This window comes from Caulobacter sp. P4_E5 (assembly GCF_056401555.1).
Map to the genome: position 1 here is coordinate 1 of NZ_JBFUJD010000032.1, position 49,221 is coordinate 49,221.

Annotated in this window: 36 protein-coding genes, 1 tRNA gene and 3 pseudogenes; 18 read left to right on the forward strand and 22 right to left on the reverse strand. The window is 68.2% G+C overall.

The window, feature by feature from the left end:
• Both AC1DSO_RS11910 and AC1DSO_RS11915 read left to right on the forward strand, forming a co-directional pair.
• On the forward strand, positions 1-202 hold a 202-nt coding region (locus tag AC1DSO_RS11910), incomplete at its 5' end, for a BrnT family toxin (protein WP_477069019.1).
• A complete protein-coding gene (locus tag AC1DSO_RS11915; RefSeq protein WP_477069020.1) occupies positions 153-434 on the forward strand; it encodes a BrnA antitoxin family protein in 282 nt (93 codons plus the stop codon). The genes AC1DSO_RS11910 and AC1DSO_RS11915, both read left to right, overlap by 50 nt.
• A gap of 40 nt (positions 435-474) precedes the next feature.
• Here the strand turns inward: AC1DSO_RS11915 and AC1DSO_RS11920 are convergent.
• The 4 genes from AC1DSO_RS11920 to AC1DSO_RS11935 all read right to left on the reverse strand — a co-directional run bounded on the left by AC1DSO_RS11920 (position 475) and on the right by AC1DSO_RS11935 (position 3,340).
• Positions 475-551, reverse strand: a tRNA-Met gene (locus tag AC1DSO_RS11920).
• Positions 552-595: 44 nt separating this feature from the next.
• Complete coding sequence (locus AC1DSO_RS11925) at positions 596-1,648, reverse strand: glycosyltransferase (protein ID WP_477069021.1); 1,053 nt, start codon at positions 1,646-1,648, stop codon at positions 596-598.
• A gap of 88 nt (positions 1,649-1,736) precedes the next feature.
• A complete protein-coding gene (locus AC1DSO_RS11930) occupies positions 1,737-2,852 on the reverse strand; it encodes an NAD(P)/FAD-dependent oxidoreductase (protein WP_477069022.1) in 1,116 nt (371 codons plus the stop codon).
• Positions 2,853-3,049: 197 nt separating this feature from the next.
• The gene (locus AC1DSO_RS11935; RefSeq protein WP_477069023.1) at positions 3,050-3,340 is read right to left on the reverse strand and encodes a hypothetical protein; all 291 of its coding nucleotides are present in this window, start codon (positions 3,338-3,340) and stop codon (positions 3,050-3,052) included.
• A gap of 136 nt (positions 3,341-3,476) precedes the next feature.
• On the opposite strand from AC1DSO_RS11935, the gene AC1DSO_RS11940 reads away from it, so the two are divergent.
• Positions 3,477-4,658, forward strand: a complete 1,182-nt coding sequence (locus AC1DSO_RS11940; RefSeq protein ID WP_477069024.1) for a DUF418 domain-containing protein — start codon at positions 3,477-3,479, stop codon at positions 4,656-4,658.
• A gap of 132 nt (positions 4,659-4,790) precedes the next feature.
• Here the strand turns inward: AC1DSO_RS11940 and AC1DSO_RS11945 are convergent, their stop codons facing one another.
• The gene (locus AC1DSO_RS11945) at positions 4,791-8,240 is read right to left on the reverse strand and encodes an indolepyruvate ferredoxin oxidoreductase family protein (protein ID WP_477069025.1); all 3,450 of its coding nucleotides are present in this window, start codon (positions 8,238-8,240) and stop codon (positions 4,791-4,793) included.
• A 142-nt stretch (positions 8,241-8,382) separates the two neighbouring features.
• Between AC1DSO_RS11945 and AC1DSO_RS11950 the strand changes: the two genes are divergently transcribed.
• The 5 genes from AC1DSO_RS11950 (at position 8,383) to AC1DSO_RS11970 (ending at position 12,442) form a co-directional block, all read left to right on the forward strand.
• Positions 8,383-8,880 carry an Lrp/AsnC family transcriptional regulator gene (locus AC1DSO_RS11950; protein ID WP_035045585.1) on the forward strand — a complete coding sequence of 166 codons (498 nt, stop codon included), beginning with the start codon at positions 8,383-8,385 and terminating at the stop codon, positions 8,878-8,880.
• Between the two features lie 178 nt (positions 8,881-9,058).
• Complete coding sequence (locus tag AC1DSO_RS11955; protein WP_477069026.1) at positions 9,059-10,600, forward strand: type 2 periplasmic-binding domain-containing protein; 1,542 nt, start codon at positions 9,059-9,061, stop codon at positions 10,598-10,600.
• Positions 10,597-10,998, forward strand: coding sequence for a hypothetical protein (locus tag AC1DSO_RS11960; protein WP_477069027.1), 402 nt, complete (start codon positions 10,597-10,599; stop codon positions 10,996-10,998). Before AC1DSO_RS11955 ends, AC1DSO_RS11960 begins: the two co-directional genes overlap by 4 nt.
• A 10-nt stretch (positions 10,999-11,008) precedes the next feature.
• Positions 11,009-11,413 carry a hypothetical protein gene (locus AC1DSO_RS11965; protein WP_477069028.1) on the forward strand — a complete coding sequence of 135 codons (405 nt, stop codon included), beginning with the start codon at positions 11,009-11,011 and terminating at the stop codon, positions 11,411-11,413.
• Positions 11,414-11,545: 132 nt separating this feature from the next.
• Positions 11,546-12,442, forward strand: coding sequence for a pirin family protein (locus AC1DSO_RS11970; RefSeq protein WP_477069029.1), 897 nt, complete (start codon positions 11,546-11,548; stop codon positions 12,440-12,442).
• A gap of 56 nt (positions 12,443-12,498) precedes the next feature.
• Here the strand turns inward: AC1DSO_RS11970 and AC1DSO_RS11975 are convergent.
• Positions 12,499-12,607: pseudogene (locus AC1DSO_RS11975) on the reverse strand (hypothetical protein); the annotation flags it as partial.
• A 52-nt stretch (positions 12,608-12,659) separates the two neighbouring features.
• Here AC1DSO_RS11975 and AC1DSO_RS11980 point away from each other — a divergent pair.
• Positions 12,660-13,688 carry an adenosine deaminase gene (locus AC1DSO_RS11980; RefSeq protein WP_477069030.1) on the forward strand — a complete coding sequence of 343 codons (1,029 nt, stop codon included), beginning with the start codon at positions 12,660-12,662 and terminating at the stop codon, positions 13,686-13,688.
• A gap of 127 nt (positions 13,689-13,815) precedes the next feature.
• Here the strand turns inward: AC1DSO_RS11980 and AC1DSO_RS11985 are convergent, their stop codons facing one another.
• The 4 genes from AC1DSO_RS11985 to AC1DSO_RS12000 form a co-directional block, all read right to left on the reverse strand.
• Positions 13,816-14,799 (reverse strand): DegT/DnrJ/EryC1/StrS family aminotransferase, encoded by a 984-nt coding sequence (locus AC1DSO_RS11985; RefSeq protein ID WP_477069031.1) that lies wholly within the window; start codon positions 14,797-14,799, stop codon positions 13,816-13,818.
• 118 nt (positions 14,800-14,917) lie between these two features.
• Positions 14,918-16,474: a class I adenylate-forming enzyme family protein gene (locus tag AC1DSO_RS11990; protein ID WP_477069032.1), complete on the reverse strand. Its 1,557-nt coding sequence runs from the start codon at positions 16,472-16,474 to the stop codon at positions 14,918-14,920.
• Positions 16,475-16,645: 171 nt separating this feature from the next.
• On the reverse strand, positions 16,646-18,724 hold the full coding sequence (locus AC1DSO_RS11995) for a 3-hydroxyacyl-CoA dehydrogenase NAD-binding domain-containing protein (RefSeq protein ID WP_477069033.1): 2,079 nt from the start codon (positions 18,722-18,724) through the stop codon (positions 16,646-16,648).
• A 406-nt stretch (positions 18,725-19,130) separates the two neighbouring features.
• Positions 19,131-20,153, reverse strand: a complete 1,023-nt coding sequence (locus tag AC1DSO_RS12000; protein ID WP_477069034.1) for a zinc-dependent alcohol dehydrogenase family protein — start codon at positions 20,151-20,153, stop codon at positions 19,131-19,133.
• A gap of 122 nt (positions 20,154-20,275) precedes the next feature.
• On the opposite strand from AC1DSO_RS12000, the gene AC1DSO_RS12005 reads away from it, so the two are divergent.
• Positions 20,276-21,181, forward strand: a complete 906-nt coding sequence (locus AC1DSO_RS12005; protein WP_477069035.1) for a LysR family transcriptional regulator — start codon at positions 20,276-20,278, stop codon at positions 21,179-21,181.
• Positions 21,182-21,257: 76 nt separating this feature from the next.
• On the opposite strand, the gene AC1DSO_RS12010 is transcribed toward AC1DSO_RS12005, so the two are convergent.
• Positions 21,258-22,484: a serine hydrolase domain-containing protein gene (locus AC1DSO_RS12010; protein WP_477069036.1), complete on the reverse strand. Its 1,227-nt coding sequence runs from the start codon at positions 22,482-22,484 to the stop codon at positions 21,258-21,260.
• A 124-nt stretch (positions 22,485-22,608) separates the two neighbouring features.
• On the opposite strand from AC1DSO_RS12010, the gene AC1DSO_RS12015 reads away from it, so the two are divergent.
• From AC1DSO_RS12015 to AC1DSO_RS12025, 3 genes are all read left to right on the forward strand, one after another.
• Positions 22,609-24,525: a hybrid sensor histidine kinase/response regulator gene (locus AC1DSO_RS12015; protein WP_477069037.1), complete on the forward strand. Its 1,917-nt coding sequence runs from the start codon at positions 22,609-22,611 to the stop codon at positions 24,523-24,525.
• Between the two features lie 289 nt (positions 24,526-24,814).
• On the forward strand, positions 24,815-26,050 hold the full coding sequence (locus AC1DSO_RS12020; protein ID WP_477069053.1) for a TetR/AcrR family transcriptional regulator: 1,236 nt from the start codon (positions 24,815-24,817) through the stop codon (positions 26,048-26,050).
• Positions 26,051-26,312: 262 nt separating this feature from the next.
• Positions 26,313-27,440, forward strand: coding sequence for a hypothetical protein (locus AC1DSO_RS12025; protein ID WP_477069038.1), 1,128 nt, complete (start codon positions 26,313-26,315; stop codon positions 27,438-27,440).
• On the opposite strand, the gene AC1DSO_RS12030 is transcribed toward AC1DSO_RS12025, so the two are convergent.
• Together AC1DSO_RS12030 and AC1DSO_RS12035 are read right to left on the reverse strand one after the other, a co-directional pair.
• On the reverse strand, positions 27,431-28,744 hold the full coding sequence (locus AC1DSO_RS12030) for an L-fuconate dehydratase (RefSeq protein ID WP_477069039.1): 1,314 nt from the start codon (positions 28,742-28,744) through the stop codon (positions 27,431-27,433). The two genes, AC1DSO_RS12025 and AC1DSO_RS12030, sit on opposite strands and share 10 nt — an antisense overlap.
• A gap of 216 nt (positions 28,745-28,960) precedes the next feature.
• Complete coding sequence (locus AC1DSO_RS12035) at positions 28,961-31,720, reverse strand: TonB-dependent receptor (protein ID WP_477069040.1); 2,760 nt, start codon at positions 31,718-31,720, stop codon at positions 28,961-28,963.
• Between the two features lie 259 nt (positions 31,721-31,979).
• Here AC1DSO_RS12035 and AC1DSO_RS12040 point away from each other — a divergent pair, with 259 nt between their 5' ends.
• Positions 31,980-33,878, forward strand: a complete 1,899-nt coding sequence (locus tag AC1DSO_RS12040; RefSeq protein ID WP_477069041.1) for an alpha-L-fucosidase — start codon at positions 31,980-31,982, stop codon at positions 33,876-33,878.
• A 68-nt stretch (positions 33,879-33,946) separates the two neighbouring features.
• The gene (locus AC1DSO_RS12045) at positions 33,947-34,735 is read left to right on the forward strand and encodes an IclR family transcriptional regulator (RefSeq protein WP_477069042.1); all 789 of its coding nucleotides are present in this window, start codon (positions 33,947-33,949) and stop codon (positions 34,733-34,735) included.
• Here AC1DSO_RS12045 and AC1DSO_RS12050 read toward each other — a convergent pair.
• Entirely contained in the window at positions 34,732-35,370 is a 639-nt protein-coding gene (locus AC1DSO_RS12050) for a DUF2306 domain-containing protein (RefSeq protein WP_477069043.1), read from the reverse strand. The genes AC1DSO_RS12045 and AC1DSO_RS12050 overlap by 4 nt on opposite strands.
• Before the next feature lie 104 nt (positions 35,371-35,474).
• Between AC1DSO_RS12050 and AC1DSO_RS12055 the strand changes: the two genes are divergently transcribed.
• The gene (locus AC1DSO_RS12055) at positions 35,475-36,251 is read left to right on the forward strand and encodes a LytTR family DNA-binding domain-containing protein (protein WP_477069044.1); all 777 of its coding nucleotides are present in this window, start codon (positions 35,475-35,477) and stop codon (positions 36,249-36,251) included.
• A gap of 18 nt (positions 36,252-36,269) precedes the next feature.
• Here AC1DSO_RS12055 and AC1DSO_RS12060 read toward each other — a convergent pair whose 3' ends face one another.
• From AC1DSO_RS12060 to AC1DSO_RS12070, 3 genes are read right to left on the reverse strand one after another with little or no spacing between them, the layout of a single operon-like run.
• The gene (locus tag AC1DSO_RS12060; protein ID WP_477069045.1) at positions 36,270-37,109 is read right to left on the reverse strand and encodes a fumarylacetoacetate hydrolase family protein; all 840 of its coding nucleotides are present in this window, start codon (positions 37,107-37,109) and stop codon (positions 36,270-36,272) included.
• Positions 37,110-37,134: 25 nt separating this feature from the next.
• A complete protein-coding gene (locus AC1DSO_RS12065; protein WP_477069046.1) occupies positions 37,135-37,887 on the reverse strand; it encodes an SDR family oxidoreductase in 753 nt (250 codons plus the stop codon).
• Between the two features lie 9 nt (positions 37,888-37,896).
• Positions 37,897-38,961: an aldo/keto reductase gene (locus tag AC1DSO_RS12070; RefSeq protein WP_477069047.1), complete on the reverse strand. Its 1,065-nt coding sequence runs from the start codon at positions 38,959-38,961 to the stop codon at positions 37,897-37,899.
• Between the two features lie 104 nt (positions 38,962-39,065).
• Between AC1DSO_RS12070 and lldD the strand changes: the two genes are divergently transcribed.
• Entirely contained in the window at positions 39,066-40,202 is a 1,137-nt protein-coding gene (gene lldD / locus AC1DSO_RS12075; RefSeq protein WP_477069048.1) for an FMN-dependent L-lactate dehydrogenase LldD, read from the forward strand.
• Positions 40,203-40,214: 12 nt separating this feature from the next.
• On the opposite strand, the pseudogene AC1DSO_RS12080 reads toward lldD, so the two are convergent.
• From AC1DSO_RS12080 to AC1DSO_RS12090, 3 genes and pseudogenes are all read right to left on the reverse strand, one after another.
• Positions 40,215-40,379 (reverse strand): annotated as a pseudogene (locus tag AC1DSO_RS12080) (hypothetical protein); the annotation flags it as partial.
• A 73-nt stretch (positions 40,380-40,452) separates the two neighbouring features.
• Positions 40,453-42,291, reverse strand: coding sequence for an alpha-L-fucosidase (locus AC1DSO_RS12085; RefSeq protein ID WP_477069049.1), 1,839 nt, complete (start codon positions 42,289-42,291; stop codon positions 40,453-40,455).
• 93 nt (positions 42,292-42,384) lie between these two features.
• Positions 42,385-44,760 (reverse strand): glycoside hydrolase family 95 protein, encoded by a 2,376-nt coding sequence (locus AC1DSO_RS12090; RefSeq protein WP_477069050.1) that lies wholly within the window; start codon positions 44,758-44,760, stop codon positions 42,385-42,387.
• Positions 44,761-44,931: 171 nt separating this feature from the next.
• Here AC1DSO_RS12090 and AC1DSO_RS12095 point away from each other — a divergent pair.
• Positions 44,932-45,053: pseudogene (locus tag AC1DSO_RS12095) on the forward strand (hypothetical protein); the annotation flags it as partial.
• A gap of 12 nt (positions 45,054-45,065) precedes the next feature.
• On the opposite strand, the gene AC1DSO_RS12100 reads toward AC1DSO_RS12095, so the two are convergent.
• Together AC1DSO_RS12100 and AC1DSO_RS12105 are read right to left on the reverse strand one after the other, a co-directional pair.
• A complete protein-coding gene (locus AC1DSO_RS12100; RefSeq protein ID WP_477069051.1) occupies positions 45,066-47,843 on the reverse strand; it encodes a TonB-dependent receptor in 2,778 nt (925 codons plus the stop codon).
• 129 nt (positions 47,844-47,972) lie between these two features.
• Positions 47,973-49,100: a mannonate dehydratase gene (locus AC1DSO_RS12105; protein ID WP_477069052.1), complete on the reverse strand. Its 1,128-nt coding sequence runs from the start codon at positions 49,098-49,100 to the stop codon at positions 47,973-47,975.
• Between the last annotated feature and the right edge of the window lie 121 nt (positions 49,101-49,221).

Here is a 49,221-nt window from a genome sequence, read left to right on the forward strand (position 1 = left end):
GTTCGATGGCGAGGAGCTCACCCTGCCCGACGATCGGGCGGACTATGGCGAGGATCGTTTTTTCACCGTTGGCTTCCTCGATGGACGAATGGTTCTGACCGTCTGGACACCACGCGGCGAAGCTCGCCGCATCATCTCGATGAGAAAATGCAATGCCCGAGAACAAGACAGATTCAGAGGATTCTTGGATCGACCCGGATGATGCGCCGGAATGGACCGACGATCATTTCGAACGGGCACAGTTCAGCATCGGCGGAAAGGTCGTCAGGCCCGCCAACGGCACATTCATGCGCCCAGGTCGCCCCAAATCCGAACGCCCTAAGCAGCAGGTCACCCTACGGCTCGACCAGGACGTGCTCGAAAGGCTGCGCGCGACCGGTCCCGGCTGGCAGAGCCGGGCGAACGAAATCCTCAAGAAGGCGGTCGGCGCCTAGCCTGGAAGGTTTTGAATTCTAAGGAAAAAGTAGTCCGTCCTGGTGGCGGGGGGCGGGATCGAACCGCCGACCTGTGGGTTATGAATCCACCGCTCTAACCATCTGAGCTACCCAGCCATCGCCAGGACGGACGCGGGTCATACCTCCGAGCGGGCCCCGCATCAAGCCTTGGATAGCATTCCATCCAAAGCCGCTTCCAAGCGCCGCGCCAGCTCGTCCGGGCCGTATTGGCTCAGCACCAGATCCCGCGCCGCCGCGCCCAGGCGGCGGGCGGTGTCGCGGTCGCCGATCAGCTCGCCCAGGGCTTCGCCCAGCCGATCGGGGTCGTCGTCGGGGACCAGACGCCCCGTGACGCCCTCCTTCAGGATCTCTATCGGCCCGTCGATCTCGGACGCCACCACCGGCAGGCCCACGGCCATGGCCTCCAGCAGGGTCAGGGGAAAACCCTCCTGGTGCGAGGGAAAGGCGAACAGGTCGCCCGTCGCCAGGAAACCGGCGATGTCCTCGGTCCAGCCGACCAGCTTGACGCAGGGATCCAGGTCCAGCTCTTGGATCAGGGCTTCCAGGTCGTCGCGCTCGTCGCCCTCGCCAGCGATCTCGCAGGTGACGTCGTAGTCCCAGGCGCGCAGCTTGCCGACCGCGCGGATCAGGACGTCGAAGCCCTTCTTGGTGTGCAGGCGGCCGGCGGCGACGATCTTGATCGGCTGGCCTTCGGCGTGGGTGAATGGCGCGGCGTGGGACCGGGGCGGCGTCACGGCGTTGGGGATGAAGTGGACGTGGTCGGCGGGCGCGCCGCGCTCGATCGCCAGCTTGGCCAGGTGCTGACCGACGCACAGATAGTGGACTCCCGGAACCACGTCGAACGAGGGTTTGTGCAGGCAGACGGCCTGGACCACGCCCTTCGGCGCGGCCTTGGCGAACACCCGCGCCGGGCGCTGACCGTGGCTGAGGACCAGCTGCGGCTTGGCGGTCCGCGCCAGGACACGCGCCGCGCCGACGGTGATCGGGTCCCAGTCGGTGAAGGCCGGCATGGTCGCCAGCGGCGGCGTCCGGCCAGCTTGAGCCGCGGCCATCTTGCCGCCCGCGCGCACCACCCCGACGCAGCGTCCGCCGCGCTTGGCGGCCCAGGCTTCCAGGATCGGCTGATAGTCGAGAAACACCTGCTCCAGACCGCCCAGACCCTTGCCCAGCATGGCGTGCAGGATGTTGGTCAAGGCGGGCTCCGGGGAGGCGTTACGGCCGGCGACCATCGGGGGGCGCGGTCGTGGTGTCAACGCGGGAGCGGGGCGGTGTGATCCTCGCCTACCGGCCCAACAACCGCTTCGCCACCGCCTCGCCGATCGCCAGCGAGCTGGTCAGGCCCGGGCTTTCGATGCCGAACAGGGCCATCAGGCCCTCGAAGCCGTGGTCCTCGGACCCGCGCAGTTGGAAGTCGGGCTGCGGCTCGTCCGGGCCGTGCAGCTTGGGCCGCACGCCGGCGTAGTCGGGTGTCAGGGCGCCGTCGGGCAGGCCCGGCCAGAACTTGCGGATATAGGCGGCGAACGCCTCGGCCCGAGCCGGGTCGACCGCGTAGTCGGGCGCGGGCACATATTCCAGGTCCGGTCCGAACACCGCCTGGCCGCCCAGGTCGTTGCGGTAGTGGGTGCCCAGCGCGCCATGGATCGGCGGCGGATAGATCAGCCGCTGGAACGGCGCCTTGCCCATCAGGCGGAAATAGACGCCCTTGCCGTAGTGGGCCTTGGGGATGTGGTCGGCCGGATAGCCTTCGATGCGGCCGGCGACCTCCTGCGACGACAGGCCCGGCGCGGTGACGAGCAGGCGGCAGGTCAGGCTGGTGGGATCGGCGCCGCCGGCCCGCACCGTGAAGCCGCCGCCCGGCAGAGCGTCGGCGCCCTCGAACGGCGTCGACAGCACCACCGCCCCGCCGGCGGCCTCGATCTCGCCCTGCAGGGCCAGCATGTAGTCGTGGCTGGCGAACACGCCGCTCTGCGGCGACAGCAGCGCCGCGTGGGCGTTGAGGCCAGGCTCCATCGCCCGCGCCTGCTGGCCGGTCAGCCGTTCCATGCCCTCGACATCATTGGCCAGGGCCTGGTCCCAAATCGCGTCGAGGCGGGGGATTTCATCCTCGCTGGTGGCCACCACCAGCTTGCCGCAACGCTTGTAGGCGATCCCGTGGACGTCGAGGAAAGCGTACAGCAACCGCCGCCCTTGCACGCACAGCTTGGCCTTCAGCGAGCCGGTCGGATAGTAGAGCCCGCCGTGGATCACCTCGGAATTGCGCGACGACACGCCCTGGCCGATGTGGGCCTGCTCCTCCAGCGCCGCGACGATCAGGCCGCGCTTGGACAGGGCGTAGCCGCAGGCCAGGCCCACCGCGCCGGCGCCGACCACGACGGCGTCGAAATCGAATTCGCTCATGAGGGCACCTTAGCCGAGGTCGCGCGCCGCGCCAGCGCATCCCATACAATCCGATCTCCCGGCGAAAGCCCGGGCCCAGATTCATCCAAAGCGGTTTGGGATGACGCGCCCACGATCCTAGTCAGGGCCGTAAACGTTGGTGGGTTCGATCTGGGCCCCGGCTTTCGCCGGGGAGATCGGAGACAGAAAACCGCACTTCAATTCCTCAAAGGTCGGGCCTTCAAGTTAGCCAGCATCTCGGACAGGAAGGTCTTTCCATCAACGCATTCGTTCGCGTCGATGACTTCCGCCTCGAGGTCGTCGAGCAGCGCCTCGAGCTTGTCCGAGCCGCCGACGATCTCGGCCGCCCGGCGGTAATTCAGCTCGGCCAGCTCGGCCGCGACGCCCTCGTCCAGCGACGCGAACTCGCCGCGCTCGACCCGCGCCTGCAGGTCGGCGGCATCCTCGGCGCTGAGACGCACCGTCACGGGGTTGGTCGGCTTGTTCATGGCCGAAAGCCTAGCACGAACCTCCGCCCATGCCACCGGCCCCACATTGACAGCGCTGACAGTTTTGACATGGTCAGACCTCGCGACGAGCATATCTGACAAGCTCGCGCGCTTTTGTTTCTTTGGGGGGAAACGCATGACGGACACGACGCTGGCCACGCCCGCGCGCAACGCGCTGATCGACACCCTGCGGGCCTTCGCCCTGATCGGCGTGTTCATGGTCCACATGTTCGAGCAGTTCGAGATCTACTGGGCCGCGCCGAACCAGAACCTGACCCATACGATCTTCACCACCTTCCTGATGGGCAAGGCGTTCAGCTTGCTGACCCTGTGCTTCGGTCTCAGCTTCTTCATCCTGATGGACCGGGCGGCCCGGCGCGGGACCAATTTCTCGGGCCGGTTCGCCTGGCGGATGGCGGTGCTTGCCCTGATCGGCCTGGCCCACAGCCTGGTCTATCGCGGCGACATCCTGATGGTGCTGGCCCCGCTGGGCCTGCTGCTGATCCCGTTCTACCGGGTCAGCGGCAAGGTCGTGCTCACCGTCGCCGCCGTCCTGCTGGCCCAGCCTTGGCTGTGGTTCGAGACCGCGAACGCCGCCGCGGGCGCGGCCTGGGCCAACCAGCCGTTCCAGCACTGGGGCGATACCGGCCCGGCCTTCTACCGCACCTCGGGCCTGGCCGAGACCCTGGCCTGGAACGTCGGCGCGGGGCAGACCTTCAAGTGGCTGTTCTTCCTCGAGACCGGCCGGATCTTCTCGATCCTGGGCCTGTTCCTGGTCGGGCTGATGCTGGGCCGGATCGGGTTCTTCGATACGCCCGAGCGGTTCAAGACCCAGCGCCGCATCGCCCTGGCGGTCCTGGCCGTGGTCGCCGTCGCCGCCCATTTCGGGGCCGAGCCGCTGGCCAGCCTGCTGCCGGACGCGACCCGCGCCCCGATGGCGCGAAAGCTGGCCGCCGCCGCGATCGGCAACTGGTTCGACGTTTCGCTGATGGGCGTCTACGTGCTGGTGATCACCGAGCTCTACCTAGGCCCGGCGCGCAAGCTGCTGGAGCGCCTGGCGCCGATGGGCCGCATGACCCTGACCTTCTATGTCACCCAGTCGCTGGTCTGGGTTCCGATCTTCTACGGCTTCGGCCTGGGCGTCTGGGCGACCCTGCCGCAAGGGACGGCGCTAGGACTGGCGGCCGGGTTCCTGGTCGTGCAGGCGGTGATCGCCACCCTGTGGTTCCAGCGCTTCCACTACGGCCCGCTGGAGTGGCTGTGGCGCGCGGCGACCTACGGGACGGTGAAGGTGCCGTTCGTGAAGGCGGCGGCCTAGCGCCCCCTCCGTCGCGCCGCGTATCCGCGGCGCGCCACCTCCCCCGCTTCGCGAGGGAGGATGAACCGCCCCCCTCCTCACCCGTGAAACGGGGGAGGTGGCGCGATGCGCAGCATCGTGACGGAGGGGGCGCTAAGCCCCCGTCCCGCCCCACTGCTCCCACAGCTTCGCTTCCGCCGCCTTGGCGGTGACCACCGAAGCGTCCTTCACGTGGCCGTAGCCGCGGATCTGCTGTGGGATCTCGGCGATCTTCACGGCCAGCGGCAGGCTCTCGGTCGAGAGGCCGGCGGCCAGGCGGTCGAGGCCGACCTCGTAGCTGGCCATCAGGCCGCGTTCCATCTTGCGCTCCTCGGTGTGGCCGAAGAGGTCGAGGGCGCCGCCGCGCAGGCCCTTCATCTTCGCCATCAGCGGAAAGGCCAGGTCCAGCATCCAGCCGCCGAAGGCGATCTTCTTGGGCTTGCCGTCCGGACCCTTGGGGGCCAGCAGCGGCGGCGACAGCCAGACCTTGGCCTTGCCGCCCTTGAAGGTCCCGGCCAGCTCGGCCGCGAACCGGCCGTCGGTATAGAGCCGCGCGACCTCGTACTCGTCCTTGTAGGCCATCAGCTTGTAGAGGTTGGTCGCCGCCGCGCGGGTCAGCGGCAGGGCGCCGTCCGGTCCGCTGACGGCCACTTCCGCCGCACGGATCTTGGCGACCTTGTCGGCGTAGCGCTGGGCGTAGGCGGCGTTCTGATAGGCGGTCAGCTCGCGGATCCGGTGGGCGATCAGCTCGTCCAGCGGCATGGTCTCGGGCGTGGCGATCTTGTCTTCCTTGACCTCGACGGACGTCGGATCGTGGGCGACGCGGCGGCCCAGCTCGAAAGCCTGCAGGTTGGCGTCGGCGTCGACGCCGTTCAGCTTGATGGCGCGGTAGAGGGCGCGGCTGGAGACCGGGATCACCCCGCGCTGCCAGGCGAAGCCGACCATGATCATGTTGGCGTAGATGGCGTCGCCGAACTGGGTCTCGGCCAGGCGCTGGGCCGGGCAGGCGTCGAAGGTCTGGGTCGCGCCCTTGACCCGGCGGGCCATGGCGCCGCTGTCGAACTTGACGTCGCGGCTGGTGACGAAATCGGCGGTGGGCGCGAAGTCGTTGTTGCCGAAGGCGCGCGTGCGGTCCTTGGCATACAGCGACAGGCCTTCTGGCGAGGCGGCCACCAGCAGGTCGCAGGCGATCAGCACGTCGGCGCTGGCGGCCGGCACGCGGCCGCCGACGATCGTCTCTTCCGTCTCGCCGATCTTGACGTGGCTGAACACCGAGCCGCCCTTTTGGGCGAGGCCCGTCATGTCGACCACGCTGCCGGCGCGGCCGTCGATGTGGGCGGCCATGGCCAGGATCGAGGCCACGGTGGTGACGCCGGTGCCGCCGACGCCGGTGAACAGGATCTTGCGCACCCCGATCAACGGCTCGAACTCGGGCAGCGGCGTCGACTCGGCGGTCAGCGCCGCCGGCATGGTCTTGGACTGGGCGTTCTCGGCCCCTTCCAGGGTGATGAACGAGGGGCAATAGCCCTCGACGCAGCTGTAGTCCTGATTGCAGCTGGACTGGTTGATCTTGCGCTTGCGGCCGAACTCGGTGGCCAGAGGCTCGACCGAGACGCAGTTGGACTTGACCGAGCAGTCGCCGCAACCTTCGCAGACCAGCGGATTGATGAAGACGCGCTGGGTGGCCTTGGCCATCGAACCCCGCTTGCGGCGGCGGCGCTTTTCGGTGGCGCAGGTCTGGTCGTACAGCAGCACCGTCACGCCCCGCGTGTCGCGCAGCATCTCCTGCACGCGCATCAGGTCCGAGCGCGGGAAGACCTCGACCCCGGGAGCCAGGTCCTTGACGCCCTCGTAGCGGTTCAGCTCGTCGACGACGATGACCGTCTTGGTCACGCCCTCGGACGCCAGCTGGCGGGTGATCTGGGCGGGGGTGAAGCCGCTCTCGGCGCGTTGGCCGCCGGTCATGGCGACGGCGTCGTTATAGAGCAGCTTGTAGGTGATGTTGGCCTTGGCCGCGATCGCGCCGCGGATCGCCAGCGAGCCGGAGTGGTTGTAGGTGCCGTCGCCCAGATTCTGGAAGACGTGCTTCTCGCTGGTGAACGGCGCCGCGCCAACCCAGGTCAGGCCCTCGCCGCCCATGTGGGTGTTGAGGTCGGTCATCGGGTCGTTGAAGCCGGCCATATAGTGGCAGCCGATGCCGGCCAGGGCCCGCGAGCCCTCGGGCAACTTGGTCGAGGTGTTGTGCGGGCAGCCCGAACAAAAGAAGGGCTTGCGGGCCTGGTCGGCGGCCAGGCTGACGGCGGCGACGCCGGCGGCCGAGACCCGGTTCAGATAGGCCCGGGCCCGCTCCATGTGCGGGCCGTCGGGCAGGCGGTCGTAGATGGCCAGGGCGATTTCGGCCACCGACAGGGCGCCGAGTTCGGAGAGCAGCGGCCCGCCCTTCTCGTCGGTCTTGCCGATCACGCGCGGGCGCGCCTGGGCGGGGAGGTCATAGAGGGCGGCCCGGGCCTGGGGCTCGATCAGGGCGCGCTTGTGCTCGATGACCATCAGGGTCTCGAGGCCGGCGGCGAAGGCGCGCAGGCCCAGCGGCTCCAACGGCCAGGGCATGCCGACCTTATAGATGGAGACGCCCAGGTCGGCGGCTTCCTGCAGGGTCATGCCCATGGCCGTGAAGGCTTCCAGCACGTCCTTATAGGCCTGGCCCTGGCAGACGATGCCCAGGCGGGCCTTGCCCACGCGCACGTGCGAGGCGCCCAGCACCACGCGGTCGATCTGGTTGGCGCGGGCGAAGGCCAGGGCGGCGGGCAGCTTGTGCAGCCGCATCCGCCGTTCCTTCTCCATCGGCTGGTCCTTCAGTCGGATGCCGAGACCACCGGGCGGAAAGGCGAAGTCGGGGATCACCGCCTTGTGACGGTTCAGCGAGACGTCGATGGTGACGCCGGAATCCATGGTGTCGGCCAGGGCGATCATGCCCGTCCACAGGCCCGAGAACCGCGACAGGGCGATGCCGAGGACGCCGTAGTCCAGCACCTCCTGGACGTCGGCCGGCGACAGCACCGGCATCTCGAAGTCCTGGAAGGCGAACTCCGATTGCGACGGCAGGGTCGAGCTCTTGCAGCCATGGTCGTCGCCGGCCACCGCCAGCACGCCGCCGGTCGGGAAGGTCCCGGCGAAATTGGCGTGCTTGAAGACGTCGCCGGTGCGGTCGACGCCGGGGGCCTTGCCGTACCACATGCCGAACACACCATCATAAAGCGCGCCCGGGAACAGGTTGGCCTGCTGGCTGCCCCACACGGCGGTGGCGGCGAGGTCCTCGTTGAGGCCTTCCTGGAAGACCACGTCGTGCGCGGTCAGCAATTTCTTGATGCGCGCGGCCTGCTGATCCAGGCCGCCCAGCGGCGAGCCGCGATAGCCGGACAGGTAGCCGCCGGTGTTCAGCCCCGCGAGGCGATCCAGGCGCTTCCGATCCAACAAAACCCGGAGCAAAGCTTGCACGCCGGTGATGAAGGCGCGGCCATCTTCGAGCACATATTTGTCGTCTAGCGTGACTTCCGAGTGCCGCATGGCAAAAATTTTCCTCCTGGGTCTTCCCGCCCGCTACGCAATATCTTATAGAAGCCCGGAAATTGTTTGCCCAAGGCGTGCCCGACTCGTGGCCGTTTTGCGCAAAATTGGAGCGTCAACGCCCACTTGGGGGAGGAATTTCTTGTCCGAACAACTCGACGCCGTGGATGCCAAGATCTTGGATCTCATCCAACACGACGCCGGACTGTCCGTCGCGGAGATCGCCGAGCGTGTCGGCCTGTCGTCCAGCCCCTGCTGGCGCCGGATCAAGCGCCTGGAAGACGCCGGAGTCATCCAGCGCCGCGTCACGATCCTGGACCGTGAAAAGCTCGGTTTGGGCTTCGAAGTCTACTGCACCGTCAAGCTGTCCCTTCCGACCAAGGAAAATCTGGACACGTTCGAACAGGCGGTCGGCAAGTGGGCCGAGGTCGTGCAATGCGCCACCGTGACCGGCGCGGCCGACTACGAGATGCGCATCGTCACCCGCGACATGCGCGCCTTCGACGAATTCCTGCGCGACAAGCTGCTGTCGCTGGGCCTGGTCAGCAATATCGAGAGCCGCATCGTGATCCGCGGCGTCAAGAACTCGACGGCCGTGCCGCTGGGCCTGGTCAGTCCCTATGTCAGCCCGCTGGGCTAGAACAGCGGCGGCGCCTTGCGCCCGCCAAACCCAAACACCTGATTTCCATCACCCTTCAAGGCCTCGCGCGATCCCGCGCGGGGCCTTGAATTTGCGGTCGCCAATTCGCGTCATAATTACAGTAGGCGCCAAATACACTTTGGAGTAGCATCCCGTTGAAGCCTATCGGGAGGGCGCCATGGTGTCGTGGATTGCGTGTCGGCGTTGGTTCGGAGCCCTGATCGGCGCCGTCTCTTGCTGGGCGGGCGCCCAGACGGCGCTGGCCGGCCAGCTCATTCTGAAGAACACGTCGAACGCGACGATCAACTGCACGGTCGACGGCTGGACGGTGGCCACCGGCGCCAGCTTCGACTGGATCATCCAGGTCCAGCCGAACAAGCCGTTCTATGTCGGCCAGAACACCACCCGGCCCGGCGGCCCGATCATCAACTGGGCCCAGTGCGGGAACCTGCCCCAGACCCGGCAGATGAACATCACGCCCTCGGGCCCCAACCAGAGCCTGGTGCTGAATGGCGCCCAGACGCGGGTGCTGAACGTCTCGCTCTATCCCTATCTGCCCACGACCCCCGGCGACGATTTCGAGAGCCTGGTCGCCTATGTGGTTCAGACCTACCAAGGCCAGAACCCGCAGGTGCTGCTGAACGCGGTGCTGAACCAGGACGTCAACATCTACAGCTTCTCGGTCCTGCCGACGCTGCTGAACGCCCAGGGCTTCGACGTCATCGAGCTGGACACGCTGTATCTGGGCTTCCTGGCCGGCCAGAGCCTGATCAATCCGGCCCAGGTCACCGGCGACGCGCCGCTGCCGGTCGCCGCCAACGCCGCCTCGATCAACGGCCAGCTCTATGGGATCCCCAGCTGGCTGTGCATGGACTTCATCTATTCGGCCAACAGCGCCATCCAGCAGCAGACCAGTCTGTCGTCGCTGCTGCAGTTCCTATCGACCCAGCCGAGCGATCGGCCGCAGCTGGTCGGGACCTACAACGGCAGTTGGCGGCTCCCGTCGATCTATATCAACGGCTATGTGCAGACCTATGGCTACGGCCAGATCGCCCAGGCGATGCAGATGCCGCCGAACAACGCGGTGATCGGCAACCTCGTGTCGCTGAGCAACACCTGCGCCTATCAGAACGTCAACAACTGCACGAACGACTACTATCACAACCAGCCCAACGGCTCGACCGAACAGGTCTTCGCGACAGGCCAGGCCAGCAGCGACATGGGCTTTTCCGAGCAGTCGTTCTTCGTGAACTACTACGGTCCGGTGACGCCGCTGTACGTGACGCCGGCGCCCTGGGGCCAGACTCCGCAGCCCCTGCTGTACAGCGACGCCTTCGTGTCCAGCGCCGCGACCTGCGCCCAGGCCACGCCTTGCGCGACCGACGCCACCAGCTTCACCACCCTGATGACTGGCCTGCCGATGAAGAACTACATCGTCTCGTCCCAGGACCTGCCGCAGGGTTCGCCCTGGCGCACCTTGCTGGTCTCGAACGCCTCGTTCTGGACCCAGCCGCAGATCATGAACAACGCCCTGTACCAGCAGTATGGCCGGGTGTTTCAGACGGCCCAGCCTTTCCCCAACACCTTCACGGCCCAGCAGCAAACCACCATGGCCTCGCAGGTCTGCGGCGCCCTGAAGGCGCAGCAGCCGGCCTTCGTGTGCAAGACCGCCGTGGCCGCCACCCGCGTCAAACCCAGCCTCAAGAGGAGCCGCCAATGAGCGTCGGTCCCGTATCCGGCAACGGCGTGGCGGTGACCCTGCCGCCCGGCAAGACCGCCATTTGGACGGTCACCACCCAGGCCGCCTACAACCAGTTCGTCAAGCTCGTCGACGCCTCCAGCGCCACGGTCTTCCAGGCGACGGGATCCTCGCCGGGCGGGCACTCGCCCACCCAGATCGGCGAGGGCTCGTTCGTGGTGGGGGCGAACGGCGCTTGCCTGCTCTATGTCGGGATCAACGGCGGCCAGCAGTGGTCGTCGGTCCTGTGGGACGAGATCACCGTCTCGCTCGGCGCCACGATCATGTGCGGCAACTTCAACTTCATCTCCGAAGACGGCGCCGACCAGGACTTCAACGACAGCCACGTGTCGATCACGTGGTTCAACAGCATCGGCTGAGGAGGCGACCATGTCGATCGGACCCGTCAGCGGCGCTGGAATCGCCGTCAACCTGCCCCAGGGCAAGATCGTCTTCTGGTCCGCCGTCGTGCAGGCGGGCTACCAGCAGTTCATCCAGGTCAAGGACAGCAGCGGAGCGGTGATCTTCACCGCCCAAGGCGCCAGCACCGGCGGCGGGCAGCCCACCCAGATCGGCCAGGGCTTCTTCCAGGCCGCCGATCCATCCAACAACTACACGGTCTGGATCGGGACCAACGGCGGCCAGCAGTGGTCGCAGGTGCTCTACATGCAGGACACCCTGAACAGCGGCGCGACCATCTACATGGGCAAGTACCTGTTCAACAGCGAGGACGCCGGCGACAACGACTACAACGACACCTGCCTGCAGATGCAGTGGTTCCAGTACGTCGGCTAGCCGGACCGGCGGGCCGCTCGGTGCGGATCGCCTGCCCGAGGCTTCGAACGCGACGACGGGCGGCGCATCTTTCGACAAGACGACGCCGCCCGCTCCCGGCTAAGTTCCGCGCATCTTCGCCGGAGCCTACCCATGATCGACCTCGTCTTCGAAGCCCGCCGCAAGGACCTCGGAAACTTCGAGGTCGGGCGGGTCCTGCCGTTCCACGCCCATCGCATGGTCGGGCCGTTCACCTTCCTCGACCACATGGGCCCGGCCGACTTCCTGCCGGGCTTCGCCAAGAACGCCGACGTGCGCCCCCACCCGCACATTGGCCTCTCGACCTTGAGCTACCTGTTCGCGGGCGAGATCACCCATCGCGACAGCGTCGGCTCGCTGGCGGTGATCAAGCCGCACGAGGTCAACTGGATGACCGCCGGCAGCGGCATCACCCACTCCGAACGCTTCGAAGGCCTGCGCGAGCACGGCGGCCGCATGGACGGCATGCAGGCCTGGGTGGCCCTGCCCAAGGAATTCGAGGAAGTCGATCCCAGCTTCACGCACCACGAAGGCCCGGCCGACCTGCCCTACTACGAGAACGGCGGCCTGAAGGCGCGGCTGATCGCTGGCGAGGCGTTCGGCGCCAAGGCCAATGTGCCGGTCTATTCGCCGCTATTCTACGTGCACTGGGAGCTGGAGCCGGGCACGGTCGCGGCCCTGCCGGCCGAATATGCCGAACGCGCCGCCTATGTCGCCGCCGGCCGGGTCGAGGTCGACGGCCGCGAGCTGGTCACGGCCCAGATGGCCGTGTTCGCCCCCGGCGACACCATCGTCTTCAAGGCGATCGAGCGCTCGACCGTCATGCTGATGGGCGGCGAGCCGATCGGTCCGCGCTTCATCGAGTGGAACTTCGTGTCCTCGTCCAAGGACCGCATCGAACAGGCCAAGGCCGACTGGCGAGCCGGCCGCATGAAGCTGCCCGACCTTGACCACGACGAGTTCATCCCCCTGCCCGAAGGCCCGTCGCCGCCCGCCAACCCGATGTCGTGAGGGCCAGCAGGCCGGCGACGCGGCCAAGCGCGGCCGCGCACTAGCGATTTAAAGCTTCCCTCTCCCCTTGCGGGAGAGGGTGGCCCGAAGGGTCGGGTGAGGGGTCGCACCGGCGACGCCTAGAAACCCCTCATCCGTCAGCTTCGCTGACACCTTCTCCCGCAAGGGGAGAAGGAGACGGTTGAAACCGTCAGCGGCAGGGGCTCATAACTCCCCCATGACCGACACCGCTTTCGCCCAATTCGTTCGCGGCCTGCCCAAGGCCGAGCTGCACATGCACATCGAGGGTAGCCTCGAGCCCGAGCTGATGTTCGCGCTGGCCCAGCGCAACGGCATCACCCTGCCCTACGCCTCGGTCGACGAGATCCGCGCCGCCTACGCCTTCTCGAACCTGCAGGACTTCCTGGACATCTATTATCAGGGCGCGGGCGTGCTGCAGACGGCCGAGGACTTCAAGGACCTGGCCCTGGCCTATTTCAAGCGCCTGGCCGAGGACGGCGGGACCCACGCCGAGATCTTCTTCGACCCCCAGACCCATACCGATCGCGGCATCGCCTTCGGCGTAGTGATGGAAGGCCTGCTGGCCGGGATGGACGAGGCGGAAAAGACCCTGGGCGTCACGTCCAAGCTGATCCTCTGCTTCCTGCGCCACCTGTCGGAAGACAGCGCCTTCGAGACCCTGGAGCTGGCCAAGCCGTGGCTGAACAAGCTGGCGGGCGTGGGCCTGGACAGCTCGGAGGTCGGCCACCCGCCGGCCAAGTTCGCCCGCGTCATGCAGGCCGCCCGCGATCTCGGTCTCAAGGTCGTGGCCCACGCCGGCGAGGAAGGCCCACCCGAATACGTCTGGGAAGCCATCGACCTAGTGAAGGTCGACCGCATCGACCACGGCAACCGTGCGCTGGAGGACGAGGCCCTGACCGCGCGCCTGGTCAAGGACGGCACCACCCTGACGGTCTGCCCGCTGTCGAACCTGAAGCTGTGCGGCGTGCCCAGCCTGGACGTCCACCCGCTGAAGAAGATGCTGGCCCTGGGCCTGAAGGCGACGGTGAACTCCGACGACCCGGCCTATTTCGGCGGCTATCTGCTGGAGAACTACCTGGCGACGGCCGACGCGGTGGGGCTGACACGGGACGAGATCGTCACCCTGGCCAAGAACAGCTTCACGGGCTCGTTCTTGAGCGAGACGGAGAAGGCCGAACGGGTGGCGAGGGTGGAGAAATACGCCCACGAAAACCCTCTCTCTTAGAGAGAGGGAGGGGCCCGCCGCGAAGCGGTGGGAGGGTGAGAGGTTACGAGGCTTCAGGCTTCGGCGCGGACTTGGTGAGGGTGTAACCCCTCACCCCTACCCCCCTCCCTATGGGAGAGGGATCAAATCAGGCCACCGCACCCCTTAGCGCATCACACAGCCGGTCCAGCGCCTCGATATCCAGGCTCGGATCCAGGGTCAGCACCACGGTCGAGGCCGCCAGGTGGTCGGCGACCGGCGTGCCGTCGGTGTCCAGCGCATGGTCGCGGACAGCGCAGCTGGCCGCGACACCCGCCGCCTGGAGCTTCCAGGCCACGGCCCCGGCGTCGTCGGTGGGCAGGCTCAGCGCGCAGGTCGGCGAGATCCAGCTCATGCCCCAGCCCGGCTGGAAGCCGACGCCGCTGTCCAGCAGCAGGACGCGCAGTTGCTGGGCCGTGCCGCACAGGCGCTGACGCAGGCCCGGCCACGTGGCCAGTCCGTCGTCGCCGACGAACGGAGCGGCTTCGATGGCGTTGACCGGGGTGGCGTCCTCGCAGGCGACGAACACGCCCTGCCCAGCGGGCAGACCCACTAAAACAGGAACAGGCGCCTCGATCACCACGTCGAAGGCGCCGGCGGCGTCGACCAGGATCGGCAGGCCGGTCTCGGCGCGGAAGGCGGCCCAGGCGCGCATGTCGGGAGCGCGGCCGTGGGCGGCGGCGGGAACGATGGCCTCCAGCGGGCCGGAAGCCTCGGGCAGGCGGGCGCGCAGGTGACCGGTGTCGAACATGGCGCTGAACGGGTCGACGTCGACCAGCCAGGCCTTCAGGCCCGCGGCGGCGACGCCAGCCAGGGTTTCGGGATCGGCCAGGGCCGAGACGACACAGACGCCGCCGGGCCGCACGCCCATGGCCTTCAGCGCGGCGGCGGTGGCCTCCACGCGGTCGGCGAAGGCGCGGGCGGCGACGGGACGGGCGAAGCGGCCCGCCAGGCGCTGGTCAAGATCGGAAGCATGGCCGGCGGCGCCCAGCGCCTTGGCGACGGCGTCGAAATCGATCGGGACTCCCGGGGCGCGAAGGCGAGTCTTCCCTTCAGGGGAGGCGATCGGAGCGGCGGCGGGCTTCGGGAGCATGGCTTCTGGACGCGTTTCTCGACGAACCGGGCGACCTGATGGCCGCACCATATGGTTAAGCAACCGTATTCATCGATTCCACCTGGCCTAATGCGGCGCGCCGTCGCGGCAAAAATAGCTAGGCGGTAGGCGAGTTTTGCCAGGTGTCGCGCAGTTCCCGCTTCAGCACCTTGCCGATGTGGCTGCGCGGAAGACTGTCGACGATCTGCACTTGGGCCAGTCTTTGCGTCTTGCCGACCTGGCCGTTGACGAAGGTCTTGATCGTCTCGGGCTCGGCGGGCGCGCCGGGCTTCAGCGCCACGAACGCCACCGGCGTCTCGCCCCAGGCGTCGGAGGGCACGCCGACCACCGCCGCTTCCAGCACGGCCGGATGCTGGACCAGCACCGCCTCCAGGTCGGACGGATAGATGTTGAAGCCGCCGCTGATGATCATGTCCTTCTTGCGGTCCATCAGCGTGAGAAAGCCGTCCTCGTCGAAGCGGCCGACATCGCCCGTGCGGATGAAGCGTTCGCCCTCGGGCGAGGTCCAGGTGGCCTCGGCGGTCTTGTCGGGGCGGCCGTGATAGCCGTTCATCATGCCGGCCGAGCGGCCGACGATCTCGCCGACCACGCCGGGACCGACCTCCCCGCCGTCCTCGTCGATCAGGCGGATGTCGTGGCCCGGGGCCGGGCGGCCGACCGTGTGCAGCTTGTCTGGATGTTCGTGGGCCATCAGGATGCAGGTGCCGCCCCCCTCCGTCATGCCGAAATACTCGACCAGGCCGCCGGGCCAGCGCTTGAGCACATCGGCCTTCAGCTCGGCCGCGAACGGGGCGCTGGTGCAGAACTTCACGTGGGTCGAGGACAGGTCGTAGGCGTCGAAGTCGGGCCGTTCCATCAGGCGGCGATACTGCACCGGCACCAGCATGGTGTGGGTCATGCGGTGTTTCTGGGCCAGCTCCAGATACTTGCCGGCGTCGAACTTCCTCATCAGCACCACGGTCCCGCCACCGGCCAGGGTGGGGAAGAAGCAGACCAGGGTGGTGTTCGAATAGAGCGGCGTCGACAGCAGGGTCACCGCCTCGGGCCCATAGCCGACCGCGTCGCCCCGGAAGACGTGCTTCCAGCGCATGCCGTGCGACTGGACGATGCCCTTGGGCGTGCCGGTCGTGCCGCTGGAATAGATGATGTTGAACGGCTGCTCGGGACCGATGGCGACCGGCGTCGGCCGCGCGTCCACCGGGGCGAGCCAAGCCTCGAACGCCTCGCCAGCCGCCGAACCGTCGAGCGCGATCTGGCGGACGGGGATCGGCGCCGGCGCTTGCGCCTCGGCCACGCCCGCGTCGAGGAAGACCAGCCTGGCCCCGCAGTCGGCGACCATGCCGGCGATGGCCTCGGGGGTCGAGGACGGCGCGATCGGGGCCACGGCGACGCCGGCCCGCAAGGCGCCCAGGAACACCGCCGCATAGGGGATCGACGACAGGGCGCAGACGGCGACGGCTTCTCCCGCCGCGATCCCGTCACGCTGCAGGGCGGCGGCGACGCGGTCAACGAGGGCGTCGAACTCGGCGTAGGTGACGGCCTCGCCGGTCTCCATGATCACGGCCGGATGGTTGGGACCTTCCTGGGCGCGGATCCGCAGAATGTCGCCCAGGGTGCCGTAGTCGGCGGACATCATGGCGGCGATGGTGGTCATGGATGGTCTTCCTGAAACGCAAAAACCCGTGTCATCCCGGAAGCCTCGCAGAGGCTGTCCGGGACCCAGGGGGTGCGTGAACGCCGTGCGCGCCGCCCCTGGGTCCCGGCTCTACGCGCTGCGCGCTACGGCCGGGATGACACGCTATTAGAAATTGGGAGGGCCGAGCCCCTAAGCGTCCTTGAACCCCTTGCCCTCGGCTGCCAGCCGTTCCAGCAGGGCCGACGGCTTGAAGTCGTCGCCGTGGGCGGCTTGGAATTCCTTCATCTTGGCCAGGATCTTATCCAAGCCCACCAGCTCGCCCCAGAACATCGGGCCGCCGCGATAGACCGGCCAGCCGTAGCCGTTGATCCAGACGATATCGATGTCGGACGCCCGGATGGCCTTGCCTTCCTCCAGGATCTTCGCGCCCTCGTTGACCATCGGATACAGGCAGCGCTCCAGGATCTCCTGGTCGCTGATCGCGCGGCGCTGGATCTGGCGCTTCTCGGCGAAGTCCAGGATCAGCTGCTCGACCACGGGCGAGGGCTTGGCGTTGCGGTTCTCGTCGTAGTCGTAGAAGCCCGCACCGTTCTTCTGGCCGCGGCGGTCCATCTCGCAGAGCACTTCGCGCACCGTCGAGGACGAGGTCTTGGCCGGGTCCCAGCCAATGTCGAGGCCAGCCAGGTCACTCATGGCGAACGGCCCCATCGGCAGGCCGAAGTCGTACAGCACCCGGTCGACGTCCCACGGCATGGCGCCTTCCAGGATCAGCTTCTGGGCCTCGCGCTGGCGCTGGGCCAGCATGCGATTGCCGACGAAGCCGTGGCAGTTGCCGACCAGCACCGCGACCTTGCCGATCTTCTTGCCGATCTGCATCGCGGTCGCGATCACCGACTTGTCGGTTTTCTCGCCGCGCACAATCTCCAAGAGGCGCATGACGTTGGCCGGCGAGAAGAAGTGCAGGCCGATCACGCTCTCGGGGCGCGAGGTCGAGGCGGCGATCACATCGATGTCAAGATACGAGGTGTTCGAAGCGAGGATCGCGCCGGGCTTGGCGATCTTGTCCAGCTTGCCGAACACCTCCTGCTTGATCTCCATCAGCTCGAACACGGCCTCGATGATCAGGTCGCAGTCGGCCAGGTCCTCGAGGTTCATCGAAGGGGTCAGCAGGCCCATGCGCTTTTCGACGTCGTCGGCCGTCAGCCGGCCCTTCTTGGCGGTGTTCTCGTAGTTCTTGCGGATGACCCCGACGCCGCGCTCCAGGTTCTCCTGTTTGGCCTCGATGATCGTCACCGGCACGCCGGCGTTGAGGAAGTTCATCGAGATGCCGCCGCCCATGGTGCCGGCCCCGATCACGCCGACCTTCTTGACGGGGATGGTCGCGGTGTCGTCCGGCACGTCGGGGATCTTGGCGGCCTGGCGCTCGGCGAAGAACACATAACGCTGGGCGGCCGACTGGCTGCCGGTCATCAGCTCCATGAACAGCCGGCGCTCTTCCTTCAGCCCCTCGTCGAAGGGCAGGTTCACCGCCGCCTCGATGCACTTGATGTTGGCCTCGGGCGCGTGGAAGCCGCGGAACTTCTTGGCGTTGGCCTTGCGGAAGTCGGCGAAGATCGCGGGCTTGCCGCGCGCGGCCTCGACCTTGTCGTTCAGCTCGCGGACCTTGTTCAACGGCCGGTCCTCGGCCAGCACCACGCGGGCGAAGGCGATGGCCCCATCGCGCAGGGCGCCTTCCTCGACGATCGAGTCGAACAGGCCCATGGCCAGGGCCGCCTTGGCCGGCACGTGCTGGCCGGTGGTGACCATCTCCAACGCCTTCTCGACGCCGACGATGCGCGGCAGGCGCTGGGTGCCGCCGGCCCCCGGCAGCAGGCCGATGTTCACTTCCGGCAGGCCCGCCTTGGCCGACGGCACGGCGACGCGGTAGTGGGCGACCAGGGCCACTTCCAGCCCGCCGCCCAGCACCGTGCCGTGGATCGCCGCGACCACCGGCTTGGGCGAGTTCTCGATGACGTTCTGGACGTCCTGCAGGGTGGGGCCGGTCATGGCCTTGCCAAACTCGGTGATGTCGGCGCCGGCGATGAAGGTCTTGCCCTCGCAGATCAGCACGATGGCCTGGACGGTCGGATCGGCGATGGCGGCCTCGAAGGCGCCCTTCAGCCCCTCGCGAACGGCGGCCGACAGCGCGTTGACCGGCGGCGAGTTCAGCGTGACGACGCCGATGTCGCCTTCGACGGAAAGATCGGTGACGGCGTTGATCGCGGCCATGGCGGTTCCACCCCTGCTCTTGGTTTGAACGGTTGTTTGAAGCCAGCCTGCATGGTCCGGCGAAGATGTCCAGACCTCCGTCACGGCGCCCCTGCGCGAAGCGCCGCCCGTTGACGGATTTTCCAACATACTACAAATTCGAAAAGAGAGTTTCAGCCGAGATCATCCGGAGGGCGGATGCGGCGGCCGCGTGGGGGCGTGGCGTCGCATTTACCTGATATCCAGAGAGAATGATCCGCGCTGGGGAGGACGTTCGCGGGAAGTCATGGGCTTTGGACGCGACTTGCACGCGTCCTGACATTTCGAAGCCGGTGATTCCGCGAGCGTGGCGTATTGCTCGCAATGCGTCGGACTTAGGTAAAGCGCAACTCGGCGCGGGAGGGCATCCCGCGCCGCTTCTTTGTCTTCAGACCGTCAGCACGATCTTGCCGAACGGGCCGCGATCCAGGTGCGCCAGGGCCGCCGGCAGTTCGGCGAAATCGTAGATCTGGTCGATGACCGGCTTCAACGCGTGGGCGTCGGCGAAGCGGACGAAGTCCTCCTGGGCCCGGCGATGGCCGACCACGATGCCGCGCACGCCGACCTGCTTCAGCAGCAGCGGATAGACCGAGCCGCTCAGGGTCTCGCCGTCCAGCAGGCCGATCACGGCGATCTGGCCGCGCACGGCCACCGCCGTCAGGGACTGGCCGAAGCTGGCCCCGCCAGCCACTTCCAGCACGTGGTCGACGCCGCGCCCTTCCGTCAGGTCGACGGCGGCCTGGGCCCAGTCGCCGGTCCGGCGGTCGATCCCGTGGTCGGCGCCCAAGGCCTTGGCCCGCTCCAGCTTGGCCGGGTCGCTCGAGGTGACGATGGCGCGCGCTCCGGCCGCCTTGGCGATCTGCACGCCGTACAGCGAGACGCCGCCGGTGCCTTGCAGCAGCACCGTCTGGCCAGGCGCCAGATGGCCCTCCTCGACCAGGGCGAACCAGGCGGTGACGCCGGCCACCGGCACGGTGCTGGCCTCCGCGTCGGTCATGGTGGTGGGGGCGGCGGTCAGGGCCTGCTCGGACAGGACCACGTACTCGGCCGCGACGCCCGGATACTTGCCGCCCAGGGTCGGATAGCCGGGCGCGGCGGCGCTGCCGGACGGCCGACCGTCGATCCAGTGCGGGATGAAGGTCGAGATCACCCGGTCACCGGCGGAAAAGCGGCTCACGCCCTCGCCGATCGCCGCGACCTCGCCGGCGAGGTCGGAGACGGGCGTGAACGGGAAGTTCAGCTGCATGCCCATGCCGTTTTCCAGCACCAGCTTGTCGCGATAGTTCAGCGAGATCGCCCGGGTCCGGACCAGCACCTCGCCCGGCCCCGGCGTCGGGATCGAGGCGTCGCCGAGGGTCAGGCGGTCTGCGCCCAGCCGGTCGATGGTCCAGATCTTCATCCGCTCGCTCATGGTCTGTCTTCCTTGCCGTGGCCGTTCGGGCCGATCGGTGGAACCATAGGCGCGCAATATTTCTTCAGTGGCGCTATGTTTTCCGATCATTGTAGACATCATGTCGTCAATAGGAGGCGATCATGAGCGAACGGCTGGCGGGCGTGGCCGCCTTCGTCGAGGCGGTGGAAGCCGGCGGCTTCGCGGCGGCGGCGACGCGGCTGGGCCAGTCGCGCTCGACCGTGGGCAAGACCATCGCCCGGCTGGAGGCCCGGCTGGGCGTTCGCCTGTTCCACCGCTCGACCCGCAGTCAGAGCCTGACCAACGACGGCCAGCTGTTCTACGAGCGCTGCGTGCGGGCCCTGGCCGAACTGGAGGCCGGCGAGGCGGCGCTGGAATCAGGACGCGCCGAGCCGTCGGGCAAGCTGCGGGTCACCGCGCCGGTGATCTTCGGCCGCCGCTGCGTCGCGCCGATCCTKCTGGAGCTGGTCCGCGCCTATCCGGGCCTGGAGCTGGAGATGGCCTTCAGCGACCGCCCGGCCGACCTGATCGAGGACGGCTTCGACCTGGCCGTCCGCAACGGCGCCCTGCCCGACAACAGCGGGCTGATGGGCCGGCGCGTGGCGGGCCAGCGCATGACCGTCTGCGCGGCGCCGGCCTATCTGGATCGCGCGGGCCGGCCCGAGACCCTGGACGAGATCGCCGGCCATGCGTGCCTTGTCTACGGCCGCAGCGACCGTCGGCGCAGCTGGCGCTTTCCGGTGGACGGCGGGCCCGAGATCGAGCTGTTCACCGCCAGCCGCGTGCGCTTCGACGACCTGGAGGCCCTGACCGACGCCGCCGTCGCCGGCCTGGGCCTGGCCTGGCTGCCGTGCTGGATGGTCAACGACCACGTCGCGGCCGGGCGGCTGGAGCGGGTCCTGAAGGATCGTCCCGGGCTGGTCTTCGACACCCACCTGATCTGGCCCCGCGCCCCGCACTTGCCGCTGCGCGTGCGCGCGGCGATCGACGCGCTGGCGGCCGGGTTGCCGCGGTACATGCTGCCGTGAATTTAACCCATCCTGTCATCCCGGCCGTAGCGAAGCGGAGAGCCGGGATGACACAGGGTTGGTTTTGATGGGCTCCCTACCCCGCCGCCTCCGTGAACGACGAATACACCAGCGTCCGCAGCTCCCGCCGGATCGGGTATGAACTCGACGGCATCAGCTGGGTCAGGAAGACCACGGCCAGGTCCTCGACCGGATCGACCCAGAACGCCGTCGAGGCCATGCCGCCCCAGAAATATTCGCCCAGCGAGCCAAGGTTCTTGGTCCGGGCCTGGTCGATGGTCATGGCGAAGCCGAGGCCGAAGCCCAGGCCCTCGAACACCGCCTCGCTGAACAGCGACCGCGAGGACTGCACCAGCTCCTTGGCTCCCGGCAGGTGGTTCATGGTCATCAGCTTGATGGTCTTGGGACTGAGCAGCCGCGCCCCGTCCAGCTCGCCGCCGTTCAGCAGCATCCGGCAGAAGCGCATGTAGTCGTCGGCCGTCGAGATCAGGCCGCCACCGCCGGACTTCACCGACGGGTCCTTCAGGAACGGGCTCTTCTCCGGATCGTCCTGCAGCACCACCTTGCCCGACGGGGTCAGGGCGTAGCAGGCGGTGAAGCGGTCGCGCTGGTCCTCGGGCACGAAGAAGCCGGTGTCGACCATCTTCAGCGGGTCGAAGATCCGGGTCTTCAGGAAGACGTCGAACGGCATCCCCGAAATGAGCTCGACCAGATAGCCCAGCACGTCGGTCGAGACCGAATAGTTCCAGGCCTCGCCCGGCGAGAACTCCAGCGGCACGGTTCCCAGGGTGTCGACGAAGCCCCGCAGCCCGCCCTCGCTGTCGATCCCGTCCAGTTTCAGCTTGCGATAGGCGGCGTCGACATTGGTGCGCTGCTGGAAGCCGTAGGTGAGGCCCGAGGTATGGCGCAGCAGGTCGAGGACCCGCATCGGCTCGGTCGCGCGCTTGGTCTGGAACGTTCCGGCCACGCCGCCGGCGAACACGCCCAGATCGCGCCAGGCCGGGATGAAGCGGTGAACCGGATCGTCCAGGGCCGCCAGCCCGTCCTCGACCAACATCATGAAGGCCACGCTGGTGACCGGCTTGGTCATCGAATAGATGCGGAACAGGCTGTCGGCCGCCAGCGGTTTTCCCCGCTCGACATCGGCGCTGCCTAGAACAGAGGTATAGGCCAGTTGCCCGCGCCGCCAGACCTGGGTCAGGGCGCAAGGCAGTTTACCGGTATCGATATACTTGGCCTTGATGAAGCTCTCGATGCGCTTCAGTCGGTCAGACGACAGTCCCACGGCTTCCGGCGTACTCAAATCCCTGCGCTCCCCTTTTTGACGACTTTTGTTGGCTTGGATCAGGACCCGTCGTCGAGGCGTTATGCCGCAACGTAAACTTTACCCGACCCTGCGCATATCGATTGAAAACGAGGGAGACGGGATGGGCAAGCACTTGGATTCCGAGGCTGCCTCCAGAATCGAAGCCGCCGCCGCCGACTGGTTCTTTCAGAGCAGCCTCGACATGTTCGTGCTGCTGCGGAACGACGTGATCATCCGCGTCAATCCGGCCTGGACCGACCTGACCGGCTGGACGGCCGAGGACACCCTGGGCCGCCAGATCCGCGACTTCTTCCACCTGCACGACACCGACGTGTTCCACGCCATCGCCGACTCGCTGCGCAGCGCCGGCCAGGCCCGCTCGCAGCACCGCCTGGCCCGCAAGGGCGGCGGCTGGTTGTGGGTGCGCTCTCAGACCAAGGTGCTCGAGGGCGACGGCCTGCTGATCGTCTTCCAGGACTTCAGCGAGGATCGCGCCCGCGAGATCGCCCGCCAGCAGGCCGAGCGCTCAAACGAACTGCTGCGCAGCGCGGCCGGGGTCTATGTCTGGCGGTTCAATCCGCGCAAGGGCGTCTACGTCTTCGACCAGGACATCCCTACCCCCAGCGCGCCGCAGGGCGGGGTGCGGACCATGACCATGTCGGAGATGACGGCGTCGGTCCACGCCGAGGACCGCGCCCGGGTGTGGGAGGCTTTCGCCCACACCTTGCGCACCGGCGAGCACGCGGTGATCGACTACCGTTATCGCGACCCGGCCACCGACGCCTGGGCTCACATGCACGCGGCCTGGCGCGGCGTGCGCGGCTCCAGCCCCGACGCCTGGGACGTGATCGGCATCAGCCAGGACGTCACCGAACTGGTCGAGGCTCGCGACGCGGCCCTGGGCGCGGCCGAGGCCAAGAGCCAGTTCCTGGCCAATATGAGCCACGAGATCCGCACGCCGATGAACGGGGTGCTGGGCGTTTTGCACCTGCTGAAGAACGAGACTCTGACCGACGACGGCCGCCGCCTGTTGAACGAGGCCCTGGGCTGCGGCGAGATGCTGTCGGAGCTGCTGAACGACATCATCGACTTCTCGAAGATCGAGGCTGGCAAGCTGGAGCTGATGCCCGAGCCGGTCGACCCGGTCGAATTGATGCGCGGCGTCGCCGACATGCTGCGGCCCCAGGCCGAGGCCAAGGGCCTGTACCTGCGGGTCGAGGCGTCACCGGATCTGGGCTGGGCGGCCACCGATCCACTGCGGCTGCGCCAGGCCCTGTTCAACCTGCTGGGCAACGCCGTGAAGTTCACGCTGGAGGGCGGCGTGGTCGCGCGGCTCTCAGGCCGGAGCAGCGGCGATCGCGTCACGCTGCGGTTCGAGATCGACGACACCGGCGTCGGCATCGGCGAGGAGGCCGGCAAGCAGCTGTTCGAGCGCTTCCGCCAGGGCGACGGCTCGACGACGCGCCGGTTCGGCGGCTCGGGCCTGGGCCTGGCCATCTGCCGGCGCCTGGCCGAGCTGATGGGCGGCGAGGTCGGCTTCGAGAGCAAGCTTGACCGGGGCTCGACCTTCTGGCTCGAGATCGAGGCCGACGCCTGCGCGGAGCCGGAGGCCCAGACCGACGAGGCCGACACCGCGCTATTCGCCGGCCTGCGCGTGCTGCTGGTCGAGGACAACGCCACCAACCGCCTGATCGCCGGCCGCATGCTGGAAGCTCTGGGCGCGCACATCACCACCGCTGAGGACGGTATCCAGGGCGTGGCGGCGGCGCGCGCGGGCTTCGACCTGATCCTGATGGACATCCAGATGCCCGGCATGGACGGGGTCGAGGCCACCCAACGCATCCGCGCCTTCAAGGGCCCGGCTGGCGCCGTGCCGATCCTGGCCATGACCGCCAACGCCATGGCCCACCAGCAGGCCGCCTACCTGGCCGCCGGCATGGACGGGGCCATCGCCAAGCCGCTCTCCCCCATCGCCCTGGCCCAGGCCATCGCCACGGCCCTGGTCGCCRAGCGTCCGAGCGCGCTGAAGGCGTCGTAGACTCTCACCCACCCTGTCATCCCGGAAGCCTCGGAGAGGCTATCCGGGACCGCCGGAAGCGCCGGTGTTTGCCGCGGTCCCGGCTCTACGCTGCGCTCCGGCCGGGATGACACCGTAGCCGCGCCCCCGAAAACACCCCGTTCTGAAACAATACTGACAAACCTTGGCTCTAAGGCCGGGTTATTGTCTCCCGACGGACGGACCGGCCTTTAAGCCGGCCCGGTGGGCGCCTAAGTTGGACGCGATCGTCCAAGCCGGCGCAACCGCCGATGGGCGGCGCGACTTGGGGATGGATGCGATGGATGACGGTCGGATCGCGGGGGCGGCGACGGCGCGCTACGCCCGCAAGAAGGAGACGATCCTGGCCGCGGCCACGGCGATCCTGAACCGTCAGGGCGTGCGCGGCATGACCCTGGCCGACGTCGCCGCCAAGGTGGGCTTAAACACCACCAGCGTCACCTACTACTATCGCAAGAAGGACGACTTGGCCGCCGCCTGCTTCATGCGTGGCCTGGAACGCTTCGAGGCCATGGTCGAGGAGGCCGCCGCCGAGACGACGCCGTCCGCGCGGATCCTGAAGTTCCTGGACCTCTATCTCGACCTGAACCGCCGCGTCCGTCTGGGCGAGGCCACGCCCCTGACCAGCTTCACCGAGATCAAGGCCCTGAAGGAGCCCCTGCGCGGTTCCGTCGTGGGCGCCTTCAACGACCTGTTCCGCCGGGTGCGCGGCTTCTTCGACGATCCGTCCCTGGCCCACCTGGACAAGCGCCAGCGCAACGCCCGCACGCACCTGCTGATGGAGCAGGTGTTCTGGTCGGGCACCTGGCTGCGCCGCTACGACATCGAGGACTATGGCCGGGTGCGCGACCGGCTGGGCGATATCCTGCTGAACGGCCTGCCAGCCGGCGGCCGGACCTGGTCGCCCCTGCCCCTGCCCGACCCAACCCCGCTGTCACCCGAGGGGCTGGAGTGGCGCGAGACCTTCCTGGTCGCCGCCACCCGGCTGATCAACCAACGCGGCTATCGTGGGGCCTCGGTCGAGGACATCTCGGCGGCGCTGAACGTGACCAAGGGCTCGTTCTACCACCACCACGAGGACAAGGACGCCCTGGTCGCCGATTGCTTCGAGCGCACCTTCACCGTCACCCGCCGCTCGCAGCTGGACGCCCGCGGCCTCGCCGCCGACAGCTGGACCCAGCTGGCCTCGACGACCGCCGGCCTGACCAGCTACCAGCTGTCCGAGCACGGGCCGCTGCTGCGGGCCTCGTCGATGGGAGCCTTGCCGGAGACGCTGCGGCACGACATGGCCGACGGCTATGCGCGCGGCTGGCAGCGGTTCGCCTCGATCATCTCGGACGGCATCGCCGACGGCTCGATCCGCCCGATCGATCCCAGCATCGCCGCCCACATGATCAACTCGATGCTGAACGCGGCGGCGTCGCTGGGCGCCTGGGCGCCAGGGCTCGAGCGCGACGAGGCGGCGGAGCTGTTCGCCCGGCCGCTGCTGACGGGGGTTTTGGGGTAGGCCGCTTCAAACCTTCACCACCCAAACCCGTGTCATCCCGGAAGCCTCGCAGAGGCTGTCCGGGACCCAGGGGGTGCGTGAACGCCGTGCGCGCCGCCCCTGGGTCCCGGCTCTACGCTGCGCTTCGGCCGGGATGACACGGATTTTTGAGCTTCAGGGATGCGCGCCGTCCCAAAGGTTGCGACCTATTAACCATAGGCTGGCCCTGCCCCGTCCACCGCTGGTATCCTCAAGCGTCTGATTCGCTTGAGTTCCCCGCGTCATGACGACGATCAATCCGTATTCGTCGACCTACGCCCCCGGCCTGACCGCCGGGCAGACGGCGACGCAGCGCGCCAACCAGGCGACCGGCTATGGCCAGCCCCGCGACCAGAGCCCGACGATCAACACCCCGGCGGTCAACGTCACCCTGTCGGCGGCCGCCCAGGCGGCGCTGAAGGCCCAGACCGACTCCCGCACGATCGAGACCGTCGTCGCCGAGGCCCGCGCCCAGATCGGCGCCCAGCTGAAAGCGGCCAAGGCGTCCAGCGCGCTGAAGGACGGCGACGCGACCATCGACCTCTCCGGCCTCGACCGCCGGACCCTCCACGCCGTGGCCAGCAACAAGGGCGGCCAAGTGGGGAGCGGCTTTCCGCTCGACCAGCAGGTCGTCGCGGCCCTGGCCCTGAAGAGCCAGCACGACGCCGCCCTGGCCGGTCCCGCCGCTCAGGCCCGGCTGACCGGCGACTATGCCAGCCTCTACCAGGCCGCCCTCGACCAGTCCGAAGCCGCCGGTCCGGAAGAGAAGGCCTCCGCCGTCTGGAGCCAGGAGCACGACGCCCTGGTCGAGGGTCGCAAGCAGGCCATCGCCCGCCCGGGCCTCGCCCCCGCGGGCATCGCGCACGACAGCGTCGCGGCCTATATGACCGAGACCGGCAGCGCCGTGGCCGGGGCCAAGACCCGCGACTTCGGCAAGGTGGCCGGCGACGTCCGCACGGCCCTGGACAAACAGTACGCGCTGGCCTTCGCCCCCGAAGCGGCCAAGGACTCGGGCAGCGGCGAGATCGACTTCCGCCGCTTCGACGACCGTTCGCTGTCGGCCATCGCCCTGAACAAGGACGAGCAGTTCTCGGCCCATGAGATCAGCCTGGCGAAAGCCGAGATCCGGTCGCGCGACAGCGCCGCCATCACGGCCAGCTTCCAGTCGACCGGCGACGACGAGGGCGGCTTCGGCAAGGCGATGATCACCCGCTACGCCGGCATGACCGCCGAGGAGCGCGAAGCCGCCGGCTGGACGCCGGCGGTCTATGACAAGATGGTCGCGCTGCAGGCTTCGCGTGACAAGCTGGCCGAGATGTTCAATGCCGACGGCTCGCTAGCGGGGCCGCCCAGCCTGCTGGACTACCTGTAGGCCAGGCGGGCCGGCTCGACCGCCGCCTTCGGCGCGTGCTCGTACTGGGCCAGCGAGGCAGCCTTCATCTCGATCGAGAAGCCCGGGGCCAGCGGCGGCATGTAGGCCGCGTCGCGGATCACGCAGGGCTCGACGAAGTGCTCGTGCAGGTGATCGACATATTCGATCACGCGACCCTCGTGCGTGCCGGCGAAGCACAAATAGTCGATCATCGACAGGTGCTGGACGTATTCGCAGAGGCCGACGCCGCCGGCGTGCGGGCAGACCGGCAGCTCGTACTTGGCGGCCATCAGCAGCACGGCCAGCACTTCGTTGACCCCGCCCAGGCGGCAGGCGTCGATCTGCACGACGTCGATCGCCTGGTTCATGATGAACTGCTTGAACAGGATGCGGTTCTGGCACATCTCGCCGGTGGCGACCTTGACCTCGCCGATGCCGGCGCGGATCTTGGCGTGGCCGTAGACGTCGTCGGGGCTGGTGGGCTCTTCGATGAACCAGGGCTTGGCGAAGGCCAGGGCGTTGACCCAGTCGATCGCCTGATCGACGTCCCAGACCTGGTTGGCGTCGATCATCAGGGTGCGGTCGGGACCCAGCACCTCGCGCGCCACGCGGACGCGGCGGATGTCGTCCTCCAGGTCGGCGCCGACCTTCAGCTTGATGTGGCGGAAGCCGGCGTCGACGGCTTCTTGCGCCAGGCGTCGCAGCTTGGCGTCGTCATAGCCCAGCCAGCCGGCCGAAGTGGTGTAGCAGGGATAGCCCTCGGCCAGCAGCGTCTCGCGTCGCTGGGCCTTGCCCTCGGCGCGGGCCTCCAGCAGGGCCAGGGCTTCGTCCGGCGTGATGCAGTCGGTCAGGTAGCGGAAGTCGATGGCGCGGACCAGTTCGGCCGGCGACATGTCGGCCACCAGCGCCCAGACCGGCTTGCCCTCGGCGCGCGCCCACAGGTCCCAGACGGCGTTGACCACCGCGCCGGTCGCCAGGTGGATGACGCCCTTGTCGGGGCCCACCCAGCGCAGCTGGCTGTCACCGGTCAGTCGCCGCCAGAAGCCGGCGGGGTCTTCCTTGACCCGATCCAGCTCCAGCCCGACCACCAGGTGGCGCATGGCCTCGATGGCCGCCACGCACAGCTCGTTGCCGCGCCCGATGGTGAAGGTCAGGCCATGGCCCTGCAGGCCGGGCGTGTCGGTCTCGAGCACGACATAGGCGGCCGAGTAGTCGGGATCGGGGTTCATCGCGTCCGACCCGTCCAGCGAACGGCTGGTGGGGAACCGTACGTCGATCGTCCGCAAGCCAGTGATCCGGGTCATCAGCGGGGATCTCGCTTCTGGAAGGGGACGCAGGTCAAGATCTTACTCTCCAAGGGGGCCGGCCAAGGGGGCGTGATCCCCGAAAAAGGTAGCGCTAACTGGCACGCACCTCGCGCCGAGGCAAGCATATTTGAAGTTACATTTCACTTGTGCACAAAAGGCGGGGCCGGAGGGGAAGGCCTCCGGCCCCATGCGCAGGCGCCAAGCCGGAGGAGGCTAGAACTTGGCGCGCACCCCGGCCGTGAATCGACGGCCGACGTTCTCGTAGCCACGGGCATAGCCGTAGACGTTCTGGTCGATACGGGCGCTGTCGGTCAGGTTCTGGCCGTCCAGCGTCAGGCTGATGCTCTTGGTCAGGTCATAGCCCGCCGAGAAGTCCACCTGCCCGTACGAGTGGGCGTAGCTGCCGTCGCCGAAGGTGGACGCGGTGGCGTTCACGAACTTGCTGCGGAAGTTGTAGGCCAGGCGCGCGCTGAGGCGGCCGTTCTCGTAGTAGCCGACCAGGTTGTAGCTGTATTTCGAGACGCCAGGCAAAGCGAGGGCCGGTCCGCCCTGCACCGTGGCGACGTCGTCGGCGCTGATATAGGTGAAATTGGCGATCACCCCGAAGTCGTCGAACGGCCCCGGCAGGAAGGTCAGCGGCGCCTGCAAGCCGAGCTCGGCGCCCTTCAGCTTGCCGCCTGCGCCGTTGTCGGGCTGCGAGATGGTGAAGCTGCGCGGCACGGTCGCCCCGGTCTCGGTCAGGATGACGTTGATGTTCTCGGTGCGGCTGGTCGAGACGACGAAGTTCTGGACGTCCTTGTAGAACAGCGCGGCGCTGAGCAGGCCGCCGTGGCCGAAATAGTACTCGACCGACACGTCCAGCTGCTTGGCGCGATAGGGGTCGACCATCGGATTGTTGATGGTGATGAAGCTGGTGTTGGCGTTGACCGTCGTCGACGGCGACAGGGTCGACAGGGTCGGCCGCGACATCACCCGAGCGGCGGCGGCGCGCAGCACCACGTCGTCGCGCAGCTGGTAGCGCAGGTTCAGGCTGGGCAGCCAGTCGTGATACTTGCGCTTGATCAGCACCGGCGTGACGCTGGGCAGGGTCGTGGTCGACGAGCCCAGTGAGAAGCGGATCTGGCTCAGGTCCGGCGCGTAGCCCGACGACTCCTGGTCGGTATGGACGTAGCGCAGGCCGACATTGCCGGTCAGGTCGTCGTCGGCCATCGCGAAGTCGGCGCGCAGATAGGCCGAGGCCTCCTTTTCACCGACCCCGTACTCGTTGGCCAGGGCGCGAACCGGCGGCGCGACCTTGAGGATGGCGTCCAGCGGGGCCTTGGCGAACAGCAGGTCGGCGTCGGCCGACAGGAAGGTGTTCGGATATTTGACCGGGCCGTCATAGCTGTTGAGGAAGTGGTCGAACGTGTAGCGCCGCATCAGGCTGGAGGCGTCGAACGACGGCCCGTCGACCGAGGCGACGACCGGCAGGCCCAGCAGGCCGGCCAGCTGCGCGGCGGTGACCTTGATCTGGTTGGTGCCGAACACCTGCTTACGGTCCGAATAACGCGCGCCGCCCTTGATGCTGCGCAGGAAGCCCTGGCCGGCGTCGAAGGTCAGGTCCAGCTTGGTGTCCCAGTTGCGGTCGTCGATCGGCCGGTGATAGTCGCCCGACAGGCCGATGCCCCGGAAGTTGGTCGGGTCCAGCGGGTTGTAGCCGCGGTTGAAGCTGATCTGCGGCAGGTTCGACGGGTCCTGGCGGAAGTCGTACGAGGCGCTGGCGCGGCCCAGCACGGTCGGCACCCAGCTGTCGAACAGCTGCTCGGCCTTCGAGTAGGAACCCTCGCCGTTCACCTTCAGGCGGCCAAACTCGAGCTTGAAGCCCGCCGCCCCCGATTTCAGCGTGTTGTAGGTGTTGGAGACGGTGTTGGTGTTGCGATAGTCCACGCCGTCGGCGTCGAGATAGATGACCCGTCCCTGGGCGTCGAGCGCGCTGTCGCGGATGCAGCCGCCGGGCGCTGTGCCCTGCTGGGCGGTCGGGCAGATGATACTGGTGAACCGTAGCGTGTTGATCGGCTGGGTCAGCTTGGTCTCGTACTTCGAATAGAGCACGTCGCCATAGATCTCGATGTTGTCGGTCGGCTCGAACTGGAAGCCGCCGATCGCCGTCACCCGCTTGGTCTTGCCCAGGATGATCCGGGTGCCGGCCTCGTGGTTGAAACGGATAGTGTCGCTGAAGTCGCCGTCGCGATTGTAGTCGAGCTTGGGCGTGCGCGTCGCCTCGACACCGTTCTCGAAGCCGAAGCCGCGGAAGGTGTCGGACCGGAACTCGCGGCGCTGATAGTTGACGCCGACATTGACCCCGAACTTGTCCGAGAACAGGTGATTGACCAGCACGGCCAGCTGCGGCCGGACCTTCTTCGACTTCACCTCGTACAGACCCTCGGCGCTCATCGCGATGCGATTGCGGCCCAGGTCCAGCGGCTTGGCGGTGTTGATGTTGACCGTCGCGGCCAGGCCGCCGCTCAGCTGGTCGGCGGTCGGGGTCTTGTAGACCTCGACGGCGCTGACGAAGTCGGACGCCAGGGTGGAGAACTCGAAGCTGCGACCGCCGCTCGGCGTGGTCAGCACGCGTCCGTTATAAAGCGTCTGGGTGAAGTCGGGGCTGAGGCCACGGACGCTGATCTTGGAGCCTTCGCCGTTGGTGCGGGTGATCTGCACACCGGTGATGCGCTGCAGCGAGTCGGCCAGGTTTTGGTCGGGGAACTTGCCGATGTCCTCGGCGGAGATGACGTCGCTGATCACCGAGGCGGTGCGCTTGATGGTGGCCGCCTGCGCCAGGCTCTGGCGGAAGCCGGTGACGATCACCTCGTCCACCGTGGCGGCGTCTTGAGCCGGCGCGGGGGCGGCGGCTTGCGCGTGTCCCAAGCTCGGAATCAGAGCCAAGGCCAGCAGAGACGCTCCGCCGGCCAGCAGGCCTTTTTTGTGCGACATCGATTGATCCTCCCCTTTTTTCGTAGTCGTTTTTGTATCTGATTTTTTTGTTCAAATTTGAAATGATGTCAATTGGCGATCCACAAGGAATCCAGAGGAACTTGATGGTAGCGCTACCTTTTCGGCCCAATTGGATGAAATTGTACTCCACTTATAAAATTCTAGTTGCGCCGGCGGGATGATGACGGTCAGTTTGGGCGGCGTGACGCGCGGCTCGACCGGCGCCGAACCGCCCTCCTCCCTTTTCAGGAACCGCCCGATGAAGAGCCTTCGGATCCTGGCCATCAGCCTGCTGGCCGCCCCGACCCTGGCCATGGCCCAAGCCGACAACCCGGGCGCCCAGCAGCGTCGCAGCGCCGAGGCCAACGAACCGATGGGGATCGGCGCGCCGGCGGCGCGCGACACCGAGGCTGCCGATCGGGCGCTGAACGGCTGGTGGCGTGACGCCGGCAAGACCCGCGACCAGCGCCTGGCCTGGTTCCGGCAGGCCCGGTTCGGCGTCTTCGTCCACTGGGGGCCCTATTCGGTGCTGGGCGGCCAGTGGAAGGGCCAGCCCAATCCCGGCTATTCCGAGCACATCATGCGCGTGGCGCGCATTCCCCGGCAGACCTACAAGGACGAGGTCGCCGCCAAGTTCAGGCCCGACGCCTATGACGCCCGCGCCTGGACGCGGATGATGAAACAGGCCGGGGCCGGCTACGTCATCCTGACCGCCAAGCACCACGACGGCTTCGCCCTGTGGCCTTCGAAGGCCAGCGACTACAACATCGCCCAGGTGTCCGGCTTCAAGCGCGACCCGCTGGCCGAGCTCGTCGAGGCCGCCCACGCCGAGGGGTTGAAGGTCGGCTTCTACTATTCACACGCCTTCGACTGGGAAGACCCCGATGCGCCAGGCAATGACTGGGACTACGACAATCCCGCCGGCGACAAGAAGCTGCACGGCGGCGTCAACTGGTGGAACACCTATCCGCAATTCCTGACCAACACCGACCGCTATATCGACCGCAAGGTCATCCCGCAGCTGAACGAGCTGATCAGCCGCTACCACCCCGACATCCTGTGGTTCGACACCCCCAGCAAGCTGCCCTTCTTCCAGCAGGCCCGGATCGTCGAGGCGGTGCGCAAGGCCGATCCGAACGTGGTGATCAACGGCCGCGCCGCCCGGTCCAAGGACCTGAACCTGGGCGACTATCTGGACACCGCCGACCGGCCGGCCGAGCTGCGGCCCACGGCCGGTGACTGGGAGGCGATCCCGACCACCAACGAGTCCTACGGCTACAACTCCCTCGACCACAGCCATAAGAGCGTCGAGCACTTCGTCCAATTGATCGCCAAGGCCTCGGCCAAGGGCGGCAACATCCTGCTGAATGTCGGGCCGCGCGGCGACGGCGTGATCGACGCCCCCGACGCGGCGATCCTGGCCGGGGTCGGCCGCTGGATGAGCGTCAACGGCCAGAGCATCCGCGGCACGACCCGCACGCCGCTGGACCGCCAGGCCTGGGGCGACAGCACGGTCAACGGCGACCGGCTGTACCTGCATGTGTTCGACTGGCCGAAGGACGGGAGCCTGCGCTTGGGCGGCCTGCTCAGCCCGCCCAAGCGCGCTTATGTCCTGGCCACCAAGGCGCCCGTGGCGGTGCGGCCTGTCGGGGCCAACGACTACGATCTCGTCCTGCCGGCGCAGGCCCCCGACGCCGCCGACAGTGTCGTCGTCGTCGAGACTGTCGGCCCGGTCCGGGGCCAAGCCGGGCGTCTGCTCGAGACCCGTTACGGCGCCAGCCAGCTGCTGGCCTTCGACGCCAAGGCCGAGGGAGACGGCTTCAGCTATGGCGACGGCAAGACCTCCCGCTTCTATGTCGACGGGCTGGAGCGTCCGGGCAATCGCCTGGTCTGGTCGGTCCGCGCGACGGAAGCCGCGCCGGTCCGGGTCCGCCTGCGCTACAGCACCCCCGACAAGACCCCGCCGGGCCGCGCCGTCGTGCGCTACGGCGCCACGACCCTGACCGCGCCCCTGGTCGCCACGGACGGCGACAAGGACTTGCGCGAGGTCGATCTGGGCCTGCTGCCTCTGGCCGCCGGCGATCTGGCCGACCTGTCGCTGACCCTGGAGGGCGCCGACAAGCCGGTGCATGTCTTCGACCTAAAACTAGAGCGGTGATCAAGACCACTTCCGCCCGCCCTCGGTCATCGGCTATCTTTTCGCCTATGAAATTAGAGGGGCGGACCGTGGGCGCATCCAGCAAGACGGCGACGGATAGCGAGGAACAGCGCTACCGCGCGCCGGCGCTCGAGAAGGGCCTGGACATTCTGGAGCTGATCTCGCGGGCGACCGAGCCGATGTCGATCGGCATGATCACCCAGGCGCTGGACCGCTCGACCGGCGAGCTGTTCCGGATGATCCAGGTGCTGGAGTACCGGGGCTTCATCGAGCAGGTCGGCAACGGCTACCTGCCGACCGCGCGGCTGTTCGCCCTGGGCATGCAGCAGGCGCCGGTCAAGTCGATCCTGGAAGTGGCCCTGCCGGTCATGCGCGAACTGGCCGAAGACGCCGAGCAGAGCTGCCACCTGGCCCTGCGCGCCGACGGCGACATCGTCGTGGCCGCGCGGATGGAATCGGCCAGCCTGATCGGCTTTTCCGTCCGCATCGGCTATCGCCAGCCGCTGATCCTGACCGGCTCGGGCACGGTGCTCTACGCCTTCCAGACCCCGGCGACCCGCCTGCGCTGGGAGGAGGCGTTCGAGCCCCGCCCCTCGGCCGAGAAACTGGCGGCCTTCCGCGCCCGCGCCGACCGCGCCCAGGCCAACGGCTATGACGAGCACTCCAGCGACATCGTGCCAGGCATCGTCGACCTGGCCGCGCCGGTGCTGCGCGGCGAGATCGCCGCCGCCGCCCTGACCATGCCGTTCGTCCGCAAGGTCCCGCTGAAGGTCGAGCAGGGCCATGCCCTGCAGCTGGTCCGCGAAGCCGCCCGCCGCATCTCGGCGGAGTTGGCCTCGTCGGACGTGCGGGTCTAGGGGCCGCTGGGCGCCTCGCGGCGCAGCCAAAGCTCGGCCGCGATCAGGTTCGGGACCCAGGCCAGGAACGAGATGGCGCGGTACCAAGGCAGGAACGGCAGGTCCAAGGCCATGACCAGCGGCAGGTAGAGCCGCAGCGTGACGGCGGCCAGGGTCAGCGCCCACGAGCGGATCATCCAGCGACGGTGCTCGGCGAAGCGACCTCGCACCGCCGCGCGCCAACCCAAGAGGTTCACGGCGATCCAGATCACGGCCAGGCTGCCGAAGCCCGCCGAGGCGATCGGGCCCGCGGAAGAGCCGGGCGCCAAAATCAACCCCGCCGTCCCGCCGACCAGGCATCCCGCGACATAGGTCCGGCCGACCCAGCGATGCGGCGGGCTCGCGCCCCGGCGGAGGGCGGGCAGAAATTGCAATGAACCCAGCACCAGCGCGGTCACCGCGCCGGCGACGTGGATGAAGAGCCACGGAACGCCGAACGGGTTCTGCAGCGCGTCCGCGCTCGTCCGCGGCGGATGCAGCAGATAGCGCGCCGAATAGCCGGCGATGGCCAAGCAGAGAAAGGCCGTGAGCATCCAGGCGATGCGGACGGGCCAGTATGGGGGCTTGGTCGAGAGCGTGGGGATGGAGGCGGTCAAGCGAAGTCCTCGTCGTGGTTTCACCGAACGCCGTTGCCGATCGGGCGGCGGCTCGCTAGGCCTAGCTTCGCGAGCGGCGCCAGGGTTGCGCGAACAGGGACGACATGGACGGCGAGGGCAGCGGACCAGGCGGGGCGGCGATCGCGCGGCGGTGGGCGATCGACCTGGCGATGCTGGTCGCCATCGGCCTGCTCATGGGCTTCTTGAGTCCGTTCGCCTCGGAGCGCGTGCCTGTCGTGGGGCGCTATGTCTACTGGATGATCTGCATGGTCGGCGGTGGGCTGATCGGTGTCCTGACGGACGACCTGCTGCGCCGGCGGATGGCCGCGATCTGGCGGCGGGCGGCTGTGGTCTCGGTGCTGATGACGCCGCCGGTGTCGCTGCTGGTGTTGACCACCGAGCACCTCCTGATGGGCGGACCGTTCGACTGGCCGGGCTATCAGCGAATGCTCTGGCAGGTGTGGCCCATCTCGCTGGCGGTGATGGTGGTCCGGGCTCTCGCCTGGCGGCGCTCGCCCGTGCGGGTCGAGACGCTGACCGTCATCGCCCCGCCGCTGCCCGAGGTCGAGGCCACCTTCAGGCGAAGGCTTTCGGCGAAACGTCGCGGGGCGCGGCTGATCGCGGTCGAAGCGTACGACCACTACCTGAAGGTCCACACCGACGCCGGCGAGGAGCTGATCACCCTGCGCTTCGCCGATGCGTTGGACGAGCTGGCCCGCGCCCACGGCTGGCGTGTCCACCGCTCGTGGTGGGTGGCGGCCGACGCGGTGGAGGCCGTGCGCTGGCGGCGCGGCGCGGGCGAGATGCGCCTGGCCGGCGGTCTCGTCGCGCCGGTGAGCCGGACCCATGCGCCGACGCTGAAGGCGGCCGGCTGGTTCTAGGCGCGTCTTCTCGGCGCCCTAAGCCGCCACCACCACCTGCCGCTGTTCGCCCAGCCCTTGGATCCCCAGCGCCACCCGGTCGCCGACGTCCAGCCAGACCTGCGGCCTTTGGCCCAGACCGACGCCCGGCGGGGTGCCGGTGGTGACCACGTCGCCCGGCTGCAGGCTCATGAAGCGGCTGAGATAGGACAGCACGAAGGCCGGCCGGAAGATCATCGTCTTGGTCGAGCCGTCCTGGAACCGCTTGCCGTTGACCTCCAGCCACATCGACAGGTCGTGCACGTCCGGGATCTCGTCCGGCGTCACCAGCCAGGGGCCGAGCGGACCAAAGCTGTCGCAGCCCTTGCCTTTGTCCCACTGCGACGACTGCATCTGGAAGGCGCGCTCGGAGACGTCGTTGCAGACGCAATAGCCAGCGATCGCTCGGGCCGCCTCCTCTTCCGAGGCGTACGAGACGTGCGCGCCGACCACGAAGGCCAGCTCGACCTCCCAGTCCAGCTGGGTCGAGCCGCGCGGCTTGATGATCGGGTCGTTGGGGCCCGACAGCGCGCTGGTGGCCTTCATGAACACCACCGGCTCTTCCGGGATCGGCAAGCCCGACTCGGCGGCGTGGTCGGCGTAGTTCAGGCCGATGCAGACGAACTTGCCCGGCTTGGCCACGCAGGGCCCCAGGCGCGCGTCAGCCGGCGCGGCGGGCAGGCTCGCCGGGTCCAGAGCCCGCAGGGCGGCCAGGCCGTCGAGGGTCAGGGTGGACGGATCCAGGTCGCCGATCACCGCGCTCAGGTCGCGGATCACGCCGTAGGCGTCCAGCAGGCCCGGCCGTTCCTGGCCGGGGGGTCCAAAGCGCAGCAGTTTCATCGAAGGTCTCCGAAGGTCGTGAGGATCACATCACCCAGCCGCCGTCGATGACGTGCGTCCGGCCCGTGGTGAAGGCGGACTCGTCGGACGCCAGATAGACCGCCAGGGCGGCCAGTTCGGACGGGCGTCCGAAGCGGCCCATGGCCTGGCGGGCCGTGAAGTCGCGATAAGCGCCCTCGAAGTCGCCGGTGTCACGCAGGCGTTGCAGCAGCGACGGGGTCTCGACCGTGCCGGGGCARATGGCRTTGCAGCGGATCCCCTGGGCGACGAAGTCGGCGGCCACCGCCTTGGTCAGGCCGATCACCGCGGCCTTGGTGGCGCAATAGGCGAACCGGTTGGGCACGCCTTTGATCGACGAGGCGATCGACGACATGTTGATGATCGAGCCGCCGCCCTTGGCGATCATGCCCGGCAGGATGGCGCGGATCATCCGGTACTGGGCGGTGACGTTCAGGCTGTTGGAGAAGGCCCAGGCGTCCTCGTCGCAGTCCAGGATCGTGCCGGCGTGGACGAAGCCGGCGCAGTTGTAGAGGACGTCGACGTGCGGGAACTCGGCGGCGATCGCCTTGACCGCCTCGGCGTCGGTGACGTCCAGCGCGCGCGGCGTCGCGCCGTCGATCGTCGCCACGGCGTCGATATTGAGGTCGGTGGCGATGACCGCCGCCCCTTCGCGCAGGAAGGCCTCGGCCGTGGCGCGGCCGATGCCCTGCCCGGCCGCCGTGATCAGCGCGGTCTTGCCGGCCAGCCGTCCGGCGGTGGCTTGTCGTGTGTCGTTCATCGGAGGGTCCTAGAGGTCTTCGCCGGGCAGCGGCGCTTGCGGATCGACGAGGTTTTCCGCTCGCAGCTCGCGCCAGAAGTCGGCGGGGATGGCGGTGTCGTATAGCGCGAGGGTCTGGCGGACCCGCGCGACCGAGCCGAGGCCCGGAATGACGCTGACCACGGCCGGATGGGCCAGGCAGAACTGCAGGGCGGCGGCGGCCAGCGGGATGCCGTGGCGGTCGCTCAGCGCCTCCAGGCGGCGGACCCGCGCGACGATCTCGGCCGGCGCCTCGCCGTAGTCGTAATAGTGCGGCCCCGCGCCCTTGACCCCCGTGGCCAGGATCCCGGAATTGTAGGCGCCGCCGATCACCACCGACAGCTGGCGCGCCAGGGCGGCCGGCAGGAAGCTTTCCAGCGCCGTCTGTTCCAGCAGGGTGTAGCGCCCGGCCAGCAGGACCACGTCGAGATCGACATGCTCCATGGCCCGCAGGCAGACCTGCCACTCGTTGACGCCCAGGCCGAAGCTGTCGATCGCGCCGCTGTCTCGCAGCCGCTCCAGCGCCCGGAAGCCGCCGCCGGCGGTCAGTTGGTCGAAGGTCCGGGCGTCGTCGGCGCCATGGGTCATCGGGCCGATGTCGTGGACGTACAGGATGTCGATCCGCGCCAGGCCCAGCCGCTGCAGGCTGTCCTCGTAGGAGCGCAGGATGCCGTCGTGGCTGTAGTCGTAGACCTGCTCGAACGGCAGGGGCGAGCGGAAGCCGTAGCGCTCGGCGTCGCCCCTCAGCCGTGGGTCCGGGGTCAGCAGGCGGCCGACCTTGGTCGACAGCACCACGTCGTCGCGGCCGCGCGCCACGTCGCCGACCCGGCGTTCGCTCAGCCCGTGGCCGTAGCGCGGCGCGGTGTCGACATAGGTCAGGCCCGCGTCCAGCGCCGCCGCCAGGGTGGCCCGCGCGTCGTCGTCGCTGACCGGATGATAGAGGTTGCCGACCGACGCCGCGCCCAGGCCCAGCACGCTGAGCGACAGGCCGGTGCGCCGGATCGCCCGCTTGGGAAGGGGGCGCTTGGCCAGAGGGGACTGGGCTTCCGAGATCATGCCGGGTCTGTCCCCTCCGCTTAGGCTACGCATATTGTTTTTCGCCAAATGTGAAATACACATTCATATAAGAAATACAAGCCGACGAATCCCTGGAGACCCCGATGATCGCCACCTCGACCGAGGACTTCAGGCGCGCCGCCCGCCGGCGGCTGCCGCGCTTCCTGTTCGACTATATCGATGGCGGCGCGGGGGACGAGCGGACTTTGCGCGGCAATGTCGGCGACCTGGCCGGGCTGGCCCTGCGCCAGCGGGTGCTGAAGGACGTCAGCGGCGTCGATCTGTCCACCAAGCTGTTCGGCCAGACCCTGGCCGCGCCGATCATTCTGGGGCCGGTGGGGCTGAGCGGCATGTACGCGCGGCGCGGCGAGGTCCAGGCGGCGCGGGCGGCGGCCGAGCGCGGCTTGCCCTTCTGCCTGTCGACCGTCTCGGTCTGCGCCCTGGATGAGGTGGCGGCGGCCAGCGCCGCCCCGATCTGGTTCCAACTCTATGTCATCCGCGACCGGGGCTTCATGCGCGACCTGATCGCCCGAGCCAAGGCCGAGGGCGCCAGCGCCCTGGTGTTCACCGTCGACATGCCCGTGCCCGGCGCCCGCCGGCGCGACGCCCATAGCGGCCTGTCGGGACCGCTGGCCGCCTTCCGCCGCTACGCCCAGATCTGCGGCAAGCCCGCCTGGGCCTGGGACGTCGGGGTGCGCGGCCGCCCTCACCTGCTGGGCAATGTCGCGCCCGTGCTGGGCGAGGCCAGCGGCCTGGAGGACTTCATGGGCTGGCTGGGCGCCAATTTCGATCCGTCGATCCAGTGGCGCGACCTGGAATGGATCCGTGAGGCCTGGGACGGTCCGCTGATCATCAAGGGCGTGCTGGATCCCGACGACGCTCGCGACGCCGTGCGCCTGGGCGCCGACGGCCTGGTGGTCTCCAACCACGGCGGCCGCCAGCTGGACGGGGCGCTGTCCACCGCCCGCGCCTTGCCCAGCATCGCCGAGGCGGTCGGCGACGACCTGACCGTCCTGGCAGACTCCGGGATCCGGTCGGGCATGGACGTGGTGCGGATGCTGGCCCTGGGCGCCAAGGGCGTGCTGCTGGGCCGAGCCTGGGTCTACGCCCTGGCCGCCGCCGGCGGTCCGGGCGTCGGTCGCCTGCTCGACATGATCACCGCCGAGATGCGCACGACCTTGGCGTTGGCGGGGGTGTCGGCGGCGCGGGWTGTGGATGGGCGGGTGCTGGATCGGCGGTAGGGGGAATCGAAATCCCTCTCCCCTTGCGGGAGAGGGTGGCCCGCGTAGCGGGTCGGGTGAGGGGTTGAAGACAGGATCCGCCGCGACTTGCGGATAGGCCGGACGCCAAGCCGACAGGTCTATCGACCCCTCATCCGTCAGCTTCGCTGACACCTTCTCCCGCAAGGGGAGAAGGATAGATGGGCAAAAAAGAAGGCCGGCCGACGCCTTGCAGCGCCGTCCGGCCAGATACCCCGCCCTTGGGTAAGGCTTAGTTGGCGGGGGTGAGGTACAGCGCGCGCAGGGTGAACAGGTCCGGGCCGGCGGTCTGCGGACGCAGGGTCACCTGGTAGCGACCCGGCTTGTCGAAGTGCAGGATGCCGACCGGCTGGAAGGCCAGGAAGGCGGGCTTGCGCCGCTCGATCGTTCCGGTCTCGACGACGCCGAAGCTGCGCTTCTGGTCATTGAGCTCGATCACGCCCTCGCGGCCAGCCTGCTCCTTGGTGGCCGAGTACTGCAGGTCGATATGGTAGTCGCCGGCCCGCTCGACCTGCACCGTCCAGGCGATCGACTTGGACGGATCGTCCAGCCCGACCGGGGTGTAGAACTTGCGGGTGTCGTCGACCGACAACTGGGTCTTGATCGCGTCCAGCTTGACGCCGGGGCTGAGGGTGGCGTCGGCGACGTCCAGCGGTTGGCGGCCATAGGCCGGCGACAGCACGATGCCCTGGTCGCGGCGCGCGGCCACCGGCGTCTTGGTCTCGACCACGACCACCAGGTCGTCGGAGGGCGGCGCGCCGGCGGGCAGGTCGACCGACAGGCCGCCTTCAGTTCCAGGCGCCGCCTGCTTGAAGCGCAGGGCCGCGCCGCCAGCCAGCAGCGAGACCTTCGAGACTGGCTCGGTCAGGCCAGGCACGCGAACGACGCCGTCGGCCGGGCGATCCAGCACGTGCAGGTACAGCTTGGTTCCCTTCTGGGTCGCTACGCCCCACGGCGTCTGCGGCAGGGGCGAGCGGGTCGTGCCGTAGATGCTGTCGCCATTGACCTTCAGCCACGCGCCCACCGCCAGCAGGCGCTTCTGCGCGCCCTCGGGGAAGCGGCCACGGCCGTCGGGGCCCATGTTGAGCATGAAGTTGCCGCCCCGGCTGGCCGAGGTGGTCAAGAGGCGGATCAGGGTGTTGGTCGACTTGAAGTCGTTGTCGAACGCCGAATAGCCCCAGCTGCGGTTGTGGGTGAACACCGACTCCCAGTCGCCGCCCTGCACCAGGCTGGCCGGCGGGATTTCGGAGTCGGACGGCGAGGTGTAGTCGCCCAGGTCGTTGCCGATCCGGCTGTTCAGCAGGCACTCGGGCTGCAGTTTCTTGACCAGCTCGCGCAGGCGCTTGGAATATTCAGCCGGCATCGGGCCGGGGGTGTCGAACCAGATCTCGCGAACGGGCCCGTACTTGGTCAGCAGCTCGGTGACCTGCGGCACGACCTTGCGGTTGAAGTACTCGTCGAAGTCGGCCTTCTTCGGATCGAACTCCCAGGTGTTGCCGCCGCCGTTCGGCTCGGTCCAGTCCTGGTACTGCGAGTAGTAGAAGCCCAGGCCGATGCCCTCGGCCTTGGCGGCCTCGGCCAGTTCCTTCAGCGGATCGCGGCCGAACTTCGTGCCATCGACGATGTTGTGCGGCGAGGCGGCCGACTTGAACATCGCGAAGCCGTCGTGGTGCTTGGCGGTGATGACCATGTAGCGGAAACCGGCCGCCTTCATGGTCTTCATCCAGGCGCGGGCGTCGAAGTCGACCGGATTGAAGTCCTCGGCCAGCTTCAGATATTCGGCGCTGGGCGTCTTGCTGTTGCTCATCAGCCATTCGGACGCGCCGTAGTAGCGCTTGCCGCGAATGACGCCGCCGGCCTGGGCGTAGATCCCCCAGTGGATGAACATCGAATAGCGATCGTGGTTGAACTGTTTCAGCCCTTTGGCGGTCGCGGCGTCGTGGACGGCCGGCTTGTAGGTCGAGACCTTGAAGTGGGTCTGTTCCGGCGGGGCGCCGACGGAATCTTGGGCCCAAACCGGCGCGCTCGAGGCCAGTGCGAGCGCCATCACGCCCATCGTCAGTTTCCGCATGCCACTTCCTCCCGATCGTTTTATTTGTGATCTTTCATTTCTTATATGAAAGCGAAATCCACACGTCAAACGAAACCGCGATGAAAACCACGACTATGAGACGGCGCGCGCGGTCCCTTGCAGGGACGGTCCCGCCAAGGTCACGCGCTCGCCGGCGCGCACGAAGATCCGGCGGCTGACCTCGCCGCAGCGCACCGTGCGATAATCGGAGGTAGCGCAGCGCAGCGTCGCGCTTTCCAGCCGGCCGTCGCGCCAGGACAGGTCCAGTTCGCCAGCGTTGCGGACCTTGACGCCGCGCAGCGATCCGGTGGGCCAGGCGCTGGGCAAGGCGGGCAGCAGGTCGATGGTCTCGCCCTTGCTCTGGACCAGCATCTCCAGGATCGCCGCCGCCCCGCCGAAATTGCCGTCGATCTGGAACGGCGGATGGGCGTCGAACAGGTTGGGATAGGTCCGCTCGCGGGCCAGCAGCAGCCGCAGCACCGCGTGGGCGTGGTTCCCATCCTTCAGCCGGGCCCACAGATTGATCCGCCAGGCGATGGCCCAGCCGGTGGTCTTGTCGCCCCGCGTCTCCAGGGTGCGCCGGACCGCCGCCGCCAGCTCGGGATGGACAGCGGGATCCATCTGCCAGCTGGGGAACAGGCCGTAGAGGTGMGAGACGTGGCGGTGCTTGGGATCGGCCGCGACGGCGTCCCAGTCGTCCTTCCACTCCATCAGCTGGCCTTGGGCGCCGACCCGGGTGGGGGCCAGGCGCTCGCGGGTCTTGGCCAGCTCCGCGCGCAGGTCGGGATCCAGGTCCAGGATCCGCGCCGCCTCGCGGGTATGGTTGAACAGGTCGCGCAGGATCTGCATGTCCATGGTCGGGCCCGCGCACAGGGTCGAGCCGAAGCCGTGGCGGTTCTCCGGCGACACCGACGGGCTGGTGACCAGCCAGCCGGTGGCGGCGTCGGTCTGCAAGGTGTCCAGGAAGAACAGGCACGCGCCGCGCAGGATCGGATAGGCCCGGGCCAGGAACCGCTTGTCGCGGCCATAGTCGTAGCGGTCCCACAGGTGCAGGCACAGCCAGGCCCCGCCGGTCGGCCACAGCCCGGCCTTGGCGTGGTCGAACGGCGCGGTCCCGCGCCACAGGTCGGTGTTGTGGTGCGCCACCCAGCCGCGCGCGCCGTACATCTTGCGAGCGGTCACCGCGCCGCGCTCGGAGATGTCCTTGATCAGCGCGAACAGCGGCTCGGCGCACTCGGCCAGGCCGCCGGCCTCGGCGGGCCAGTAGTTCATCTGGGTGTTGATGTTGATCGTGTAGTTCGAGCCCCAGGGCGGCTTGACCTGGTCGTTCCATAACCCCTGCAGGTTGGCGGCCTGGCCGCCGGGCCGCGAGCAGGCGATCAGCAGGTAGCGGGCATATTGGAAGTACAGCTCCGCCAAGGCCGGGTCGTCGGTGGTCTCGTTGTGGGCCAGGCGCGTGTCGGTGGGCACGGCGGGATCGGTCTTGCCGCCCAGGTCCAGGCTGACGCGGTCGAACAGCAAGCGGTGGGCGGCGATGGCGTCGCGGGCGAGGCGGTCGAAGGCCTTCCGGGCGGCGCGGTCGATCTGGCCGCGGGTGATCGCGTCGGGGTCGCCGCCGATGTCGTCGTAGCGCCGGTAGCTGGTGGCCATCGCGACCAGGATCGTCGCTCGGGTCGCGCCCCGCACCGACAGCTGGCCGCCTTCGCCGCTGATCGTTCCGCCCTTCGCCACGACCTTGGCCCGACCGCAGAAAGTCAGGGCGCCGGCTATGGCCCCCTCGGCGTTGTTGCGGCCCGAGACCCTCAGCGTATCGCGCCTCTCGTGGACGACCTGGTTGACCGTCTGGGCCGAGGTCAGGGTCAGGTCGAAGTTCAGTGCGCCGGGCTTGCTGGCGGTGATCTCCAGCGCGATGACCTGGTCGACCGGCGAGGCCAAAGCCCGCCGCGTGTATCGGACGCCGTCGATCTCGAACGTGGTCTCTGCGATGGCGTCGTCGAGATCCAGCGAGCGCCGATAGCCGCTGACCGTCCCCTGCTTGCCCACGAAACGGATGCCCAGATCGCCGAACGGCTGGTAGGCCATCTCGCGCGGCGGGGTGGCGACCAGGGTCTCATTGGCGCGCTTTTCGGCGTCAGCGAAGCGGCCCTCGGCGATCATCGCGCGGACCGGACCCAGGCCCTCCTGGGCGCGCGGATTGACCGGATCGTAGGGGCCGCCGCTCCACAGGGTGTCTTCGTTCAGCTGCAGCCGCTCGGCCCAGACGTCGCCGAACACCATGGCCCCCAGCCGGCCGTTGCCGATCGGCAGGGCCTCGACCCACTGGACGGCCGGTTGAGCGTACCAGAGGACGTGGTTGCCACGGGCTCCGGCCTTGGCCTGGGCTCGGGTCTGGGCCTGGGCTCGGGTCGAGACGGCCAGCGCGCTCACGGCGGCGCCGGCGGCGACCTGGCGACGGGTCAAGCGGGTCATGTGGAAACTCCCCTGATCAGCGCCGGCCTGGACGACCGACATCACGTTGGGGCGGAGGGGCTGGAATGGCCGGCCAACGCCCGCGACCAGTGATCACTCCGGGGCGGCTTTGACAAGCGGATATTTTATCAGTGAATTTCTATGTCGTATAAGAAATGATCTAAGCTCAAAATCTCGTGTCATCCCGGCCGAAGCGGAGCGTAGAGCCGGGACCCAGGGGCGGCGCGCACCGCGCTCTGTCACCCCTGGGTCCCGGACAAGCGCTGCGCGCTTTCCGGGATGACACGGAGTTTTTAGCTTCGCCGTCAATAAACGAACTTCACCCCCGCCCGATAAAACCGGCCGATCGGGTCGTAGGACCCCGCCGTCGGCGCGAATTCCGGCGGCAGGTTGTTGAAGACGTTGTTGACGCTGAAATAGGCCGTCCAGTCGCCGCTACGGGTGGGCAGCTTGTACGAGACCCGGGTGTCGACCAGCGTCTCGGGCTTGATCTTCAGCTGCGGCAGGTCGGTGGGCGCCGTGCTCAGGTCGTAGGACACCTCGCCGGTGTGGCGCGCCTGCAGGAACAGCGACCACGGCTCGGCGTCATAGGTCGCCTGGGCGTTCCAGCGCCATTTGGGATTGGCCGCCTCGCCCGCCCGGTTCACGATCGGCGCGCCCGGTACGATGCTGGTGAAGGTGTCGACATAGCTGCCGATCACCCGCGTGCTGAGCCGGCCCGGCAGCCCGTCACGGAGCGCGGCGAGGTCGAAGCCGTAGCTGGCCTCGATGTCGACGCCGCGGGTCTTGAAGGCCGACAGGTTGAGGTTCACCAGGTCCACGCCGATCAGCCCGCCGGCGGCGTCGCGGTACAGGAACGCGCAGCGCGCCTGCACCCCGGCCGCGCAGTCGTCGATCAGCTGCTGCGGCGTCGGCGTGGCGATCGCGTCCTTGATGTCGATGTCATAGTAGTCGACCGACAGCCCCAGGCCCGGCGCGAACGAGGGCTGGTAGACGACGCCGAACGTCGTGGTCTCGGCCCGTTCCGGCACCAGGTTCGGATTGCCCAGCTGCAGCTGCTTGACGTTGGTCGCCGTCACGCCGCGCACCCGGTCGAAGATCGACACGATGTAGTTGGACTGGCCCTTCTGGTAGAGCTCGTAGAGGTTCGGGGCCCGGATGTCCTTGGACCGCGTGGCCCGGAACCGCACGCCCTCGACCGGCGCGTAGGACAGGCCGACCTTCCAGGTCGTGACCCCGCCGCTGGTGCTGTAGTCGGTGTAGCGGGCCGCCGCGTTCAGCTCCAGCTCCTTGGCCCAGGGCAGATCCTTGGCCAGCGGGACCACGGTTTCGACGTAGCCTTCCTTGATGTTGTAGCTGCCGGCCTGGGCCTTGGGATTGCCGACCCGGAACGGGCCGGRGCTGTTGGTCACCGGGTTGAAGGTCTCCGACAGCGCGTCCACCTTCTGGTCGAAGCCCTGCTCGCGGTACTCGGCGCCCAGGGCCAGCGACACCGGCCCGGCCCAGGTCGAGATCGGCTCGCCCGACAGGTTGAAGGCCACCAGGTGCTCGTACGACTTCTGGATCGCGGCGTTGGTGGCGGTGATGTAGCGGAAGGCGCTGTCGCTGGGCGGATGGTAGCCGAACACGTTGATCGGCACGCAGCCGTTGCCGGGCGTGGTCAGGCTGGAGCGGCAGACGATCGCGCCGGTGGTCGGGCTGACCACCGCGTCGGCGGCCTCGACATAGCGGGCCTGCAGCAGGTCGTTGCCGATCTGCAGTTTCCGCTTGTTGTCGCCGCGCTCGAAATAGCCGTCCCACTTCCAGCCGCCAATCTCGCCGTTGATGCCGCCCACCAGCCGGTAGGTGGTGTTGTCGGTGGTCACCTTGCTCTGCGGGATGTCATTGTCGTAGCGGCCCAGGCTGAAGGTCTGCAGGTTCAGCGTCGTCATCCGGTCGCGCAGCGAGGTCGGCAGGAAGGCGTTGTCGCGGCGGATGGTCAGGGCCGTGTTGCCCAGCTGGTTGTGGTACGAGCCGACCTGGTAGCCCAGGGCCACCTTGCCGTAGCTGGCCTCCAGATAGACGTTGGTCTTGGGAGTCAGGTCCCAGCTGCCGCGCAGGAAGGCGATGCGCTTGTCGATCGCCGAGGTCAGCGGCGCGAACTGCGGGATCACCCCGTCGCCGCCGACCATGGTCGAGCCGGTGCGCAGGGTTCCGTAGTTGAACGGGATCGGGGCGCCGTCGGCGGTGAAGGTCGTCCCGGCCAGGGCGGTGTTGGTGATCAGTCCGCCGAAATTGGCGTTGGACACCCGCACCCCGCAAGCGAAGTCGCGCAAGGTGGCCGAGCCGGCCGGCAGGGCGATCACCTGGCAGCTCTTCTGGGCCACCGGGCGGTCCAGCCGCTGGTCGACGCCGTTGCTCTTGAAGTATTCCAGGCTGCCGATGACGTGGCCGCGGCCGTCGGCGAAGCGCTTGCCGTAGGCGAAGTTGTACTTCTGCTCCTGGTCGTCGTCGTAGTTCGAGATCCCGCCCTGGATCTCGCCCTTGAAGCCCTCGAACTTCTTGTTGAGGATGAAGTTGACCACCCCGCCGACGGCGTCGGAGCCGTATGCCGCCGAGGCGCCGCCGGTGACCACCTCGACCCGGTCGACCAGGGCCTGGGGGAACAGGTTGGTGTCGACCAGGCCGCTGCCGTCGCCGGGCACGAAGCGCCGGCCGTCCAGCAGGGTCAGGGTGCGGCTGGGACCCAGGCCGCGCAGATCCAGATAGGCCCCGCCCTGCCCCGACGAGGTCTGGGCCCCGCGCGGCCCGACCGAGTTGTTGAGGGCCGGGATCTGCTTCAGCGACTCGCCCAGGGTGGTCGGGCTGCTGTTGGTCAGCTGCTCGCCGCCCAGCACGGTGACCGGCGTCGGAGCCGTGAAGCCCGCGCGGGCGACGCGCGAGCCGGTGACCACCACCTCCTCGACAATGTCGCTGGCGGGGGCGGCGGCCTGGACGGCGGCTGGCTGGACAGCCGGGGCGGTCTGGGCGGCGGCGGCCAGGCTCCACACCGTGCCCAGGGCGAGCGCGGACGACGCGCAGGCGCGTTTGATCAGTCGTGACATCGGGATGTCCCCTCGAAGGGCGCCGGCGGACCGGCCGCAGGAGTTCGTCCGTTCCGAGCCATGGCGGCCTGGACGGTTAAACAGGAGCTACTTCAGGTACTTGCGGCCAGACCGACGGCCGCTACAGCGTCAAGCTAGTCGGTCGGCGGCCTGGATCAGGCCGCGGATATAGCCGTAGGCGAAGGCGAAGCTCTCGCCGCGCGCCTCGGGGTGGCCGGGAACTTCCGGCACGTGGTCGGGCATCAGCATGCCGTCGTAGCCGACTTCCTTGTAGACCTTGATGGCCTCGACGAAGTCGACGTCGCCCTCGTCCGGGAACACCTCGGCGAAGTTGTCGCGCCGGCCCTTGATGTTGCGGAAGTGGACGTTGAAGATCTTCTTCTTGTTCCCGAAATAGCGGATCACGTCGAAGATCTCCTTGCCGGGGTCGCGCAGGTCTTCCGACACCGTGCCCTGGCAGAAGTTGAGCCCGTGATACGGGTTTTCCTTGATGGTGATGAACCGCTTGAGGCCCTCGACCGTGCCCAGCACGCGGTCGACGCCCTGGTAGCCGCTGGGCGGCACGCCGGGATCCTGCGGGTGGCAGGCGATCTTGATCTTGTACTCCTGGGCCACCGGGGCGACCCGCTCGAGGAAATAGGTGATCCGCTCCCAGAACCGGTCGGCGTCGACCACCCCGGCTCGGGTTAGCGGCGTGGCCGGCTTGGCTTCGGCCAGGTTCCAGGCCGAGTATTCGGCGTCGCCGCGTCCCTTGACCTTGCCGCTGCGCAGCACGCCCAGGATGCTCATGTTGTACTTCACGGCCGGGATGCCGGCGGCGGCGCAGTTCTTGATCAAGGTCTGGAAGGCCTCGATGTCGCGGTCGCGCTGCGGATCCTGGGCCAGCATGATGGCCGGGTTCTTCTCGCGGTCGATGTGCGACGAGGTCAGCAGCACGCTGTCGACCATGTCGACGCTGACGCCGTGCCGGCCGCCCATATCCTTCAGGGCCTTCAGCTCGTCGACGGTCGGATAGATCCGGCCGGGATCGGCGATCTTGGCGCTGCTGCTGCAGTTGCGCACGCCGTAGCGGGCGAAGAAGGCGAAGTGGTCGTCGGTGGCCGGCGGGCTCTGGCAGCCCAGCTTGAACTTGGCGGGTCCGCCCTTGGCGCCGGTCGGCTTCGGCGCCGCGTCCGCCACGGTCGAGGCCGCGCCCGATCCCGCGCCCAACGCGACCGCGCCCAGACCGGTGGCCGACAGAAATCTTCTGCGATCCATAGTCTCACTCCCGCTATTTTATCTGGTCGAGGCCAGGTTTTATTAGTGAAGACTAGGCGCCAGCTTCGACTTCAAACCAATGCTAAGGCCGTATCGACACATGCCGGGCGCGCATTGGTGG

Coding starts and splice junctions, on each gene's coding strand:
- AC1DSO_RS12030 (WP_477069039.1), bottom strand. CDS start 28,744: ATGACCCGGATCACTGGCTTGCGGACGATCGACGTACGGTTCCCCACC.
- AC1DSO_RS11940 (WP_477069024.1), top strand. CDS start 3,477: ATGACGGACACGACGCTGGCCACGCCCGCGCGCAACGCGCTGATCGAC.
- AC1DSO_RS11970 (WP_477069029.1), top strand. CDS start 11,546: ATGATCGACCTCGTCTTCGAAGCCCGCCGCAAGGACCTCGGAAACTTC.
- AC1DSO_RS12060 (WP_477069045.1), bottom strand. CDS start 37,109: ATGAAACTGCTGCGCTTTGGACCCCCCGGCCAGGAACGGCCGGGCCTG.
- AC1DSO_RS11955 (WP_477069026.1), top strand. CDS start 9,059: ATGGTGTCGTGGATTGCGTGTCGGCGTTGGTTCGGAGCCCTGATCGGC.
- AC1DSO_RS12020 (WP_477069053.1), top strand. CDS start 24,815: ATGGATGCGATGGATGACGGTCGGATCGCGGGGGCGGCGACGGCGCGC.
- AC1DSO_RS11960 (WP_477069027.1), top strand. CDS start 10,597: ATGAGCGTCGGTCCCGTATCCGGCAACGGCGTGGCGGTGACCCTGCCG.
- AC1DSO_RS12000 (WP_477069034.1), bottom strand. CDS start 20,153: ATGAGCGAGCGGATGAAGATCTGGACCATCGACCGGCTGGGCGCAGAC.
- AC1DSO_RS11985 (WP_477069031.1), bottom strand. CDS start 14,799: ATGCTCCCGAAGCCCGCCGCCGCTCCGATCGCCTCCCCTGAAGGGAAG.
- AC1DSO_RS11990 (WP_477069032.1), bottom strand. CDS start 16,474: ATGACCACCATCGCCGCCATGATGTCCGCCGACTACGGCACCCTGGGC.
- AC1DSO_RS12055 (WP_477069044.1), top strand. CDS start 35,475: ATGGACGGCGAGGGCAGCGGACCAGGCGGGGCGGCGATCGCGCGGCGG.
- AC1DSO_RS11930 (WP_477069022.1), bottom strand. CDS start 2,852: ATGAGCGAATTCGATTTCGACGCCGTCGTGGTCGGCGCCGGCGCGGTG.
- AC1DSO_RS11945 (WP_477069025.1), bottom strand. CDS start 8,240: ATGCGGCACTCGGAAGTCACGCTAGACGACAAATATGTGCTCGAAGAT.
- AC1DSO_RS12035 (WP_477069040.1), bottom strand. CDS start 31,720: ATGTCGCACAAAAAAGGCCTGCTGGCCGGCGGAGCGTCTCTGCTGGCC.
- AC1DSO_RS11965 (WP_477069028.1), top strand. CDS start 11,009: ATGTCGATCGGACCCGTCAGCGGCGCTGGAATCGCCGTCAACCTGCCC.
- AC1DSO_RS11995 (WP_477069033.1), bottom strand. CDS start 18,724: ATGGCCGCGATCAACGCCGTCACCGATCTTTCCGTCGAAGGCGACATC.
- AC1DSO_RS12070 (WP_477069047.1), bottom strand. CDS start 38,961: ATGATCTCGGAAGCCCAGTCCCCTCTGGCCAAGCGCCCCCTTCCCAAG.
- AC1DSO_RS11980 (WP_477069030.1), top strand. CDS start 12,660: ATGACCGACACCGCTTTCGCCCAATTCGTTCGCGGCCTGCCCAAGGCC.
- AC1DSO_RS12105 (WP_477069052.1), bottom strand. CDS start 49,100: ATGGATCGCAGAAGATTTCTGTCGGCCACCGGTCTGGGCGCGGTCGCG.
- AC1DSO_RS11915 (WP_477069020.1), top strand. CDS start 153: ATGCCCGAGAACAAGACAGATTCAGAGGATTCTTGGATCGACCCGGAT.
- AC1DSO_RS12085 (WP_477069049.1), bottom strand. CDS start 42,291: ATGCGGAAACTGACGATGGGCGTGATGGCGCTCGCACTGGCCTCGAGC.
- AC1DSO_RS11935 (WP_477069023.1), bottom strand. CDS start 3,340: ATGAACAAGCCGACCAACCCCGTGACGGTGCGTCTCAGCGCCGAGGAT.
- AC1DSO_RS12040 (WP_477069041.1), top strand. CDS start 31,980: ATGAAGAGCCTTCGGATCCTGGCCATCAGCCTGCTGGCCGCCCCGACC.
- AC1DSO_RS12025 (WP_477069038.1), top strand. CDS start 26,313: ATGACGACGATCAATCCGTATTCGTCGACCTACGCCCCCGGCCTGACC.